This is a genomic window from Shewanella seohaensis (genome assembly GCF_023283775.1).
Classification (GTDB): Bacteria; Pseudomonadota; Gammaproteobacteria; order Enterobacterales; family Shewanellaceae; genus Shewanella; species Shewanella seohaensis.
The window spans coordinates 1-57,671 of sequence record NZ_JAKILE010000020.1 but is presented as its reverse complement, the minus strand read 5'-3'; the positions used below and the strand labels follow the sequence as shown (position 1 = coordinate 57,671).

Annotated in this window: 55 protein-coding genes (1 of these 55 running past the window's edge); 21 read left to right on the top strand and 34 right to left on the bottom strand. The window is 47.4% G+C overall.

What is annotated here, in order from left to right:
* The 12 genes from atpG to mioC form a co-directional block, all read right to left on the bottom strand.
* Window positions 1–698, bottom strand: partial view of a F0F1 ATP synthase subunit gamma gene (gene atpG, locus L2713_RS19155; RefSeq protein ID WP_011624647.1) — the 5' portion only. It extends 163 nt beyond the left edge of the window; 698 of the gene's 861 nt are visible here — the first part of the coding sequence; it begins with the start codon at window positions 696–698; its stop codon lies beyond the left edge, outside the window.
* Window positions 699–748: 50 nt separating this feature from the next.
* The gene (gene atpA, locus L2713_RS19150; protein ID WP_248968970.1) at window positions 749–2,290 is read right to left on the bottom strand and encodes a F0F1 ATP synthase subunit alpha; all 1,542 of its coding nucleotides are present in this window, start codon (window positions 2,288–2,290) and stop codon (window positions 749–751) included.
* 14 nt (window positions 2,291–2,304) lie between these two features.
* Window positions 2,305–2,838: a F0F1 ATP synthase subunit delta gene (gene atpH, locus L2713_RS19145; protein WP_086903508.1), complete on the bottom strand. Its 534-nt coding sequence runs from the start codon at window positions 2,836–2,838 to the stop codon at window positions 2,305–2,307.
* Between the two features lie 16 nt (window positions 2,839–2,854).
* Window positions 2,855–3,325, bottom strand: a complete 471-nt coding sequence (gene atpF / locus L2713_RS19140; RefSeq protein ID WP_011624650.1) for a F0F1 ATP synthase subunit B — start codon at window positions 3,323–3,325, stop codon at window positions 2,855–2,857.
* 38 nt (window positions 3,326–3,363) lie between these two features.
* Window positions 3,364–3,615: a F0F1 ATP synthase subunit C gene (gene atpE / locus L2713_RS19135; protein WP_006083840.1), complete on the bottom strand. Its 252-nt coding sequence runs from the start codon at window positions 3,613–3,615 to the stop codon at window positions 3,364–3,366.
* A 70-nt stretch (window positions 3,616–3,685) separates the two neighbouring features.
* Window positions 3,686–4,480: a F0F1 ATP synthase subunit A gene (gene atpB, locus L2713_RS19130; protein ID WP_011718837.1), complete on the bottom strand. Its 795-nt coding sequence runs from the start codon at window positions 4,478–4,480 to the stop codon at window positions 3,686–3,688.
* A 12-nt stretch (window positions 4,481–4,492) separates the two neighbouring features.
* The gene (locus tag L2713_RS19125) at window positions 4,493–4,876 is read right to left on the bottom strand and encodes an ATP synthase subunit I (RefSeq protein WP_011718838.1); all 384 of its coding nucleotides are present in this window, start codon (window positions 4,874–4,876) and stop codon (window positions 4,493–4,495) included.
* A 225-nt stretch (window positions 4,877–5,101) separates the two neighbouring features.
* Entirely contained in the window at window positions 5,102–5,980 is an 879-nt protein-coding gene (locus L2713_RS19120; RefSeq protein WP_208660886.1) for a ParB/RepB/Spo0J family partition protein, read from the bottom strand.
* Window positions 5,981–5,989: 9 nt separating this feature from the next.
* On the bottom strand, window positions 5,990–6,778 hold the full coding sequence (locus L2713_RS19115) for a ParA family protein (protein WP_011718840.1): 789 nt from the start codon (window positions 6,776–6,778) through the stop codon (window positions 5,990–5,992).
* Window positions 6,779–6,852: 74 nt separating this feature from the next.
* Complete coding sequence (gene rsmG / locus L2713_RS19110; RefSeq protein ID WP_023266056.1) at window positions 6,853–7,473, bottom strand: 16S rRNA (guanine(527)-N(7))-methyltransferase RsmG; 621 nt, start codon at window positions 7,471–7,473, stop codon at window positions 6,853–6,855.
* Between the two features lie 117 nt (window positions 7,474–7,590).
* Window positions 7,591–9,480 carry a tRNA uridine-5-carboxymethylaminomethyl(34) synthesis enzyme MnmG gene (mnmG, locus tag L2713_RS19105; RefSeq protein ID WP_248968969.1) on the bottom strand — a complete coding sequence of 630 codons (1,890 nt, stop codon included), beginning with the start codon at window positions 9,478–9,480 and terminating at the stop codon, window positions 7,591–7,593.
* 440 nt (window positions 9,481–9,920) lie between these two features.
* Complete coding sequence (gene mioC, locus L2713_RS19100) at window positions 9,921–10,361, bottom strand: FMN-binding protein MioC (protein ID WP_248968968.1); 441 nt, start codon at window positions 10,359–10,361, stop codon at window positions 9,921–9,923.
* A 177-nt stretch (window positions 10,362–10,538) separates the two neighbouring features.
* Between mioC and L2713_RS19095 the strand changes: the two genes are divergently transcribed.
* On the top strand, window positions 10,539–12,086 hold the full coding sequence (locus tag L2713_RS19095) for a POT family MFS transporter (RefSeq protein ID WP_248968967.1): 1,548 nt from the start codon (window positions 10,539–10,541) through the stop codon (window positions 12,084–12,086).
* Window positions 12,087–12,189: 103 nt separating this feature from the next.
* On the opposite strand, the gene mnmE is transcribed toward L2713_RS19095, so the two are convergent.
* The 5 genes from mnmE to rpmH all read right to left on the bottom strand — a co-directional run bounded on the left by mnmE (window position 12,190) and on the right by rpmH (window position 16,020).
* On the bottom strand, window positions 12,190–13,551 hold the full coding sequence (mnmE, locus tag L2713_RS19090; RefSeq protein WP_248968966.1) for a tRNA uridine-5-carboxymethylaminomethyl(34) synthesis GTPase MnmE: 1,362 nt from the start codon (window positions 13,549–13,551) through the stop codon (window positions 12,190–12,192).
* Between the two features lie 104 nt (window positions 13,552–13,655).
* The gene (yidC, locus tag L2713_RS19085) at window positions 13,656–15,281 is read right to left on the bottom strand and encodes a membrane protein insertase YidC (RefSeq protein ID WP_086903525.1); all 1,626 of its coding nucleotides are present in this window, start codon (window positions 15,279–15,281) and stop codon (window positions 13,656–13,658) included.
* A gap of 3 nt (window positions 15,282–15,284) precedes the next feature.
* Entirely contained in the window at window positions 15,285–15,539 is a 255-nt protein-coding gene (gene yidD / locus L2713_RS19080; RefSeq protein ID WP_011624661.1) for a membrane protein insertion efficiency factor YidD, read from the bottom strand.
* Window positions 15,506–15,862, bottom strand: a complete 357-nt coding sequence (rnpA, locus tag L2713_RS19075) for a ribonuclease P protein component (RefSeq protein WP_007652336.1) — start codon at window positions 15,860–15,862, stop codon at window positions 15,506–15,508. Before rnpA ends, yidD begins: the two co-directional genes overlap by 34 nt.
* Before the next feature lie 20 nt (window positions 15,863–15,882).
* Window positions 15,883–16,020: a 50S ribosomal protein L34 gene (gene rpmH, locus L2713_RS19070; RefSeq protein ID WP_006083827.1), complete on the bottom strand. Its 138-nt coding sequence runs from the start codon at window positions 16,018–16,020 to the stop codon at window positions 15,883–15,885.
* Window positions 16,021–16,465: 445 nt separating this feature from the next.
* Between rpmH and dnaA the strand changes: the two genes are divergently transcribed.
* From dnaA to gyrB, 4 genes are all read left to right on the top strand, one after another.
* Window positions 16,466–17,848: a chromosomal replication initiator protein DnaA gene (dnaA, locus tag L2713_RS19065; RefSeq protein ID WP_109287714.1), complete on the top strand. Its 1,383-nt coding sequence runs from the start codon at window positions 16,466–16,468 to the stop codon at window positions 17,846–17,848.
* 20 nt (window positions 17,849–17,868) lie between these two features.
* Entirely contained in the window at window positions 17,869–18,969 is a 1,101-nt protein-coding gene (gene dnaN / locus L2713_RS19060) for a DNA polymerase III subunit beta (protein WP_011620839.1), read from the top strand.
* Window positions 18,970–19,131: 162 nt separating this feature from the next.
* Complete coding sequence (recF, locus tag L2713_RS19055) at window positions 19,132–20,214, top strand: DNA replication/repair protein RecF (RefSeq protein WP_086903526.1); 1,083 nt, start codon at window positions 19,132–19,134, stop codon at window positions 20,212–20,214.
* Window positions 20,215–20,230: 16 nt separating this feature from the next.
* Window positions 20,231–22,648 (top strand): DNA topoisomerase (ATP-hydrolyzing) subunit B, encoded by a 2,418-nt coding sequence (gene gyrB, locus L2713_RS19050; RefSeq protein WP_248968965.1) that lies wholly within the window; start codon window positions 20,231–20,233, stop codon window positions 22,646–22,648.
* A gap of 81 nt (window positions 22,649–22,729) precedes the next feature.
* Here gyrB and L2713_RS19045 read toward each other — a convergent pair whose 3' ends face one another.
* On the bottom strand, window positions 22,730–23,386 hold the full coding sequence (locus tag L2713_RS19045; RefSeq protein WP_248968964.1) for a glutathione S-transferase family protein: 657 nt from the start codon (window positions 23,384–23,386) through the stop codon (window positions 22,730–22,732).
* 126 nt (window positions 23,387–23,512) lie between these two features.
* Between L2713_RS19045 and L2713_RS19040 the strand changes: the two genes are divergently transcribed.
* Entirely contained in the window at window positions 23,513–24,361 is an 849-nt protein-coding gene (locus L2713_RS19040; RefSeq protein ID WP_248968963.1) for a LysR family transcriptional regulator, read from the top strand.
* A gap of 155 nt (window positions 24,362–24,516) precedes the next feature.
* Window positions 24,517–25,560, top strand: coding sequence for an HDOD domain-containing protein (locus tag L2713_RS19035; protein WP_248968962.1), 1,044 nt, complete (start codon window positions 24,517–24,519; stop codon window positions 25,558–25,560).
* 63 nt (window positions 25,561–25,623) lie between these two features.
* Here the strand turns inward: L2713_RS19035 and glyS are convergent, their stop codons facing one another.
* Window positions 25,624–27,690, bottom strand: a complete 2,067-nt coding sequence (gene glyS, locus L2713_RS19030; protein ID WP_248968961.1) for a glycine--tRNA ligase subunit beta — start codon at window positions 27,688–27,690, stop codon at window positions 25,624–25,626.
* Between the two features lie 9 nt (window positions 27,691–27,699).
* Window positions 27,700–28,605 (bottom strand): glycine--tRNA ligase subunit alpha, encoded by a 906-nt coding sequence (gene glyQ / locus L2713_RS19025; protein WP_011070431.1) that lies wholly within the window; start codon window positions 28,603–28,605, stop codon window positions 27,700–27,702.
* A gap of 118 nt (window positions 28,606–28,723) precedes the next feature.
* Here glyQ and L2713_RS19020 point away from each other — a divergent pair, with 118 nt between their 5' ends.
* Complete coding sequence (locus tag L2713_RS19020; RefSeq protein WP_248968960.1) at window positions 28,724–29,299, top strand: DNA-3-methyladenine glycosylase I; 576 nt, start codon at window positions 28,724–28,726, stop codon at window positions 29,297–29,299.
* A gap of 85 nt (window positions 29,300–29,384) precedes the next feature.
* Here the strand turns inward: L2713_RS19020 and L2713_RS19015 are convergent, their stop codons facing one another.
* The 6 genes from L2713_RS19015 to fadB all read right to left on the bottom strand — a co-directional run bounded on the left by L2713_RS19015 (window position 29,385) and on the right by fadB (window position 38,410).
* A complete protein-coding gene (locus L2713_RS19015; protein WP_248968959.1) occupies window positions 29,385–32,573 on the bottom strand; it encodes an amidohydrolase family protein in 3,189 nt (1,062 codons plus the stop codon).
* Window positions 32,574–32,769: 196 nt separating this feature from the next.
* Complete coding sequence (locus L2713_RS19010) at window positions 32,770–33,207, bottom strand: MOSC domain-containing protein (protein ID WP_248968958.1); 438 nt, start codon at window positions 33,205–33,207, stop codon at window positions 32,770–32,772.
* 35 nt (window positions 33,208–33,242) lie between these two features.
* Complete coding sequence (gene tusA, locus L2713_RS19005; protein ID WP_011620849.1) at window positions 33,243–33,488, bottom strand: sulfurtransferase TusA; 246 nt, start codon at window positions 33,486–33,488, stop codon at window positions 33,243–33,245.
* A 158-nt stretch (window positions 33,489–33,646) separates the two neighbouring features.
* Window positions 33,647–34,840: a diguanylate cyclase domain-containing protein gene (locus L2713_RS19000; RefSeq protein ID WP_248968957.1), complete on the bottom strand. Its 1,194-nt coding sequence runs from the start codon at window positions 34,838–34,840 to the stop codon at window positions 33,647–33,649.
* Between the two features lie 233 nt (window positions 34,841–35,073).
* Complete coding sequence (gene fadA, locus L2713_RS18995) at window positions 35,074–36,237, bottom strand: acetyl-CoA C-acyltransferase FadA (RefSeq protein ID WP_248968956.1); 1,164 nt, start codon at window positions 36,235–36,237, stop codon at window positions 35,074–35,076.
* Between the two features lie 22 nt (window positions 36,238–36,259).
* On the bottom strand, window positions 36,260–38,410 hold the full coding sequence (fadB, locus tag L2713_RS18990; protein WP_089066599.1) for a fatty acid oxidation complex subunit alpha FadB: 2,151 nt from the start codon (window positions 38,408–38,410) through the stop codon (window positions 36,260–36,262).
* Window positions 38,411–38,852: 442 nt separating this feature from the next.
* On the opposite strand from fadB, the gene pepQ reads away from it, so the two are divergent.
* From pepQ to hemG (L2713_RS18970), 4 genes are all read left to right on the top strand, one after another.
* A complete protein-coding gene (pepQ, locus tag L2713_RS18985; RefSeq protein ID WP_248968955.1) occupies window positions 38,853–40,172 on the top strand; it encodes a Xaa-Pro dipeptidase in 1,320 nt (439 codons plus the stop codon).
* A 15-nt stretch (window positions 40,173–40,187) separates the two neighbouring features.
* The gene (locus L2713_RS18980) at window positions 40,188–40,802 is read left to right on the top strand and encodes a YigZ family protein (RefSeq protein WP_248968954.1); all 615 of its coding nucleotides are present in this window, start codon (window positions 40,188–40,190) and stop codon (window positions 40,800–40,802) included.
* A 77-nt stretch (window positions 40,803–40,879) separates the two neighbouring features.
* Window positions 40,880–42,337, top strand: coding sequence for a TrkH family potassium uptake protein (locus tag L2713_RS18975; RefSeq protein ID WP_011620857.1), 1,458 nt, complete (start codon window positions 40,880–40,882; stop codon window positions 42,335–42,337).
* Window position 42,338: 1 nt separating this feature from the next.
* A complete protein-coding gene (gene hemG / locus L2713_RS18970) occupies window positions 42,339–42,863 on the top strand; it encodes a menaquinone-dependent protoporphyrinogen IX dehydrogenase (RefSeq protein ID WP_248968953.1) in 525 nt (174 codons plus the stop codon).
* Between the two features lie 54 nt (window positions 42,864–42,917).
* On the opposite strand, the gene L2713_RS18965 is transcribed toward hemG (L2713_RS18970), so the two are convergent.
* The gene (locus L2713_RS18965) at window positions 42,918–43,226 is read right to left on the bottom strand and encodes an ArsR/SmtB family transcription factor (RefSeq protein WP_011715321.1); all 309 of its coding nucleotides are present in this window, start codon (window positions 43,224–43,226) and stop codon (window positions 42,918–42,920) included.
* A gap of 198 nt (window positions 43,227–43,424) precedes the next feature.
* On the opposite strand from L2713_RS18965, the gene hemG (L2713_RS18960) reads away from it, so the two are divergent.
* Window positions 43,425–43,979 (top strand): menaquinone-dependent protoporphyrinogen IX dehydrogenase, encoded by a 555-nt coding sequence (gene hemG, locus L2713_RS18960; RefSeq protein ID WP_248968952.1) that lies wholly within the window; start codon window positions 43,425–43,427, stop codon window positions 43,977–43,979.
* A 45-nt stretch (window positions 43,980–44,024) separates the two neighbouring features.
* On the opposite strand, the gene L2713_RS18955 is transcribed toward hemG (L2713_RS18960), so the two are convergent.
* From L2713_RS18955 to def, 5 genes are read right to left on the bottom strand one after another with little or no spacing between them, the layout of a single operon-like run.
* Complete coding sequence (locus tag L2713_RS18955; RefSeq protein WP_011624680.1) at window positions 44,025–45,467, bottom strand: TrkH family potassium uptake protein; 1,443 nt, start codon at window positions 45,465–45,467, stop codon at window positions 44,025–44,027.
* 11 nt (window positions 45,468–45,478) lie between these two features.
* Entirely contained in the window at window positions 45,479–46,888 is a 1,410-nt protein-coding gene (trkA, locus tag L2713_RS18950; RefSeq protein WP_011620862.1) for a Trk system potassium transporter TrkA, read from the bottom strand.
* Window positions 46,889–46,903: 15 nt separating this feature from the next.
* Entirely contained in the window at window positions 46,904–48,190 is a 1,287-nt protein-coding gene (gene rsmB, locus L2713_RS18945) for a 16S rRNA (cytosine(967)-C(5))-methyltransferase RsmB (RefSeq protein WP_248968975.1), read from the bottom strand.
* 2 nt (window positions 48,191–48,192) lie between these two features.
* A complete protein-coding gene (gene fmt, locus L2713_RS18940; RefSeq protein WP_248968951.1) occupies window positions 48,193–49,149 on the bottom strand; it encodes a methionyl-tRNA formyltransferase in 957 nt (318 codons plus the stop codon).
* A 15-nt stretch (window positions 49,150–49,164) separates the two neighbouring features.
* Window positions 49,165–49,671: a peptide deformylase gene (gene def, locus L2713_RS18935; protein ID WP_011620865.1), complete on the bottom strand. Its 507-nt coding sequence runs from the start codon at window positions 49,669–49,671 to the stop codon at window positions 49,165–49,167.
* Window positions 49,672–49,796: 125 nt separating this feature from the next.
* On the opposite strand from def, the gene L2713_RS18930 reads away from it, so the two are divergent.
* From L2713_RS18930 to hemF, 6 genes are all read left to right on the top strand, one after another.
* Window positions 49,797–50,921, top strand: a complete 1,125-nt coding sequence (locus L2713_RS18930; RefSeq protein ID WP_248968950.1) for a LysM peptidoglycan-binding domain-containing protein — start codon at window positions 49,797–49,799, stop codon at window positions 50,919–50,921.
* Between the two features lie 137 nt (window positions 50,922–51,058).
* Window positions 51,059–52,021 (top strand): DNA-processing protein DprA, encoded by a 963-nt coding sequence (gene dprA / locus L2713_RS18925; protein WP_452587971.1) that lies wholly within the window; start codon window positions 51,059–51,061, stop codon window positions 52,019–52,021.
* A gap of 2 nt (window positions 52,022–52,023) precedes the next feature.
* Window positions 52,024–52,500, top strand: a complete 477-nt coding sequence (locus tag L2713_RS18920) for a DUF494 family protein (RefSeq protein WP_011620868.1) — start codon at window positions 52,024–52,026, stop codon at window positions 52,498–52,500.
* Between the two features lie 122 nt (window positions 52,501–52,622).
* On the top strand, window positions 52,623–53,186 hold the full coding sequence (locus L2713_RS18915) for a DNA topoisomerase family protein (RefSeq protein ID WP_109287730.1): 564 nt from the start codon (window positions 52,623–52,625) through the stop codon (window positions 53,184–53,186).
* 138 nt (window positions 53,187–53,324) lie between these two features.
* A complete protein-coding gene (tsaC, locus tag L2713_RS18910) occupies window positions 53,325–53,891 on the top strand; it encodes an L-threonylcarbamoyladenylate synthase type 1 TsaC (RefSeq protein ID WP_248968948.1) in 567 nt (188 codons plus the stop codon).
* A gap of 29 nt (window positions 53,892–53,920) precedes the next feature.
* Window positions 53,921–54,829 (top strand): oxygen-dependent coproporphyrinogen oxidase, encoded by a 909-nt coding sequence (hemF, locus tag L2713_RS18905; protein WP_086904514.1) that lies wholly within the window; start codon window positions 53,921–53,923, stop codon window positions 54,827–54,829.
* Window positions 54,830–54,860: 31 nt separating this feature from the next.
* On the opposite strand, the gene L2713_RS18900 is transcribed toward hemF, so the two are convergent.
* On the bottom strand, window positions 54,861–55,298 hold the full coding sequence (locus L2713_RS18900; protein ID WP_248968947.1) for a group II truncated hemoglobin: 438 nt from the start codon (window positions 55,296–55,298) through the stop codon (window positions 54,861–54,863).
* Between the two features lie 171 nt (window positions 55,299–55,469).
* Between L2713_RS18900 and aroE the strand changes: the two genes are divergently transcribed.
* Together aroE and L2713_RS18890 are read left to right on the top strand one after the other, a co-directional pair.
* Window positions 55,470–56,348, top strand: a complete 879-nt coding sequence (aroE, locus tag L2713_RS18895; protein WP_248968946.1) for a shikimate dehydrogenase — start codon at window positions 55,470–55,472, stop codon at window positions 56,346–56,348.
* Between the two features lie 20 nt (window positions 56,349–56,368).
* Window positions 56,369–56,644 (top strand): DUF1488 family protein, encoded by a 276-nt coding sequence (locus L2713_RS18890; protein WP_248968945.1) that lies wholly within the window; start codon window positions 56,369–56,371, stop codon window positions 56,642–56,644.
* Between the two features lie 56 nt (window positions 56,645–56,700).
* Here L2713_RS18890 and L2713_RS18885 read toward each other — a convergent pair whose 3' ends face one another.
* Window positions 56,701–57,249 (bottom strand): gamma carbonic anhydrase family protein, encoded by a 549-nt coding sequence (locus L2713_RS18885; RefSeq protein ID WP_248968944.1) that lies wholly within the window; start codon window positions 57,247–57,249, stop codon window positions 56,701–56,703.
* Window positions 57,250–57,671 lie beyond the last annotated feature (422 nt).

Sequence of the window (57,671 nt, the reverse complement as noted above, 5' to 3'; positions counted from 1 at the left end):
TCAACAACACCTTGGTAAACCTGAGATTCTACATAACGAACCAATAAGGTATCCAAAAGGGCTTTTGGATCTGGCTCGTAGATATAGTCCCAACGATGAGCAACCTCATCATCTTCCGATTTAGGCAAAGGTAGCAGCTGCTCGATCACAGGAGTCTGCGTCATAGTGTTTACAAACTTGTTGAACACTACGTACAGACGATCCAGTTTGCCTTCGTTGTAAGCATCTAGCATCACACGTACTGTCCCGATCAGGTCAGCGAGCTTTGGCGCATCGCCTAAACCTGAAGCATGGGCAGATACCTGACCGCCAAAGCTTTTGAAAAACTGAACACTACGAGCACCAATTGGGCAAAATTCAAATTCTGCACCTTGCTCTTTCCAGCTTTTCACGTCTGCCACAACCTTTTTAAAGAGGTTGACGTTCAGACCACCACAAAGGCCACGGTCGGTTGCTACAACAATGTAACCAACCCGCTTAGCCTCTCTCACCTCTAAGTAGGGGTGTTTATACTCGAGAGAACCTTGCGCGACGTGACCGATCACCTTACGCATGCTTTCCGCGTATGGACGGCTTGCAGCCATGCGGTCCTGCGCTCTGCGCATTTTGCTGGCTGCCACCATTTCCATGGCGGACGTGATCTTCTGAGTGTTTTTCACACTCGCGATCTTGGTTTTAATCTCTTTAGCGCCGGCCATCTCTACTCTCCAATCTGGACCTGAGGTGCCTTAAGACACCTCTATCATTGTTACCAGGTTTGGGTTGCTACGAACTTGTCGAGGCCAGCTTTTAATTCAGCTTCGATATCGGCGTTATAATCGCCAGTCTCGTTGATAAGCTTGATTAAAGCAGCATGCTCGCTGTTCATGTACGAGAGCAGAGAGGCTTCGAAATCACCGACTTTGTTCAGCTCAACGCCCTTCAGGTAACCTTTTTCAGCTGCGAAAATTGACACAGCTTGAGCGGCTACGCTCATAGGAGCATATTGTTTTTGCTTCATCAGTTCGGTAACACGCACACCATGCTCAAGTTGAGCACGAGTTGCATCGTCTAAGTCAGATGCAAACTGTGAGAACGCAGCAAGTTCACGATACTGTGCTAGAGCGGTACGGATACCACCAGACAGTTTCTTGATGATCTTAGTCTGAGCCGCACCACCAACACGAGAAACAGAAATACCTGGGTTAACCGCTGGACGTAAGCCAGAGTTAAACAGATCGGTCTCAAGGAAGATCTGACCGTCAGTAATAGAAATTACGTTGGTCGGTACGAATGCAGATACGTCACCCGCCTGAGTTTCAATAATAGGCAGCGCGGTTAAAGAACCGGTTTGACCTGTTACAGCACCCTTAGTGAACTTTTCTACATATTCTTCGTTTACGCGTGAAGCACGCTCTAATAAACGAGAGTGTAGATAGAATACGTCACCAGGATAAGCTTCACGGCCTGGTGGACGCTTCAGTAGTAACGAGATCTGACGGTAAGCAACTGCTTGCTTAGACAGGTCATCGTATACGATCAGAGCATCTTCACCGCGGTCGCGGAAGTATTCACCCATAGCACAACCAGAGTATGGTGCTAAGTATTGCAGTGCCGCAGCTTCAGAAGCTGTTGCAACTACAACGATAGTGTTCGCTAATGCACCGTGCTCTTCTAACTTGCGTACTACGTTAGCAATAGTAGAAGCCTTTTGGCCTACAGCTACGTACACACATTTGATGCCAGAATCGCGCTGGTTGATGATTGCGTCGATCGCCATAGCTGTTTTACCAGTTTGACGGTCGCCAATGATCAATTCACGTTGGCCACGACCGATTGGGATCATAGCGTCAACGGCTTTATAACCAGTTTGAACTGGTTGATCTACTGACTTACGCTCGATAACACCTGGTGCGATCACTTCAACAGGAGAGAAACCATCGTTGTCGATAGCGCCTTTTCCGTCAATTGGTTCACCCAGAGTGTTAACTACACGGCCTAATAGGCCGCGACCGACTGGAACTTCCAGAATACGGCCAGTAGTTTTAACTTTTACGCCCTCTGCTAAATCAGCATAAGGACCCATTACTACGGCACCGACAGAATCACGTTCAAGGTTCAACGCGATTGCAAAACGGCTACCAGGCAGTTCGATCATTTCACCTTGCATCACATCGGCCAGGCCGTGGATGCGGATAATGCCGTCACTAACCGCAACGATAGTACCTTCGTTACGAGATTCGCTAACGACTTCGAACTGCTCGATCCGCTGCTTAATCAGATCGCTGATTTCAGTGGAATTCAGTTGCATGCTCAAACTCCCAATTACGACTGCAGCTTTTCAGACAGACGCGATAACTTACCGCGGACAGAGCCATCAATGACTAAGTCACCTGCCTTAATAATTACACCGGCGATGAGCGCGGCGTCAGTGCTGCAATTCAGCTTAACTTTGCGTGCGAGACGTTTCTCTAAAGAATTACTGATCTGCTGCTGTTGTTCAGAGCTGAGCTCAGCTGCAGAAACCACATCGGCTTCCACTTCTTTTGCCCACTCATTACGGTATTGAGCAAAAAGCTCAGATACAGCAGGTAGTACCTTTAAGCGACCGTTTTCAGCCATTACCTTTATCAAGTTCTGACCTTGCTCATTGATTTGCTCACCACACACACTAATAAAGAGTGCGGCAAGTTTAGTACTGGCTAAAGAGCCAGTTAGCAGTGGCTGCATGGTTTCGTTTTCACTAACCAGTGCGGCAAACGTGAGCATTTCTGCCCAGGTATCCACTGCATTGTGTTCAACAGCAATGTCAAAAGCTGCCTTTGCGTAAGGGCGAGCGATGGTGGTTAATTCAGCCATAACTCAAACTCCCTTATCAAATTTCAGCGACTAGTTTATTAACTATGTCACTGTGGGCGGCTGGATCAATAGAACGCTCAAGGATCTTCTCAGCACCCATGATGGCAAGAGTAGCAACCTGCTTACGCAGATCCTCTTTCACGCGATTACGTTCAGCTTCAATTTCTGCTTTACCCTGAGCGATGATTTTTGCACGCTCAGCGTCTGCTTCGGCTTTAGCTTCTTCAACTATTTGAGCTTTACGCTTGTTAGCTTGCTCAATAATTTCGTTAGCAGTCACCTTGGCTTCTTTTAGTTGGTCAGTCGCTTTCGCTTGAGCCAACTCTAGGTCTTTTACCGCACGATCAGCATCAGCTAGACCGTCAGCAATCCTTTTTTGGCGCGCTTCGATGGCATTCATCAAAGGGGGCCATACAAACTTCATGCAGAACCACACGAAGATGATAAAGGCGACCGTCTGACCGATTAGGGTAGCGTTGAAATTCACAACAGCCTCCTATTTAGAGTTAAGACAGAAGCGTTTTCTTACAGCATTGCACCCAGCGGGTTGGTGAACAGCATAAATAATGCGATACCAACACCGATCATTGTTACGGCGTCTAACAGACCCGCTACGATGAACATTTTAACTTGCAGCATAGGAGCCATTTCTGGTTGACGCGCAGCGCCTTCCAGGAACTTACCACCTAATAAGCCGAAACCGATTGCAGTACCAAGAGCACCCATACCAATCAGCAGAGCAACAGCGATAGCTGTCATGCCTAAAATCGTTTCCATCTGTATCTCCAGTATCTAAAATCTAAATCTAATTAGTTGATGATTTAGTTTAAAATTTCTTCAGCAATCCTTAATGATCTTCATGCGCCATGCTTAAGTAAACAATGGTCAACATCATGAAGATAAACGCCTGCAGCGTGATAACCAAAATGTGGAAAATTAACCAACCTAGTTGCAGAGTCACACCCAGGGAAGATAATAACAAGTTGGTACCATACATCAGCGCAATAAGGATGAAGATCAACTCACCTGCGTACAAGTTACCGAATAGACGCAATGCCAATGAAATTGGCTTAGCAACTAAAGTAACTGTCTCTAATAGGAGGTTGACGGGTATCATTGCCTTATGGTTAAAGGGCTGTAGCGTCAGTTCTTTAACAAAACCAGACACGCCTTTGACCTTAATGCTGTAGTAAATAATCAGCACAAACACACCGATAGCTAAGCTGAAGGTGATGTTTACGTCAGTTGTCGGAACCACTTTCAAGTATGGAACGCCCGCTAAACTTGCTAACCAAGGCAGCCAGTCAACAGGAAGCATATCCATGAAGTTCATCATGAATACCCATACAAAAATGGTCAGAGCTAAAGGCGCGATCAGGGCATTGCGGCCATGAAAACTTTCTTTCACGCTGTTATCAACGAACTCAACGATCATCTCGATAAAGCATTGCAGCTTACCGGGAACCCCTGAAGTCGCTTTTTTACCAACACTACGGAAAATCCACAGGAACAGAACACCAAGACCAACCGAAAAGAACAACGAATCAATGTGCCATGTCCAGAAACCTTCACCAACATGTAAGTTGGTAAGGTGATGCTGGATATAGCCCTGCGGTGTTAACGCTTCACCAGGTGCAGCCATGATTCATCCCACTTAACTTTGCTTGAAGTATAAAGGAGCTGTCCAATGCACTATTAACGTCAGCACATAACAAACAAAAAGCGGCAAAAATGCCACCTCAAGCTTGCTAAACACCAATGAAAACATTGCGATGGTTAACAGCAACTTTACCGCTTCCCCCCAGTAAAAAGTTTTTATCACTTTTGCTGCTGAACTTGCTCCCGTATGAGAGAAAGCGAGGGTTGCGAATACAAAATTAGGGAGCACAGCAATTGAACCACCTGCTAACGCAGAATAGCCAAACTGAACTCCCCACACGACGAAAAAGAGAATTGAAGCACCCCCAGCCACCGCCGCCTGCATCATCACCAATTTATAGGCTGACCACCGGCCACGACGCGCTAAAACCTTACTCAACTCATCCTCTCCGCATTCATACTTTTTGTTTCGATGACCGGATGACAAATATCCGTATTTTTGTCGATGCACAAAAAGCTTGCGAAAGTATACCTTTTCACGCCTTCATTGCAACTTTGAGATAAGGAAAAACAGCACTTTTAACGTGATATAGCGCCAAAACAGTCAAAATCCAAAATTAACATATGTCACAAATTTACATTAAAAACTGTTAATCTACAGACATTAACGAATTTTGCTAAGAATTCCGTCTAATTCAGCCAGATTCTGATAGTTAATTACAATTTTACCCTTACCCTTACTGCTATGAGCGATCGAAACCTTAGCACCTAATCTTTCAATTAACTGCTGCTCTAAACGACAAACATCTTGATCTTTAGTCGTAGTTTCGACGGGTTTGGGCGGATTTAAGGTTTGATTAATCAATCGTTCAGTTTCGCGAACGGTTAATTCCTTGGCAGCCACTAATCTCGCCAGATTTGTTTGTTCTTCACCCTCAATTGCGAGCAAAGCGCGTGCATGGCCCATATCAATGTCACCATACTCGAGTAAACGCTTAACCGGTTCATTTAACCCGTTTAACCGTAACAAGTTAGATACACTCGCGCGAGATTTTCCCACAACATCGGCAACCTGTTGGTGAGTCAGCTCAAATTCTTGCATCAAACGTTGTAATGCAATAGCTTCTTCCATGGCATTTAAGTCTTCACGTTGAATGTTTTCAATCAACGCAATGGCAACCGCCGCTTCATCGGGAACCGGTTTAACGATACAAGGGATTTTTTCCACACCCGCCAATTGGGATGCGCGCCAACGGCGCTCACCGGCGATGATTTCATACTGGCTATCGCTAACAGGACGCACCACAATCGGCTGAATAATGCCTTGATTGCGGATGGAATGGGCGAGTTCTTCTAACGCCTCGGGAGACATGTCCTTACGAGGTTGGTATTTACCCGGTTGTAGCAGGTCGAGATCCAGATGAATAAGTTCTTCTTTTTTATCGATAACAACCACTTCTTCCGTGTGTTTTTTACTCGCGGCGTGGCTGTTACTCAGTAAAGCATCTAAGCCCTTACCTAACCCTCTTTTCTTTAACGTCATGGTTATCCTTTACGCTCGCTTAGCCTGAGTTTTCTGTTCGGAACGGCGGATCATCTCACCCGCTAACGCCAAATATGCTTTAGCCCCCGCACTCGATTTGTCGTAGTACATGGCAGGTGCGCCAAAGCTCGGCGCCTCGGCCAAACGCACATTACGTGGGATCACAGTGCGATAAACCTTATCACCGAAATGCTGTTTTAGCTGATCGGACACATCATTTGACAGGCGATTACGCGGGTCATACATGGTCCGCAAAATCCCTTCAATCCCCAAACCAGGATTCACCACCGCCGCTAATTTGGTGATGGTATCAATCAAGGCGGTTAACCCTTCCAGTGCAAAATACTCACACTGCATTGGTACTAGCACGGAATCCGCCGCCGACATGGCATTAACCGTCAACATGTTGAGCGAAGGCGGGCAATCGATAAAGATATAATCGTATTGATCTTTTATCGGTGCGAGCGCATTACGTAACCGCACTTCACGGGCAAAGAACTCCATGAGTTTAATTTCTGCCGCGGTCACATCGCCGTTACTGGCAATCAGATCGTATTTCCCTGTGGTGTCTTTAACTACAATCTCATCGAAGGGCTTTTCTTCAACCAGCAGTTCGTAAGCCGTGTTTTCGACTTCGTATTTATCGACACCGCTGCCCATGGTGGCATTGCCCTGAGGATCGAGATCGATCAGCAGCACTTTACGCTTAGTCGCGGCTAAAGAGGCGGCTAAGTTGACACAAGTTGTTGTTTTCCCTACGCCACCTTTCTGGTTGGCCACGGCAATTACTTTACCCACAATGTCACCCTGTATGTAAATTCTGGTTTATTGCCTACTTAAAAATCCATGCGAAATGAGGAGCTTTAAGCCTGTTATTCTTTGATTATTTTGAGTAAATGTCTTTGCTCATCGAGTCTAGGCACTTGCAGTTCGATGGTTTCGGTCACCACAAATCCAGCGGGGATTTGTTGCATCTCTTCATCACTCAGTTGTCCCTTGAGCGCATAAAATTGTCCATGCTCGGCAGGCAAGTGATGGCACCATGTCAACATATCATGGATTGAGGCAAAGGCGCGGCTGAGCACTCCATCGAACTTTTGCTCGGGTTGATAGGCCTCGACTCGGCTCTCTATCGAACTAATATTGTGGATCCCGAGTTCAAAGGCCACTTGCTTTTGAAAACGGATACGTTTGCCTAAGCTATCGAGCAGCACAAAGGTTTTATCTGGATTCATAATCGCTAAAGGAATGCCGGGAAGACCTGGGCCAGTACCTACATCGATAAAGCGCTCACCCTGCAAATGGGGCGACACCACTAAGCTGTCCATGATATGGCGGACAAGCATCGCCTCAGGATCTCTGACCGAGGTTAAGTTATAGGCTTTATTCCATTTGTTGAGCATACCAACAAAATCAAGCAGTTGTTTTTTCTGCTCAGCCGTGGCGGGCAGATTAATTTCGGCTAAATAGGCCTCTAACTGGGCAGATAACACTGAACAACCTCAATAAAGATACGATTATAAACTCGCTGGCTATTATGAAGCCCTGAAACGTCGAAGGGAAGCCTGAATGCTTCCCTTCTGCGACCAAACTGGCGATTAAGCTAGCTTTTACGCGCTCTTGCGTAATAAACCGCGTTTTTTCAGATGCACCAGCAGAATTGAAATCGCCGCCGGAGTGATACCTGAAATACGCGATGCTTGGCCAATGGTTTCGGGCTTATGGCTATTTAACTTAGCAATAACCTCATTTGAAAGCCCCGGAACCTCTTTGTAATCAAGGTTCAATGGCAGACCAGTGTTCTCATTGCGTACCGCTTTGTTGATCTCTTCCTGCTGACGTTGGATATAGCCAGAGTACTTCACTTGGATCTGTACTTGCTCGGCAGCGAGTGGATCGGCAAGTCCTGGACCAAAGCCTTCAATCTGCATCAACTTGCTGTAATCCATTTCTGGACGACGCAGCAACTCTTCAAACGACGCTTCACGGGAGATCGGCGTGTTTAAATGCGGATTTAACACTGGCACCAATGGTGAATTTGGATGGATCCATTGGCTACGTAGACGTTGCAGTTCTAACTCGATCGATTCCATTTTTTCACTGAAAGAGGCCCAGCGAGCATCATCCACCAGACCCAGTTCACGACCTTTTGCGGTTAAACGCAGATCGGCGTTGTCTTCACGCAGCAATAGGCGGTATTCGGCGCGGCTGGTAAACATACGGTAGGGTTCTTTAGTCCCTAAGGTTGATAAATCGTCAACCAATACACCTATGTAGGCTTCATCACGGCGAGGGCACCAAGCTTCTTTGCCCTGAACCTGCAATGCAGCATTCATCCCCGCGAGTAAACCTTGGGCACCAGCTTCTTCGTAACCCGTGGTACCATTGATTTGGCCAGCGAAGAACAAACCATTGATAGTTTTGGTTTCTAACGAGTTTTTGAGATCCCTTGGATCGAAATAGTCGTACTCAATCGCATAACCAGGGCGAACAATCTCAGCATTTTCCATACCTTGGATCGAACGAACCAAATTTAACTGCACATCGAAAGGCAAGCTGGTGGAAATACCGTTAGGGTAGATCTCGTTGGTGTTTAAGCCTTCGGGTTCGATAAAGATCTGGTGCGATGATTTATCTGAAAAACGATGGATCTTGTCTTCGATAGAAGGGCAGTAACGTGGACCAATCCCCTCGATCACGCCTGAATACATAGGGCTGCGATCTAAGCCACCACGAATAATATCGTGTGTCTTTTCATTGGTATGGGTGATCCAACAAGAAATTTGTTTCGGGTGATGGTTCACATCGCCCATAAACGACATCACAGGTAATGGCGTATCGCCTTTCTGCTCTGTCATTTGGGTAAAATCGATGGTGTTGGCGTCGATACGCGGTGGCGTACCGGTTTTTAAGCGGCCAACACGGATTGGCAACTCGCGTAAACGGTGGGCGAGTGCGATAGATGGCGGATCGCCAGCACGACCACCACTGTAGTTTTCTAAACCAATGTGAATTTTACCACTGAGGAAAGTCCCCGCGGTTAAGACCACTGCAGGCGCTTCGAAGGCTAAGCCCATTTGGGTCACTACGCCGACTACGCGATCGTTCTCAACAACCAGATCATCTACGGCTTGTTGGAAAATACGTAAGTTGGCTTGGTTTTGCAGAATATTTTGGATCTTCTGACGATACAAAGCGCGATCAGCCTGAGCACGAGTCGCTCTTACTGCTGGGCCTTTGCTTGAGTTTAGGGTTCTAAATTGGATCCCTGCATAGTCGGTTGCGATCGCCATTGCACCGCCTAACGCATCGATTTCTTTTACCAGATGACCTTTGCCAATACCGCCGATCGCAGGGTTACATGACATTTGCCCTAAAGTATCAAGATTATGCGTCAGCAATAATGTCTTAGAGCCCATTCTTGCTGCAGCCAATGCGGCTTCAGTTCCGGCATGACCACCACCTACAACAATAACATCAAACCGTTCATGAAAATGCATGACCCTACCTTTAGTAACTTAAGAGACCCAACGTGAGCCGATCATTTTAGCATTTGCTTTGAATGAGGTGAATGATCATTTTTAGAAAATGGATCCATAGGATCGGGACTAATAGATCTTAAGATCTTTATATAGATCTTCTTACTATGTTTACTATTAGGATCGCACTTTCCTGTGGGTAAGCTTATTTTCTTATTTATATCAAAGAGTAACGAGATTTCATTCTTGTGATCTAGCCGAGATCTACTGCCAGAAAAGGTGGGGATAGATCGGCTATTTATCCACAAGGGGGATCTTTAAGCAGATCAGGTTGTGAATAGCACAGAGGTTGATCAGATCTAAATAATAGTTTATCCACAAAAATATACATCTAATTAGCTTTTTGTGGATAAACAAGATCTAAACTGTGGGTGGTTTGGTATGTTTTCCAAGAGAGGATCTTAAATTTGAGCTTGCCATTGTGCCAACCACGCTAAAGCTGGGTCTTCTGGCACTGGATCCTGTTGTACGTCGATCTGGATCTTATCCACAATGACTTTTGCACCACTATATTCCAGCGCTTCAACTAACTTTTCTGGGCCTTGGCAAAAGGTGTCATAACTCGAATCGCCAATCGCACATAAGGCGAACTGAACTTGGGTCAGATCCGGTGTGTTTAGCAGCAGTTCTTTACAAAATGGCTGTAAATTGTCAGGCAGATCGCCGGCACCATGGGTCGACGAAACGATGATCCAAAGGGGATATGATTGCAATTCATCCAAAGTTGGGCTCAAAAAGGTATCGACTTCATGGCCTAATGGAGTGAGCTGGGCCTGCATTTCATCCGCTATATATTCACTGCTGCCGAGGGTGGTTCCTACTAATATCGCGATCTTGGTCATTGTTACTGCTCTCTGTGGTCGTTAATTTCTATCATTTTTGGGGCTTACATCTACTTACAGTGTTTTGCTGTATAAATTTACTCACTATTGATTTGCAGTCTGCTAGTATCCTTGGCTGCAATCCTTGTTTTATACATAGGCCGTAAGGTTTTTATAACAATTATAATAGGATAACTGATGACTACTCCTGCTAATGCGCCAAAGTGGCCACGCCAAATACCCTATATTATTGCCAGTGAAGCGTGTGAGCGTTTCAGTTTTTATGGCATGCGCAACATTCTAACACCATTCTTGATGACGGCACTTTTGCTCTCTATTCCCGAAGAGCTTCGTGGAGCGGTGGCCAAGGATGTGTTCCACTCGTTCGTGATTGGGGTGTATTTTTTCCCCTTACTCGGTGGTTGGATTGCAGATAGATTCTTTGGTAAGTACAACACTATTCTGTGGCTAAGCTTACTTTATTGTGTGGGCCATGCGTTCTTGGCGATTTTTGAGCACAGCGTGCAAGGCTTTTACACTGGCTTATTTTTAATTGCCTTAGGTTCGGGCGGGATTAAGCCTTTAGTTTCTTCGTTTATGGGCGATCAGTTTGATCAGAGCAACAAGTCTTTGGCGCAAAAAGCCTTCGATATGTTCTATTTTACGATCAACTTTGGTTCCTTCTTCGCATCCTTATCTATGCCATTGTTACTCAAAAACTTTGGCGCTGCAGTGGCTTTCGGGATCCCCGGTGTGTTGATGTTTATCGCCACGGTATTTTTCTGGTTGGGTCGCAAACGTTATGTGCATATGCCACCAGAACCAAAGGATCCCCATGGATTCTTACCCGTGATCCGCAGCGCTTTGCTTACTAAGGTCGAAGGCAAGGCCAATATCGGTTTAGTGTTAGCCTTAATTGGTGGTGTTTCAGCAGCTTATGCGCTGGTGAATATTCCGACGCTCGGGATTGTGGCCGGTTTGTGTAGCGCTATGGTGCTGCTGATGGGATTTGTTGGCCTTGGGGCTTCATTACAGCTTGAGCGCGCGCGAGGGATTCATCCTGATGCGGCCGTGGATGGTGTGCGTTCAGTGCTGCGTATTTTAGTGTTGTTCGCCTTAGTGACGCCATTTTGGTCCTTATTTGATCAAAAGGCGTCGACCTGGATTTTGCAGGCTAACGATATGGTTAAACCTTCGTGGTTTGAACCCGCGATGATGCAGGCATTAAACCCGCTGCTAGTGATGCTGTTGATCCCATTCAATAACTTTGTTTTATATCCTGCGATTGAGCGTATGGGCGTGAAATTAACCGCGCTGCGTAAAATGGGGGCGGGAATCGCGATTACTGGCTTAAGCTGGATTGTGGTTGGGACGATTCAGTTGATGATGGACGGTGGCTCGGCGTTATCTATCTTCTGGCAGATCTTACCCTACGCCTTATTGACCTTTGGTGAAGTATTAGTTTCGGCGACGGGTTTAGAATTTGCCTACAGCCAAGCTCCTAAGGCAATGAAGGGCACGATTATGAGCTTTTGGACCTTATCGGTTACCGTCGGTAACCTTTGGGTATTACTGGCCAATGTGAGCGTTAAAAGCCCTGCGGTGACGGAGCAAATTGTTCAAACCGGTATGAGTGTGACGGCATTCCAAATGTTCTTCTTCGCGGGATTTGCGATCTTGGCGGCGGTCATCTTCGCGCTCTATGCTAGGTCCTATCAAATGCAGGATCATTATCGCCAAGTCTAGGTTAACCATTTAAGACAAAGCGCCTTTAAATAAAAAATCAGCCCCTAAGCGAACTTAGTGGGCTGATTTTTTATGGATAGTTTAACTAACCGCTAAAGCGAAATTATTTGCCGATACAGAATGAGCTGAAAATTTTGCCCAGTAGATCGTCAGAGGTGAAGCGGCCTGTGATTTCGGACAGGGCTAATTGCGCCATTCTTAGTTCTTCCGCTAACAGTTCACCTGCGAGGTAAATCTCTAATTGTTCTTTACCGAGTTGCAGATGGCTTGCGGCAACATCTAATGCTTCGAGGTGACGACGACGGGCGATAAAGCCACCTTCGAGATTACTCTGATAACCCATCAAGGATTTAAGGTGTTGCTTTAATTCCTCGACGCCGAGACCTGTTTTGGCCGAGATCCGATACACGCTGTAACCTTTTTCTTCGGTCATCGCGAGGTTCTCACCGGTGAGATCGGCCTTATTGCGGACAACAGTCACGCCTAAATTGGCGGGGAGGCGATTGATAAAATCGGGCCAAATATCGTGGGGATCGACTGCATCAGTGGTGGTGCCATCGACCATAAATAACACCCGATCGGCGCTGTTGATTTCGTTCCACGCCCGCTCGATACCGATTTGTTCAACCGTATCTGTGGTGTCACGCAGGCCTGCGGTGTCGATAATATGCAGTGGCATACCATCTAAATGGATATGCTCGCGCAATACGTCACGGGTGGTGCCGGCAATTTCGGTGACAATCGCCGACTCTTTACCCGCGAGCGCATTAAGCAGACTGGATTTTCCGGCATTGGGGCGACCGGCAATCACGACTTTCATGCCTTCACGGATAATCGAGCCTTGCTTGGCGCTGGCTTGGACGGCACTGAGTTTGTCGATAATTTTGTAGAGTGCGTTGGCAATTTTGCCATCACTTAAAAAGTCGACTTCTTCATCGGGGAAATCAATCGCGGCTTCGACGTATAAACGCAGATGGGTGACTTGATCCACCAGCTCATGGACTTCCTTCGAAAATTCACCTTGTAGTGATTGCAGCGCGCTTTTGGCGGCTTGCTCACTGGTGGCATCGATAAGGTCGGCAATCGCTTCGGCCTGGGTTAAGTCCAGCTTATCGTTCATAAAGGCTTGTTCGCTAAACTCGCCTGGTTTGGCGATGCGAATGCCTTCGACTTCTAATACGCGCTTGATCAGCATATCTAGGACGATTTGACCTCCGTGGCCCTGCAGCTCTAATATATCTTCACCTGTGAAGGAATTAGGGCCTTTAAAAAACAGTGCGATACCTTGATCGATCACTTGGCCTGAAGCATTTTTAAAGTCGCAGTAATCGGCGTAACGGGGTTTAGGTAAATGACCCAATACGGCCATGGCCACATCAGTTGCCTTATCACCAGAGATACGAATGATACCCACGCCGCCCCGTCCGGGCGCGGTGGCCTGTGCCACGATAGTGTCAGTTGTCACGGAAATACCCATTAATATCGATCAAATCATCTAAAGGAAAAGGCGGCTCATTAAGCCGCCTTTTTGTATATGCTGAGCCGTTAGCTCTTATCTAGCGCTTGGGCTTATTTTAAGCCTTTTTTCTCTAGACCTGCATAAATAATCTTCTGCTGGATGATGGCAACAATGTTACCCACTAACCAGTACAGTACCAGACCCGATGGGAACCACAGGAAGAATACGGTAAAGATCACTGGCATCCATTGCATCATCTTCACTTGCATTGGGTCCATGGTCGGTGCGATGGGTTGCATTTTTTGCATCACAAACATAGACGCACCCATCAGCAGCGGCAGAATGTAGTATGGATCTTGTACAGATAAGTCGTGGATCCATAACATAAATGGCGCGTGACGCAGCTCGAAGCTTTCTAACAATACCCAGTACAAGGCAATGAAGATTGGCATCTGTAGCAGGATAGGTAAACAGCCACCCATAGGGTTCACTTTTTCCTTCTTGTACAGTTCCATCATGGCTTGACCCATCTTTTGACGGTCATCGCCGAAGCGTTCTTTCAGATCCTGCAGTTTTGGCTGTAGGTTACGCATCTTCGCCATTGAGGTGTACTGCGCTTTAGTCAGCGGGAACAGTAAACCACGAACGGTTAAGGTGATCAGGATAATCGCCACACCCCAGTTACCCACAAATGATTGATAGAACATCAATAACCAGTGGATTGGAACGGCTAACCACCAAAGGAAACCGTAATCAACAACGAGGTTTAAGGTATCAGATAACGCAGATAGCGCTTTTTGATCCTTAGGACCAACATAAAACTGTGAGCTAATTTCTTGCGTCGCACCTGGTGCAATATCATATACCGCGCCACGGAAACCAATGTTAGCTAAACCGCCAGCACTTACACTCGAGAAAATGGTGTTGCTATCGGTTGCTGGTGGGATCCAAGCCGATACGAAGTAATGTTGCAGCATCGCCGCCCAACCACCGAGAGTCGGTTGATTGAGGTTGCTCTTGCTCATATCTTCAAACTTGTACTTTTCGTAACGTACATCTTGAGTCGAGAACGCGGCGCCACGGTAAGTTGGCATCATCATGCTGCTTTCAGATGGCTTGATGGTCTGTTTAATCTGACCGTACATCTGAACTTGCAATGGAGCAGCTGAGGTGTTGTTGATTTTGTAATCGATATCAACGTTAAACTTGCCACGATGGAAAACAAACACTTTTGTGTAAGTCACACCGTTATCAGCCACATAGGTCAGTGGTACTTCTAAGGTGTCTTGGCCATCGGCTAAGGTAAATTCAGTTTTGCTGGCGGCAAATGCGGCGCGACCTTTAGCACTGCTATCGATACCATCACGGCCAATCAGGCCACTCTGAGCGATATAGGTGAAATCTTTGGTTTGCTCAAGCAAAACAAATGGCTGGTCTTTACCCTGTTCCAGTTTGTGTGAAACCAGAGCTGCAAAAACGATGTCACCACCCACTGGGTTGATTTGTACATCGAGCTGATCGGTTTTAACTGTGATCAGATTTTGCGTTGCCGTTAAGGCTGCTGGAACACCTGTGTCTGCTTCTGGAACATCAGCACTGTGATTTGTGGTTGCATTCGCCACTACAGACGATTCGGTTGCAACGGGTTTTGGAGCTTTGTCTGCTTGCCACTGTTGCCACAGCAAAAAGCTGACAAACAGTAGTCCTATTAGCAATATATTGCGTTGAGATTCCATAGCCTATTTATTACACCTGTCATTTTTAGGGGGGACGGGATCACTACCGCCGGGATGCAAAGGGTGACATTTTAATATGCGTTTCAATGCAAACCAACAACCTTTCGCGGTTCCGTGCACTTTTATTGCCTCAATGGCGTAATGCGAGCATGTGGGATTGAAACGACATCGAGGCCCTAAGAGGGGGCTGATGAAGATTTGATAGCCACGAATAAACGTGGTTGCTAGCCATTGTAGCGGCGACTGAGTTTGCGCCATAGCTTTTCTATCAACTTGTTGATCTCTGCGTTTTCCATTTCCATCACCCCGTTTCTGACCAGCACAACAATATCAAGGTGAGGGATGTCGTGTTGATTGAGGCGAAAACTATCTCTGATAACTCGCTTAATGCGATTACGCTGATTGGCGCGTTTTACATAGCGTTTAGCTACAGTAAGACCCAAACGCGGATGTTGTTCCGAATTAGGAATAGCAAGCAAGGTGATTTCAGCAGAAGATGCTTTGATGGGATTGGAGAATACAGATTTAAATTGCGCGGGAGTTAGCAAGCGTAACTCCCGCGTAAAGGTATAGCTAGTCAACTAGTTACCTACTTAACTTATTAAGCAGATAAACGAGCGCGACCTTTCGCACGACGACGTGCAAGCACCTTACGGCCGCCTACAGTAGCCATACGAGCGCGGAAGCCGTGAGAACGCTTGCGCTTCAGGTTGCTAGGTTGAAAAGTACGTTTACTCATGATGGCAATCCGTCTTTGTTATAAGTGAACATATCCTTATCTCTGGTGACAGAGGTAAGGGTAAAAAAGAGGCCGAATTGTAATCACTTTACTTGTCCCCGTCAACAACGAAAGTCAGTAAGTGGCTTATTTCTGCCCGTGTATCCTTTGATCCATTTCCCGCATACACCAGAAGATGTGGATAACTCTGTGTATTGACACTACATGTAGTAGTGAAGGGGATCTATCGAGAGATCAAAGGGGCGCCATTATAGATCAATCTGGATCGCTTAATAAAGCGGGATTTGCCCTATTTGTTGAATAAAAGGATCGAATTTGATCTTTGATGATCGGGGATATCTCCATAGAATGATCTAGTTGGGGATAATTATTTTTTAAGGATAGCGATCATTGAGATCTCGCTATAGAATACACCTCTTTTTGATGATCTTTTGGGGATAACTTAGTGGCGGTTTCACTTTGGCAACAATGTATCGGAAGACTGCAAGACGAGCTTTCTGCTCAGCAGTTCAGTATGTGGATCAGACCGTTACAAGCCGAAATGGATGGAGATACTTTGGTGCTTTATGCGCCTAACCGCTTCGTGCTCGATTGGGTTAGGGATAAGTACATCAATATCATTAATCAGTTTTTTACTGAGCAAATGGGTAATGATGCACCTAAGTTACGCTTCGATATCGGTAGTCGTCCGTCAGCGAAAAAGCCTGAGCCAGCCCCAGTTGCTGCTGTGCGTGTGCCCAATCCCCAAACTAAAGCTTCAGTAGGGACTTCATTTAATACCACTGAGCCTGTTGCTAACGCTAATCATCGCAGCAATATCAATCCCACTTACCAATTCGACAACTTCGTTGAGGGTAAGTCTAACCAACTCGGTAAAGCGGCCGCTCTGCAGGTTGCTGAAAATCCGGGTGGTGCCTATAACCCACTGTTCCTTTATGGTGGTACGGGTTTAGGTAAGACCCACTTATTACATGCAGTGGGTAACGGCATCATCAAAAATAATCCCAATGCGAAAGTCGTGTATATGCACTCCGAGCGTTTTGTGCAAGACATGGTGAAAGCGCTGCAAAACAATGCGATCGAAGAGTTCAAACGTTACTACCGCAGTGTCGATGCGCTGTTTATCGACGATATTCAATTCTTCGCCAATAAAGACAGATCGCAGGAAGAATTTTTCCATACCTTTAACGCGTTGCTTGAAGGTAATCATCAGATCATCCTGACATCGGATCGTTATCCAAAAGAGATCGACGGGGTAGAAGACAGATTAAAATCTCGCTTTGGTTGGGGCTTAACGGTTGCGATTGAACCACCAGAACTGGAAACCCGAGTGGCGATTTTGATGCGTAAAGCTCAGGAGAGCGGTATCAATCTTCCCGACGAAGTTGCCTTCTTTATTGCTAAGCGCTTACGTTCGAACGTTCGCGAGTTAGAAGGGGCGTTAAACCGCGTTATCGCCAACGCTAACTTTACTGGCCGCCCAATTACAATTGATTTTGTGCGTGAAGCCCTGCGTGACCTCTTGGCACTGCAGGAAAAATTAGTCACTATAGACAACATTCAGAAAACCGTAGCTGAATACTACAAAATCAAGATGGCTGATATGTTGTCTAAGCGTCGTTCGCGCAGTGTTGCGCGCCCTAGACAAGTGGCCATGGCGTTATCCAAAGAATTAACTAACCAGAGCTTGCCGGAAATTGGTGATGCCTTTGGTGGTCGAGATCACACCACAGTGTTACATGCCTGTCGTAAGATTGCTCAGCTACGGGAAGAGAGTCACGACATTAAAGAAGATTATGCTAACTTGATTAGAACCTTATCTTCTTAAAATCAAGGAATTTGGACACTATGAAATTTTCAATTGATAGGGACGCCCTATTAAAGCCGCTTCAATTGGTTTGTGGTGCGGTAGAAAGACGCCATAACTTGCCTATTTTGGCAAATCTCCTTGTAGAAGTTAGTGGTCACTCACTCAAAATGACAGGTACCGACCTCGAAGTTGAGTTAGTGGGCCAGGCGGTCATTCATGGTGATATCGAAGAAGGTCGTACAACAGTTCCTGCTAAGAAATTATTAGATATAGTTAAATCCTTACCCGAGCAAAGTGAGCTTAAGGTCGAGCAACAAGATAACAAATGGTTGTTACGCTCTGGCCGTAGCCGTTTCTCGCTGGCAACCCTGCCCGCAGAAGAATACCCCAATGTGGAAGCCTTTCAGGCGGAAATCGAATTCACCCTTAAGCAAGGTGTGCTGAAGTCACTGATTGATGCGACTCAGTTTTCGATGGCGAACCAAGACGTTCGTTACTATCTGAATGGTTTATTGCTCGAAACCGAAGGGAATGTGCTGCGTGCCATTGCTACCGACGGTCACCGCTTAGCCTTAAGTCACAGAACCATAGATGCGCAATTACCTGAAAAACAAGTGATCGTGCCCCGTAAAGGTGTGATGGAAATGGCGCGTTTGTTGGAAGCCGATGATTTAGATATCGCAATTGCCATTGGTGATAATGCGATTCGTGCGACCACCAGCACCACTGTCTTTACCAGTAAATTAGTCGATGGTCGTTTCCCCGATTATCGCCGTGTGTTACCTAAGGGCGGTGATAAAATCGTTATCGCCAGCCGTAACCACTTCAAGCAAGCCTTAACCCGTGCTTCTATTCTATCGAACGAGAAGTTTCGCGGTGTACGCATTCAGTTAGAAGCGGGATTGCTGAAAATCACCGCCAATAACCCAGAGCAGGAAGAAGCGGAAGAAATCATCGATGTGGATTACAACAATCAGCCACTCGAAATTGGTTTCAACGTCAGTTACTTATTGGATGTGCTAAACAACCTTAAGTCCGATGATGTGCGTATCACCTTAATCGATGGTAACTCGAGTGCTTTATTGGAAAACCACCTGGAAGAAGATTCCATGTATGTGGTTATGCCGATGCGCTTATAGTATTCCATTGCCTACTTTGTGCCATACGCCGCTTTTTAGCGGCGTATATGTCTTCAAGCCTTTATCCTTTGTTGCCTTATTTACTCGGATGGATGTGAATTGCGGTATGATGACTGTTCTGAGTCTTGGCCTAAGCCGTCGATGCGGTTTGATGAGTAATGCATGAGTCTTATCCGTCTTAATATTGATTCTTTTCGCAATATTCAATTGGCGCAGCTGAGCCCGACTGAAGGGATCAATCTGATTTACGGTCAAAACGGCAGCGGCAAAACCAGTATACTCGAGGCTATTTACTTTCTTGGGATGGGGCGTTCGTTTCGCAGTCATTTATCCCAACGGGTGATCAATAACGAACAGGACAAGTTAACCCTGTTTGCGACCTTAAATTTACCCCGTGGTGACAGTAAAATCGGCTTGCGACGTTTCCGTAGTGGCGAAACCGAAGTCAAAATCGACGGGGAAAAGGTGAAACGGCTATCGACCTTAGCCGAAACTTTACCTATCCAAGTGATCACGCCAGAAAGCTTTTCGCTCCTGTTTGAAGGTCCTAAATCCCGTCGACAGTTTATCGATTGGGGCGCCTTTCATTCTGACCCACAGTTTTATGCGGCATGGGTGAATGTAAGACGTGTTCTAAAACAAAGAAATCAATTGCTTAGAAATAATTCTTCCTATGATCAAATCCAATATTGGGATAGGGAGTTTGTCCGTTACACCGAGCAGGTCACAGAAATACGAAACCGTTATGTAGACTCGTTAAATGAGCTACTTAAGGGTATAATCGGGGAGTTTTTACCGCAGGTAGATGTTAAGGTTTCATTTACCCGCGGCTGGGATAGCAAAACGGATTTTGCACAACTTCTCGAATCCCAATATCCCAGAGATTTGGCTACGGGTCATACCGTCAGCGGTCCCCATAAAGCTGACCTCAGACTTCGTGTAGGTAGTTTACCGGCGCAGGATGCCCTGTCCCGTGGTCAATTGAAATTATTAGTCTGTGCACTGCGTATTGCACAGGGAAAGTTGCTCAAACAACAAATAGATAAACACAGTATTTATCTTGTGGATGATCTTCCATCCGAGTTGGATGCACAGCATAGGCAGCTATTGCTTAAGCAGCTAGTGGACACAGGTGCGCAAGTGTTTGTCACTGCCATTGAGCCTGCAGCAATAGTCGATTCGTTACACACGCCTCCCAGTAGGATGTTCCATGTGGAACAGGGACGTGTAACGGTAATTGAATAACCATTGAGAGAATAATATGTCAGAGAATAGTTACGATTCTTCGAGTATTAAGGTCCTTAAGGGCCTTGATGCAGTACGTAAGAGACCTGGGATGTATATTGGTGACACCGACGACGGTACGGGTCTACATCATATGGTGTTCGAAGTAGTCGATAACTCTATCGATGAAGCCTTAGCCGGCCATTGTACTGATATCACTATTACTATCCATGTGGATGGTTCTGTCTCCGTTCGCGACGACGGCCGTGGTATTCCTGTGGCTATTCACCCGGAAGAAGGCGTGTCTGCCGCCGAGGTGATCATGACGGTACTGCACGCGGGCGGTAAGTTCGACGATAACTCTTATAAAGTGTCTGGTGGTCTGCACGGCGTGGGTGTGTCGGTAGTTAACGCGCTGTCTAAAAAGCTGCAGTTAACCATTCGCCGCGAAGGTAAAGTCCACGAGCAGTTTTATACCCACGGTGTACCTGACGAGCCAATCAAAGTGATCGGCGATGCGACTAAAACCGGTACCGAAATCCGTTTCTGGCCAAGTGAAGAAACCTTCAGCGATGTTGAGTTCCACTTCGAGATTCTGGCCAAGCGCGTGCGCGAACTGTCATTCCTCAACTCAGGCGTGGGTATCCGCTTAGTCGACGAGCGTGACAATAAGAATGAATTCTTTAAATACGAAGGCGGTATCAGCGCATTCGTTGATTACCTTAACCGTAATAAAACGCCAGTAAACAAAGACGTATTCCACTTTATGCAAGAGCGTGAAGATGGCATTACCGTTGAAGTGGCGATGCAGTGGAACGATGGTTATCAAGAAAGCATTTTCTGTTTTACCAACAACATTCCACAACGTGATGGTGGTACTCACTTAGCGGGTTTCCGTAGTGCGTTGACACGTAACCTCAACAACTACATGGAAAACGAAGGCTATAACAAGAAAGGCAAAACTAACGCGACAGGCGATGACGCCCGCGAAGGTTTAACGGCCGTGATTTCAGTTAAAGTGCCAGATCCTAAGTTCAGCTCGCAAACCAAAGACAAGTTAGTGTCTAGCGAAGTGAAAGCCGCGGTTGAACAAACCATGGGTGAAAAGCTAAACGACTATCTGCTGGAAAACCCTGCCGATGCTAAGTTAATCGTCGGTAAGATTGTCGATGCGGCCCGTGCCCGTGAAGCGGCGCGTAAAGCCCGTGAAATGACCCGCCGTAAAGGTGCGCTCGATTTAGGTGGTTTGCCAGGTAAGCTGGCGGATTGCCAAGAGAAAGACCCTGGTCTTTCAGAAATCTACATAGTGGAAGGGGACTCTGCTGGCGGTAGCGCTAAGCAGGGACGTAACCGTAAGAACCAAGCGATTCTGCCACTGAAAGGTAAAATCTTAAACGTTGAGAAAGCGCGTTTTGATAAAATGCTTTCTTCTCAAGAGGTTGCTACGCTAATTACCGCTCTTGGCTGTGGTATTGGTCGTGACGAATACAACCCAGATAAGACGCGTTACCACAACATCATCATCATGACGGATGCTGACGTCGACGGCTCGCACATTCGTACCTTGCTGTTGACCTTCTTCTTCCGCCAAATGCCTGAACTGATTGAACGTGGTTATGTGTATATTGCTCAGCCGCCTTTATTCAAAGTGAAGAAAGGTAAGCAAGAACAATATCTCAAAGACGAAGCAGCACTGACTCAGTATCTGACCACTCAAGCGTTAGATGGAACCAGCATTTACCCATCTCAAGGTGCACCTGGCATGTCGGGTGAGCCATTAGAGCGTTTAGTGACTCAATACCGTGAAGTGGAAGCGATTATTGCCCGTTTAGAGCAACGTTACCCAACGCAGATCACCAACCGCATGCTTTACCATCCAATGATCAACAACGAGATGTTGGCGGATGAAGGCAAGATGAAGGAATGGATCGATGCCTTTATCCATGAGCTGGTGGAATTAGAAAACAGCGGTGTGTTGTATTCTGGTGAGCCTGTACTCGATCCTGAGCGTAAAGTATATCTACCGAAGATCACTATCCGTAAACACGGTATCGATACTCACTACCTGTTCAGTTATGACTTCTTCCAATCTACTGACTACCAACGTATTGGTAAGTTAGGTGCGGCGCTCGAAGGCTTGATTGAAGTCGGTGGCTACGTACAGCGTGGCGAACGTGTGAAGGAAGTGGGTAGCTTTATCGAAGCGTTAGATTGGACCATCGGCGAAGCCAAGCGTGGCCTCTATATCCAACGCTATAAAGGATTGGGTGAGATGAACCCTGAGCAATTGTGGGAAACTACAATGGATCCTGAATCACGCCGTATGCTGCAAGTGACGATTGATGATGCCGTTGGTGCGGATCAGCTGTTTACTTGTTTGATGGGCGACCAAGTGGAACCGCGCCGTGACTTTATCGAAGCCAACGCGCTGAACGTGGCTAACTTAGACGTTTAACATCCAGACGTTTAACATTTATATCGTTAGTGATTGATAAAAAAGGGAAAGCTTAGCTTTCCCTTTTTGTTTGGTTGAAAATTATCTATCAACACCAGCCTCGTCGGCGTCTACGATTTCAGTTTCGGCTTTGGCGGCTTGTATCCAGGCCTGCATTTCTGGCTGGCTGACGATAAATTCCATATAGGCTCGACTCGCTTGGGAGACTTCAATCTCATAGGTGAAGAAGCGCATCACAACCGGTGCAAACATCATATCGGCTATCGACCACTTGCCAAATAGCCAAGTGCCTTGGGCGGTGGCAAACTCTGCCATTTGCTGTGACCAGATGCTGTCGATGCGGGCAATATCTTGCAACACGGCAGGGCTTAATTCGACATAACGATGGGCGCGGATATTCATCGGCAGGGCATTTCGCAGGGCATGAAAGCCTGAATGCATTTCACAGGCGAAGGAGCGAGCCTTAGCCTTTTTTTTCGGGTCTTGTGGCCAGGCTAAGCCTGAAAGATAAGTATCGTTGATATATTCGCAAATCGACAGCGAATCCCAAACCGTGATATTTCCATCGATAAGTGTTGGAACTTTTAGGGTAGGCGAAATGGATTTGAGCCGCTGATAAAAGCTATCGGTATCGAGCTGTAATAGGATTTCATCGAACTGAATACCTGATTTTGCAGCCATAAACCAAGCGCGGAGCGACCAACTAGAGTAGTTTTTATTGCCAATATAGAGTTCCATTTTCACCTTCCTGTTTGGGGTTGTGTTTATCAATATAGGCGCTTGTACTTTGCATGACTAACGAATAGATTTGATGTTATCTATCAGCAAAATGAATAGATAGACTGACCTCAGATAGGAAACATGATGGATATAGAAGCGCTGCGCAGTTTTGTGGCATTTGTCGATACTGGGAGTTTTACCCGTGCGGCAATGCAAACCTATAAGACTCAATCTGCCGTCAGTATGCAAATGAAGCGCTTAGAGCAAGAGCTGGGAAAAACGCTTTTTGTAAAAGAGGGGCGAAACTTAGTCTTATCTACCGAAGGCCAACGTTTTGGCTTATACGCTAAGCAATTACTGCAATTGCACGATGAGACGGTCACAACCATTAAGCAGACCCAAGTCGGCACGCAATTGCATTTAGGTTGTCCCGATGACTATGCCGAATCCGTGTTACCGCGGATAGTGGCGTTGTTACATGGTCACATTAAGCAACTCGATCTTCAAATTACCTGCGCCTCAAGCCAAAAGCTGCGGATCATGCTGGATTCCGGGCAACTCGATGCGGCGATAGTGACTCGTTTGCCCGAGTCCGATGAAGGCTACTTATTACAAACCTCGAAAGGCGTTTGGGTGAGCGCGAGTGGTTCGAACTTGAGTGATGCCGAGCCGTTACCTATAGCGCTTTTCCAGAAGGATTGTAAATTCTATATTGCGGCGTTAGATGGATTGATGAAGCAAGATAGGCATTATCAGTTGTTGGCCTGTAGCAGCAGTGCTGCGGCTCTTAAAGCGATAGTGGCTAAGGATTTGGCTATTAGTGCCATGGCCGAATGCAGTGTATCGGCACCTCTTAATATTATTGATTCTGAAACACTTCCACCTTTGCCTGTGGTCGCCGTCGCGCTGGTTATTTCCGCTAAAGCTTACTCACCCATAAATGCGGAGTTGGCCAAGCAAATTGCGCGGGGCTATCAAGGCTACTTGGAATAAGGTTTCACGTGAAACAATTTAATGATCTAACGCAGCCTTAAGCTTGAGGGCATATACTAAAACGGCGCGTTATTCGAATAGCCTCGCATATCAAACACAATGGACTGATAATCTATGCGGGCTCGGTAACCACCATTCTTATAGGTTAGGATATTTTGATTAAGTCCATATTTAATAAAATCTTTAATATTCGTGAACAGACTATTCTTGAGCGACCTAAAAGCTTTAGTCAAACCGATCTCAGCAAACCGGTAACGGCCGTCTCTGGTAAGCAACAGCCGGAAGAGCCGCAGGATACTTCTGTGAGTATTGATCTTGCGGCACTGTTTTACAGCCTGTTATTTCCGGCTAGAACCAAAGATGCTGGTGGTGTTGCCAATAACCTTGAACGGCGCGTCATGGCTGAAATAGAACTCGCCTTAGCATCGCCACAAGTGATAGCCGAAAAAGTGCTTAAGCTTCCCTCAAAGGTTTTGGAATTAGATCGTAAATTAGCTGAGCCACAGTTTGATACTAAGGACTTGTTGGCGTTAATCGAGAAAGATCCCTTACTGAGCGTCGAAGTGCTTAAACTGTGTAACTCACCGGCTTTTAAGCGTGGCGACCGAGAGGTAACAAGCCTGCAGCAGGCCTTAGTGCAACTAGGCCGTGAACAGTTACGCCGCTTTGTAACGAGCTGCCTAGTGCGTGAGATGCTAGATATTAAACCCATTTATTTTCGACGCTTTGGTGCCGAAATTTGGCGTCATTCGATGCAGGTAGCCTTTTTAACCAGTGAACTGAGTGAAGAAGATAGAGACACCGCATTCCTATTAGGATTACTGCATGATGTGGGTAAGCTCGCCATCTTTAAAATGCTACTCGATGCCTTTGTACAAGCAGAACCTGGGGAGCAGCCAAATTCTTGGTTATTCCGACAAGTGATGACGGCCAAATCACTCACTTTAAGTGCTTTGTTGGCAAAGCATTGGCAATTGCCAAGTACCTTTGAAACTGAGCTGGATAAATTAGCCCATGTCCATACTCGGCCGAATGAAGGAATTGCCGCTGTGGTTTGGCGCGCCAATATCATCAGTGAGATTTCGATGCTGCAGCAAGCGGGTAAATTGCCTGCTGACATGCTGAGCAACTTGTTAGCCTTGGTTGGACTGGAACCCGCTCAATTCGAAGCATTGCACGAAAAACTTCAGCAGTTTTAATATATTGCAACCAATAAAAAACGCGCTAAAAGCGCGTTTTTTATTGGTACTCTAACGTGCGACTTACTGAAGCAGAGAAATATCCGCAACATGTAAGAACTGCTCACGTAGGTTATTAAGCAGTGCTAAACGGTTGTTTTTCAATGCTTCTTCATCCGCCATAACCATCACGTCTTCGAAGAACTGGTCAACGCTTTCACGTAAGCTCGACAGCAGCGTTAATGCCTGTTGGTAATCAGCATTTGCAAACAGCGGAGCGAGTTGAGGCTGCAGTTCGGCAAGCTTAGCGGCTAATGCTTGTTCTGCGGTTTCGGCTAACAGAGCCGAATTAATTGCTGTAGGTAATTCGCCTTCCACTTTCGCCAGAATGTTAGACACACGCTTATTCGCCGCTGCCAGAGCGCTAGAAGCTTCTAAGCTTCTGAAGTGTGATACCGCATTGATACGGCTATCAAAATCAGCTGGGCGAGTTGGGCGACGTGCTAATACGGCGAGGATCACGTCAACATCGATACCTTTATCTTGGTACCAAGCACGGAAACGCGCCATTAAGAACTCAAGCACTTCATCGCTTGCATTCGCGTTGCTTAAGTTAGTGCCATGGAGCTCTTGAGCCTTAGCAATCAGGGTCACTAAGTCTAATGGCAATTTGTTCTCAACGATAATGCGTAGCACACCGATAGCGGCGCGGCGTAGTGCGAATGGGTCGGCAGCGCCCTTAGGTGCCTGACCGATACCGAAGATACCCACTAAGGTGTCGAGTTTATCCGCTAAAGCTACTGCGCAAGATACCGCTGCCGTCGGAACCGTATCGCCAGAGAATTTTGGCTTGTATTGTTCTTCCATCGCCAAGGCTACGGCTTCAGTTTCACCGTCTAGACGGGCGTAATGCATGCCCATAGTGCCTTGAGTATCGGTAAACTCCATCACCATATTGGTCATTAAGTCTGTTTTAGACAATAAACCAGCACGGGCGGCATCAACGGCGTTAGTGCCAGTTTGCTCGGCAATAAAAGCGGCTAGGGCAGAGATACGAGTGACTTTGTCTTTTAAGGTGCCGAGTTGTTGTTGGAACAAGACGGTCTCAAGACTTGGTAAACGTGATTCCAGCGTGTGTTTTTTGTCGGTATTGAAGAAGAACTCGGCATCGGCCAAGCGTGGACGAACTACTTTCTCGTTACCTGCAATGATTTGTGCCGGATCTTTTGATTCGATGTTCGCGACAAAGATGAAGTTTGGCAGTAACTTACCGGCATCATCGAATACTGGGAAGTATTTCTGATCGCCCTTCATCGTATAAACCAAGGCTTCTGAAGGTACGTTCAAGAACTTTTCTTCAAAGCTTGCGGTTAATACGACTGGCCATTCAACTAAAGAGGTGACTTCTTCCAGCAGGTCGTCTTCGATATCGGCGGTGCCACCAATCTTAGCGGCCGCTTTTTCTGCATCGGCTTTGATTAAGGCTTTACGGCTTTCGTAGTCGGCGATGACTTTACCTTTTTCTTTCAGCAGTGTCAGGTAGTTGTCTGCATGGTCAAGCTCGAAGCCGGTCCCCATAAAGCGGTGGCCACGAACATTGCGTGCCGACTTAATGCCGAGTAATTCACCTTCGATTAATTCACTGCCTAACAACATAGTGGCGGTGTGAACAGGGCGAATGAATTGTGTCTTGCTGCTTCCCCAGCGCATTGGCTTAGGAATAGGTAACTTATCTAAAGCACGTTGTGCCATAGCAGCGATTAAGCTCTTGGTTTCAACGCCTTCTACTTTGGCGTTATAAACCAGCCATTCACCTTTGTCGGTCACCAAACGCTCAGCTTGGTCAACGGTAATGCCGTTACCACGTGCCCAGCCTTCAGCGGCTTTCGTTGGTTTTCCTTCGGCATCGAATGCTGAGCTGACAGCTGGGCCGCGTTTTTCAACGATTTTGTCCGCTTGAGCAATCGCCAGTTCAGTCACATTAATGGCTAAACGGCGGGGCGCAGCGTACCAAATAGCTGATTTAAAAGCTAAATCGGCTTTGGTTAATTCTTCGGTGAAGTTCGCTAAGAAAGACTCAGCCAGTTTACGCAGCGCCTTTGGCGGTAATTCTTCAGTGCCTAACTCGATGAGTAAGTTTTCAAAATTCATGTGTTACCTCTACTTACACATTGGGAAGCCAAGCGCTTCGCGTGCCTGATAATAGGATTCAGCAACGGCTTTAGCCATAGTACGAACGCGTAGGATATAACGCTGACGTTCAGTCACTGAAATGGCGTGGCGTGCATCGAGCAGGTTGAAGGCGTGCGAGGCTTTCATCACTTGCTCATAGGCTGGCAGAGGTAATGGTTTTTCAAGCGACAATAAGTGCTGACACATCTTTTCGCATTGATCGAACAGGGCAAACATAAAGTCGACGTCTGCGTGCTCAAAGTTATAGGTCGATTGCTCAACTTCGTTTTGGTGGAACACATCGCCGTAGGTGATGCGACCCATTGGGCCATCGGTCCATACGAGGTCGTATACGCTATCCACACCTTGGATATACATGGCGAGACGCTCTAAACCGTAGGTGATCTCACCCGTGACAGGGCTACACTCTAAGCCGCCGACCTGTTGGAAGTAAGTAAACTGAGTCACTTCCATGCCGTTTAACCAGACTTCCCAACCCAGACCCCAAGCGCCGAGCGTTGGTGATTCCCAGTTGTCTTCCACAAAACGGATATCATGGATTTGTGTATCAATACCAAGGGCTTGCAGAGAACCTAAATAGAGTTCTTGGATATTATCCGGTGACGGTTTTAACACGACTTGGAATTGGTAGTAGTGCTGCAGACGGTTTGGGTTTTCACCGTAACGGCCGTCGGTAGGGCGGCGCGATGGCTGCACATAGGCACTGCTCATTGGCTCAGGCCCTAGAGAGCGTAGGAAAGTTTGTGGGTGGAATGTACCCGCACCGACTTCCATATCTAAAGGTTGAACGATTGCACAGCCTTGCTGCGCCCAATATTCCTGTAGGGTTAGAATGAAACCCTGAAATGTTTTTACGTCGTGTTTCGTCGTCATGTCTACTTGTCTACTGCCGTCAGCTTTAATAGAAAATGGTTTCGATTATACCTTGTAGATCTCTGCTTATGTAGGTTATTTTTTACCTTCTTCGTTAAAACGTTAAGGTAGATAGGCCATGGAAGAAATCCGCTGTAATTGGGTCAGCGATGATCCCTTGTATCGTGAGTACCACGATAAGGTGTGGGGGCGCCCAGTTTATGATTCGAAGGAGTTATTTGCCAAGCTCTGTTTAGATGGGCAACAAGCTGGGTTGTCTTGGATTACTATCTTAAAGAAACAACAAAATTACGAACAAGCCTTTGCGGATTTTGAACCCGCAGTGATTGCAACTTTCGACGATGCTAAGGTAGAGGAATTGATGAACAATCCTGGTATTGTTCGTAATCGCCTTAAGATCCATTCGATTATTCGTAATGCAAAAGGCTACTTAGCCTACACAGCGGATGGCAAAGATTTTGCTGAATTTCTGTGGAGCTTTGTTGGTGGTAAGCCTATGGTGAATCATTTTACTTCCATGTCGCAGGTTCCAGCACAGACGCCTGAGTCAGAGGCCATGTCCAAGGCGTTAAAAAAACTCGGCTTTAACTTTGTCGGCCCAACGATTTGTTATGCTTTTATGCAGGCAGTGGGAATGGTGAACGATCATCTAGTTGATTGCATCGCCTATGATGCTTGCTGTGGCGGCAAATAAGTCACTTATTTTATAGAGCTAAAATCAAAAATAAAAAGGCATGTTCCACGTGGAACATGCCTTTTGTTATTTCACCTTGTAGAGATTAGATTTTCTCGAAGAAGAAAGGTTTACGCTGTTGCTTGTTACCATTGAGCTGGTTCATCGACTCAGCGTCGAACAACTTACCATTGACCATGGTGTAAGTGACTTTATCTGTGACTCGAATATCCGCTAATGGGTTGCCATCGATTACGATTAAGTCCGCAAGCTTACCTGTCTTAATCGAGCCAAGTTGATGCTCCAGACCGAAGGTAGTGGCTGGGTTGATGGTCGCTGTTTTGAGTACATCCATATTGCTCATACCGCCTTGGGCGAACATCCACATTTCCCAATGTGCTGCTAACCCTTCACGCTGACCGTGGGCGCCAATATTGGAATGCACACCTAGCTTATTGAACTCATTAGCCACTTTCGCAACATTAAAATGGTTGTAGTGACTGTCTGGGGCGTGGGGACGACGCATTGAGCGAGCCTGCAAGATATCGCTTGGAACATACATCGACAGGCGCGGATGTGCCCACACATCGGTCTTATCATACCAATAGTTTTCACCCGAGATACCGCCGTAGGCGACGACTAAGGTTGGAGTGTAACCGACCTTAGTTTGGCTCCAGAACTGTTTAATATCGTTATAAATATTTGCCACGGGTAATGAGTGTTCTACGGTTGTATGGCCATCGGCAACCATGGTCAGGTTATGTTGTAGCAAGCTGCCACCCTCTGGCACGACCATCATTTCGAGTTCGCGAGCAGCGGCGATAACCTGTTGTCTTTGATTACGACGCGGTTGGTTGTAGCTCTTAACGCTAAAGGCACCAACTTTTTTGAGTCGCTCTAAATGGAATTTCGCATCATCGAGTGAGTCGATATGTGAGGTGTAGCCGGGAGCATTTGCGCCATAGAGAATTGTTCCAGTCGAGAAAATCCGTGGACCAACGATGTGACCTGCTTTTTGCTGTTCCGAGGCGGCAAAAATCTCAGTGGTATCGTTTGACGGATCATGGATAGTTGTCACGCCTAAGGATAATCCAGAGTAGAGTGCCCAGTTTTGTTGTGGCACGATTTCATCATCGGCCTGGGCACCATGGGCATGCGCATCGAACAAACCAGGCATAATGGATTTGCCACTTATATCGATGACTTGTGCATCCTTTGGAATTGACGCATTCGCATCGCCAACGGTTAGAATATGATTGTCTTTGACGACCACTACACCCTTATCGATGACTTGGTCATTTTCCATAGTGATCACTTTGCCGCCAACAAAGGCGACTGTGCCACGTGGAACATCTGCCTTTTCGGTAAAGCCTAAGTTGATAATGCTTGGCTTAGCTTGCTCGTCCTTTTTAAGATACTGGGAATCAACATTGGCTTGGTACAGTTCTGGGCCAAGAGTCCAATAGAGTTGGTTACTCTTGCTATTCCAGCTGATGCTTTCGCCAGCTCGCACACTTAACTGTGTGACGGGAAGATTGCTGGCGTTAGGGCCGATTTCAACCGTTTCACCATGTTTAGCAAAGGGGGTAACCCAAACTTTAAAACGCTCGGCAAAGGCCAGTTGTTCGCCGTCGGGTGAAACTCTAAATTCCGTTGCATGCTTACTGCTGTAGTGAACGCGCTTATCAAAACCATCTAGGTTAATTGAGGCAAGCTGTGGCGTGTCGTTTTCACCAGTGTTTATAAAGAAAATGCGGTCTGCCGAAGCGCCGAATTGTGCTTGATAACCCTCTGCGGAGATTTTCTTATTTTGTTTGGTTTTTAAATCAACCTTGTACAGGCCGGGTTCTTGCGACCAAGTGCGAGGCGTGAGGTGTCCACCTTGGGTTTTACGATACACCACAAGTTCGCCATCGGGAGAAAAGGTGGGCTCGACGTATTTTCCTGGCTCAGTGGTAAGTTGTTTCGCTTTGCCACCTTTAGCACTGATCACTTGTACTGTGCCTTGGTCTTGGTCATTCCAAGTTGTGAAGACAATATTTTTGCCATCACGCGACCACAGGGGATAGAGTTCTTCAATGTCATTACCTAACTCGGTTAAGCGTGATATCTTGCCATCGGGAAGCGTCTTCAACCAGATTTTACCTAAAGCTTCGAAGGCGACCTTGCTGCCATCCGGTGAAACTTGCGCCATTCGCAGCATTTTTACGTCGAATACATCCTTATCAATATCTTGTTTAAAGCGTACTGAAGGCTGCACGTCTAGCTGGGTTTTGACACTGAAGGGAATGTTGGTGACCGTTTTATTGGTCACATTCAGGCGATTGATTTTGCCTTTAGCCCAGAAAAAAATATCTTTGTTATCTTGAGTCCACGCCATGGTGGGATAGACGCCGTGGATTGCCCAAGTCTCTTGCATATCGCGATCTAAATCGCCGTACAGCTTAGTCGTTTCGCCGGATTTCAAATCGAGTAAATACAAAGAGGATTGGAAATCATCTCGCTTGATATATGCTAGTTTGGTGCCATCAGGACTCGGTGTTGGGCGAATGGCTCCGCCAGTCCCTTCGATCAAGATTTCAATATCACCCGTTTGGGTATCGTAACGCTTGATTTTATAGATGCCGTTCACTGAGTCTTTGGAATAATGGAAGGTTTTGCCAGGAGTGTCATCCTGACTGAAATAGATATAGCGGCCATCGGGTGAATAGGCTGGCTCCCCTAAATCCTTTTCATCGTTAGGACGTTCGGTCAGTTTAACGCCTTCGCCACCGGCGACGTGGTAGAGCCAAACTTCGCCGGCGCCTAAACTGCGACTGGCGGTAAAATGCTTACGACCGACTAAATATTGTGAATCAGGGCTCCACGCAGGACTGTTGAGTAAACGAAAGGTTTCCGTCGTGACTGTGTGTGGATTGCTGCCGTCGGCATCCATAATCCAAATGTTGTCGCCACCATCTGCATCTGAGGTGAAGGCAATGTGCTTACCATCTGGGCTATACACGGGCTGCATTTGCCAGGCTATGCCTTGAGCTAATGGCTTTGCCTCTCCACCCGTGACGGGGATTTGATAAATATCACCCAGTAAATCAAACACTAAATTTTTACCATCTGGGCTGACACTGATGTTCATCCAAGTGCCTTCGGTTACATCTATGGTCACCTTTTCTAGTGGAGCATTGGCTGGCGCATTGACGTCCCAACTGGTTTTTGGGGCGTCTGTTGCCTGTACGGCATGGGAACTAAGGCCAAGCATCAGGGCGATATAAAGCGGTGTCAGCTTAGGTTTCAACATGTTATGTCCTGTTATCGTTATTCTAGGGCTTTGCTGTTATCGGATTAGATAAACTTTTGTTAATGCTGCGCTAAGTTATCGCACAAATACCCAGTAAGGAAAACGGAAATACTGTTTCAATTAATGACGGAGGGGCTGAAGCTGAGGCGGGTAAGCTGTGGGAGAGTAATGTGGCTTACTCTCCACGAAGTGGTGATTAGTCTAATGTAACGGGGTCGCCGATATGGATCATAGCATCATTGATGACACGGCAGGTGATGCCGCCTCGCCAATCGGGCGTAAGCGCGGATTCCAAGCCTGAATGAGCCTGTTCCATCTTCTTGCAGGGATCGGTTTCACCTGTTACTTCGAGGCAGAGATCACCAATGCGGAGCTGCTTACCCACATCAGCCGCACTAAAACTACAACCATCGACTAATAGGTTCGCTCGTCGAGTCGTCCAAGGTAAATTTGCATCTATGCTCTGACACGCTATTTGCCACTGCTGCAGCGACAGTACCGTGACTTGCCGTTTACCCGGGCGACCAAATACATCTTTTTCGACGCCGCTGTGCTGGGTGACATTCGCGCATAGCACTTCGTTCATTGGCCCGCGTTTAACCGTTTTGTAGGCAATAGCAACTAGTTTCGGCATGTTTGATGTCCTTATCCTAATGTCGATGCAGAGACTTAGAGTCCCTTTTTAATTAGATATTGATAGGGTGTTTGGCTGGTTTCACTGGCGATCAGTGTGTGGTCCATAAATTCGCAAAAGCTGGGAATATCACGTGTGGTGGCTGGGTCATCTGCGATGATAAGCAGGGTTTCACCTTGTGCCATTTGTCTTACCGTTTTACGCACCATCATTACCGGTTCTGGGCAGCGTAAACCAAGAGCATCCAGTTTGTGTTGTGCGGTTGAGAAAACGTCGTTCATGTGACCTCGAGTGAACGGTTAAACAGAATTGGCTAATGTTACTCCAGTGATTTGGATAAACCAAGTTGATGGCCTGAATTTGTGATGGGGCTGGAATTGCTTCAGCCAAGCAGATGTTTGCTCGTAACCATCGAAATGTTCCACGTGGAACAACATCATTATTCGGCGATTTTATCTATGATTGGTGCAGCAGATTCATGGGGGCAAGATTCTACGGTGTCGAGGTTTAGAGTCTCTATGTTATTCATCTCGGTTTTTAAATCATTGGCCGCCGTCGCTGGTAACTGTGATTTGGCAGCTCGTGCGCGTTTGTAGCTATACATTTTTTGATCGGCTTTATGGATTAGGGTATTGGCATCATCGTAGTCGTAGGGACCAGTATCCACGATACCAAAGCTTAATGAGATGTTATTCAGGTGGCGCTTGATATTCTGGTTAAAGCGTTCGATAAAATGATCTCTGGCTTGTTCCTCACGGCAGTTGGGCATGATGATACAAAACTCGTCACCACCATAGCGAAAACAATGATCTTCCGCTCGGGTACTTTCCTTTATTGATTGAGCGACGGCTCTGAGTACTTCATCTCCAGCTCTATGGCCTTGGCTATCATTAAAGTGTTTGAAGTCATCCACATCGAGATAAATAACGCTTACGGGTTCGGCACGTCTTTGCGCGGCTCTTAGGATACGCGTGGCAAATTCCTGCAAGTGACGCACGTTTAGCAAGCCGGTTAATGGGTCAGTTTGAGATAATTCTTCGAGTTGTTGTGTGCGCTCTTTGACTTTACTTTCCATGCTTTGAGCGTAACGTTCCGCCTTGTCTTTGGCGTTCTCAATTTCAGAAACCAAGCTGCGAATATAAGTATCAAACACTAAGGTAACATCGAAAAGCACTAGCTTGTCGATGGCGATTCTAATGCGTTCATTTTGAGCAGCGTCTTTAACCGAGTTATTAATCTCCGCATAAATCAGCTCTTTTAGGGTATGAACGGCTGAGAGATAGAGTTTGGGTTCGACGCCGATACGTTTGTGTACTAAGCCAATCCTTAGGCGGTTGTTTACATATTCTAAATCGTACACACCATTAAATAGGTCGAGCACATAGCGTCTCTGGGCGGTACGCAAACGAGCCAGTGTGTCGGAGTCGCCAATCAACAATGCAATTTCAGATACACTGGTTTGCAGGCCATAGAAGTCATCAACGATTTTGTCTATGTTCGCTTCAATCACAGGTTTGAAGGATTGAAGCGCTCTGACATCCGCCAAGGTAAAAGAGAATAAGGATTTGCGAAAATCAATCTCAAGCTCAGTGATCCGCATTTGTTCAAAAAGCGTTTGCTCCGTTTGCAGCATAATAACTCCCTCATCGCGTAAATGATGAAAAGCATCCTTGCCTTTGGTTACGCCGTGTTATGACGGTTAAACGCGGATAAGTACACTAAGGATATTTACCAAGTTAAGTCGAAAACTATCCGATTTTCAAATTGATGAGGCGGTGTGAGTAAGATTATTAATAGTGCGAGATGAAATGAAAGCAATAAAAAAGCCGGAACTGAGTCCGGCTTTTAAAGAATGGGGGTTAGGGATTAAACGCGTTCGAAAACGGTCGCAATACCTTGGCCTAAACCGATACACATAGTGGCTAAACCTAAGGTCGCATCTTTGTGCTCCATCAGGTTGATCAGCGTTGTCGAAATACGCGCACCAGAGCAGCCCAGTGGATGGCCAAGTGCGATAGCACCACCGTTGAGGTTAATCTTCTCATCGACCACATCCAACAGGCCTAAATCTTTCACGCAGGGTAAAGATTGGGCGGCAAAGGCTTCGTTCAGTTCGATAACATCTAAATCATTAACTGTGATGCCTGCGCGAGCCAGAGCTTTTTGAGTAGCAGGTACTGGACCGTAACCCATGATTGCCGCGTCACAACCTGCAACCGCCATTGAGCGGATACGGGCTCGGATTGGTAGACCTAAAGCGCGCGCTTTAGACTCTTCCATGACTAACATTGCCGAAGCGCCGTCAGATAATGCTGAAGAGGTGCCGGCAGTAACGGTACCGTTTGCTGGGTCGAATACAGGACGCAGCGCCGCTAGTGATTCCATTGAGGTTTCTGGACGAATCACTTCGTCGTGCAGCACTTTAATCAGCGCGCCGTTAGCATCATGGCCTTCGATGCCATAGATTTCCTTGGCAAAGCGGCCTTCAACAGTGGCTGCGTAAGCGCGTTGGTGTGAACGCACTGCAAAGGCATCTTGCTGCTCACGGGTAATACCGTGCAGCTTACCCAACATCTCAGCGGTTAAACCCATCATGCCAGACGCTTTAGCGACGTTATTGGCTAAACCTGGGTGGAAGTCCACACCGTGGTTCATTGGCACGTGGCCCATGTGTTCAACACCACCAATGATAAAGGTGTCGCCCATGCCAGTCATGATTGCGCGAGCGGCTTGATGGATGGCTTCCATTGAAGAACCGCATAGGCGGTTGACTGTCACGGCGCCAGCCGTCTTCGGGATACCTGCCAGCAATGATGCGTTACGGGCAATGTTGAAGCCTTGCTCTAGGGTTTGCTGCACGCAGCCCCAAATCACGTCTTCAATAGTATTGGGATCTAATTGCGGGTTACGCAGTAATAGACCTTTCATTAATTCGGCAGAGAGTGTTTCTGCACGTACATTACGGAACACCCCAGCCTTAGAACGGCCCATAGGAGTACGAATGCAATCTACGATAACAGCTTGTTTCATAATTAAATTCCTTTCCCGCTAATTAGGCTTGGTAGTAGCTACCGTTGTTGGCAGCAAGGGCGCGCATGGCGTCGGTGACTTGATACAAACCACCTAAGTGAGCGTATTTGTCAGCTAAGGCGACAAAGTTGGCTACGCCCATAGTATCTAAGTAACGGAATACACCACCACGGAATGGAGGGAAACCTAAACCATAGACCAAGCCCATATCTGCTTCGGCAGGTGATGCCACAATGCCTTCTTCTAAACAGCGAACGGTTTCGATAATCATTGGGATCATAGTGCGGGCGATGATTTCATCCGCATCGAATGCTTTTTGCTCACCAAAGGCGGCCTTCAGCAGCTCGTAGCTGGTTGGGTCGACATCTTTCTTTGGTTTACCACGGCTATCTACAGAGTAAGCGTAGAAACCTTTACCATTCTTCTGACCGAGACGCTTGTTCTCAAACATCACGTCAATCGCGTCATTGCCAGATTTGCCCATACGATCGGGGAAGCCTTCGGCCATTACCGCTTGCGCGTGGTGACCCGTGTCTAGGCCGACAACGTCTAGCAGGTAAGCAGGACCCATTGGCCAGCCGAATTGTTTTTCCATCACTTTATCGATAGCGGCAAAGTCGCCACCTTCGGCGAGCAGGCCGTTAAAGCCCGCAAAGTACGGGAAGAGTACGCGGTTAACGAAGAAACCCGGGCAATCGTTAACAACGATTGGGGTTTTACCCATTTTGCTGGCGTAGGCAACAACAGATGCGATGGTTTCTTCTGAGCTGTGCTCGCCACGAATAACTTCAACCAATGGCATTTTATGCACAGGGTTGAAGAAGTGCATACCGCAGAAACGCTCAGGCTTCTTCATGCTCTTCGCGAGCAGGTTGATTGAAATGGTTGACGTGTTAGAGGCGATAATCGCATCTTCACTTACGTACTGTTCAACTTCCGCCAGTACTTGTGCCTTCACTTTTGGATGCTCAACTACGGCTTCGACAACCACGTCAGCATGTTTTACTGGAGCATAGTCTAAGGCTGGAGTGATGTTGTTCAGCACCTTAGCCATTTTTTCTGGGGTAGAGCGGCCGCGAGCAACTTGCGCAGATAACAGTTTAGCGGCTTCGCCTAAACCTAAATCTAATGCCGGTTGAGCGATATCCTTCATTACTATTGGCGTGCCTTTGCTGGCGCTTTGGTAAGCGATACCACCACCCATGATGCCAGCACCTAATACGGCGGCGCTTTTCACATCTTTGGCGAGTTTGCCCGCTTTTTTAGCTTTGCCTTTGACTAATTGGTCATTCAAGAAGATACCGATCAACGCTTTGGCTACATCGGTTTTCGCTAACTTGATAAACGCTTGATGTTCAATTTGCAGTGCGTCGCTGCGGCCTTTGGTCGCAGCTTGTTCAACAACGCTGACTGCCGCCATAGGTGCTGGGTAGTGTTTACCCGCAACCGCAAACACCATGCCTTTAGCGGTAGTGAAAGACATCATGGCTTCGAGTTTTGGTAAGGTCAGTGGTGACATCTTACGTTGGCGACGGGCTTGCCAATCAAGCTTTTCTGCAACTGCATCTTTTAGCATTTGAATGGCTGCAGCTTCTAAAGCCTCTGGCGCAACAACGGCGTCAACCGCACCGACTTTTAAGGCATCTTCTGGACGCTGATCTTTACCCGTGGTGATCCACTCAAGGGCGTTATCCGCACCAATCACACGTGGTAAACGCACTGTGCCACCAAAGCCTGGGATAATGCCCAGTTTGGTTTCGGGCAGGCCGATTTTGGCTGTGGTATCGGCGATACGGAAATCCGTTGCCAGAATAGTTTCACAACCGCCGCCTAGGGCGAAACCTTTAATCGCTGAAGCGGTTGGGAAAGGTAAATCTTCGAGTTTGTTGAATACGGCGTTGGCCTGTTCAACCCAAGAGAGCAGTACCGCATCATCCTGTGCGAATAAGCCTAAAAATTCAGTAATGTCGGCACCCACGATAAAGGTATCTTTACCTGAGGTCAGCACTAAAGCCTGAATGTTTGATTGTTGTTTAATGCTATCTAATGCGGCATCGAGTGAGGCGAGTGTTTCTCTGTCGAATTTGTTCACCGAACCGGGTGCGTTAAAGCACAGCTTGGCAATATTATCCTCGAGTAACTCAACCTGAATTGTAGGACTTTGGTAGATCATTGCTTGCTTCCTTTTGGCTTAAAAGTGATACCCACCATTATCTGTTGGTGTTAGTACGACTCTCTATCTCACAGCAGCTTCGGCCATCATTTGACCAGTTGTGTGCCAGTGTGCTTCGAAATTCGATAAATTACAACACCCAATTTAAACGACTGTTTAATTTCTTGTCGGCTAGAGTGAATTTTCAGCTTTGTGATACACTGCACAAAGTGTAGAAGTGCCAGATTACGCCAAAGAGTACGTGGTGGGAATTTGTACTTTAGCGGTATTGCTCGCTGGCTAAATGGATAATTTTATTTTTAGAATTAAAAGCATAGGCTTAAATCGAGAATTTGCTAACCTGTGAAATCATAGGGCGTTAGCAAAGGAAAACACTGAGCCTATATGGCTTAGTCAGATTTGCGGTTTTTTATTAACTATCGTTCATTACAGGATATGACACATGGATCACTTGGCTCATCACTATCATGCCCACATCGCCGAGCTTAATCGTCGAGTCGCTGAAATTGTATCGCGTGAAGCATTATCAGGTTTAGTGATCCACTCGGGTCAGCCACATCGAATGTTTTTGGACGACATTAATTATCCTTTTAAAGCCAATCCCCACTTCAAGGCTTGGTTACCTGTGTTAGATAACCCTAACTGCTGGTTAGTAGTAAACGGTCGCGATAAGCCACAACTGATTTTTTATCGCCCTGTGGACTTTTGGCATAAGGTGTCGGACGTGCCGGAGATGTTCTGGACCGAGCATTTTGAGATCAAGTTACTCACTAAGGCCGATAAGGTTGCCGATCTATTGCCTAGCGATATCGCCAACTGGGCTTATTTGGGTGAGCATTTAGATGTGGCTGAGGTACTTGGTTTCACCAGTCGCAATCCTGACTCTGTGATGAGCTATCTGCATTTCCACCGTACCACTAAAACCGAATATGAACTCGAATGTATGCGCCGTGCGAACCAGATCGCGGTGCAAGGGCATTTAGCGGCTAAAAATGCCTTCTATAACGGTGCCAGCGAGTTTGAAATTCAGCAGCAGTATTTATCTGCCGTGGGACAGGGCGAGAACGAAGTGCCCTACGGTAATATCATTGCCTTAAACCAAAATGCGGCGATTTTGCATTACACCGCGCTCGAGCATCAAAATCCGGCGCGGCGTTTATCTTTTTTAATCGATGCGGGTGCGAGCTACTTTGGCTATGCGTCGGATATCACTCGTACCTATGCGTTTGAGAAGAATCGCTTTGATGAATTGATCACTGCCATGAACAAGGCGCAGCTCGAACTGATCGATATGATGCGCCCAGGTGTGCGTTATCCCGATTTACACTTGGCGACCCATGGCAAAGTCGCGCAAATGCTGTTGGATTTTGAGTTAGCCACGGGCGATGCCCAAGGCTTAGTCGACCAAGGTATTACCAGCGCCTTCTTCCCCCACGGACTCGGCCATATGTTAGGCTTGCAAGTGCATGATGTGGGCGGTTTTTCCTTCGATGAGCGTGGTACCCATATTCCGGCACCTGAAGCCCATCCGTTCCTGCGTTGCACCCGCATTTTAGCGCCAAACCAAGTGCTTACGATGGAGCCTGGTTTGTACATTATCGACACTTTACTCAATGAGCTAAAACAAGATAGCCGTGGCCAGCAGATCAATTGGCGCACCGTTGATGAGCTGCGACCTTTCGGTGGTATTCGTATCGAGGATAATGTAATTGTGCATCAAGATCGAAACGAAAATATGACCCGTGAACTGGGCTTAGCGTGAGTTTAGGGAGAGCGAGTGCTCGAAAGTTATCTGATACCGAGTGAAAATGTGCAGATAGAAGAAGAGATAAAGCATAGCCGCTTTATCTCTTTTCTATTTCATTGCACGAGTTTAGAACAACTGAAGTTAGTACTTACTGACATCAAGCGAGATTTTCCCGGCGCCAGTCATTACTGCTATGCCTTTATCGCAGGAGCGCCTAACGACAGCATTGCCATTGGTTCGAGTGACGATGGTGAGCCTGCGGGCAGCGCTGGTCGTCCAATGCTCGCAGTATTACAAGGCGCGAATCTCGGTGAAGTCGGTGCCGTGGTCGTGCGTTTCTATGGCGGTACTAAGTTAGGCGTGGGCGGTTTAGTGCGTGCCTATACCTCGGGATTACGCCAAGGTTTAGGGCAATTGCCGACGCGAGTAAAGCAATTACGTTATCCGGCAAAACTGCATTGTGATTACACCCAATTAAGGGATGTTGAGCATTTACTGCAGCAGTTAGAAGCGGTGATCATCGATAAGCAATTTGCCGAAGCCGTTGATATCCATTTTGAAATAGGCAAACAGCAGCAGGGTATATTGAATGAATCGCTGGCAACTTTGAGTCAGGGCAGCCTGCGCGCAGAGTTTGAGCTGTGATGCCTGCGTAAATTATGCCAAAATATGCAAAATGCTGAAAATACCTTTGCAGCCAATGGAATAATTGAACACGCGGAATGCAATACAAAACCATAATAAGAATCATAGGTCTGCTTATCGGCCTGTTCTCCATCACTATGCTGCCGCCAGCCTTAATCGCCATTTGGTATAACGATGGCGGTGGTACTGCGTTTATTCAGGCATTTTTTGTCAGCTTATTTATCGGTTTTTGGCTCTGGTATCCTAATCGTCGCTGCAAAGAGGAATTGCGAACCCGCGAGGGGTTTCTGATTGTGGTCCTGTTCTGGACCGTTCTTGGCTCCATCGGTGCTTTACCTTTTATCTTCTCAAGCCAGCCCGATCTCAGCTGGACCGACAGTTTTTTCGAATCATTCTCTGCACTGACCACCACTGGAGCCACAGTCATTGTCGGGCTGGACTCCTTGCCTAAGGCCATTCTGTTTTATCGACATATGCTGCAATGGCTCGGTGGTATGGGGATCATCGTTTTAGCCGTGGCGATTCTGCCTGTGCTGGGCGTTGGCGGCATGCAGCTGTATCGCGCCGAGATCCCGGGGCCTGTGAAGGACAGTAAGATGACGCCAAGGATTGCCGAAACGGCCAAGGCGTTATGGTACATCTATCTATTGCTAACCATTGCCTGTGCGGGCGCTTATTGGCTCGCGGGAATGAGCGTTTTCGATGCCGTGTGTCACTCGTTTTCGACCATCGCCATCGGAGGCTTTTCGACCCACGATGCCAGTATGGGATACTTCGATAGCTCAGTGATCAACCTGATTTGCGTGTTCTTTTTGATTGTCTCGGCGGTGAACTTTAGCGTGCACTTTGCGGCATTTTCGCGTCGTGGGATCAATTTTAGAGTCTATTTTCGAGATACCGAGTTCAAGATGCTGGTGGCGATTCAGTTGGTGCTAACGGCGATTTGTTTCTTAACCCTTTATCACTCAGGGATTTATGACTCGCCAGAAGAAACCTTAGATCACGCCTTATTCCAAGCGGTTTCGGTGGCGACAACCGCAGGCTTTGGTACCGAAAGCTTCCATATGTGGCCGCTGTTCCTGCCGATTCTGTTGATTTTCTCAAGCTTTATCGGTGGTTGTGGTGGTTCAACTGCGGGCGGGATTAAGGTGATCCGGGTTATCCTGCTGCTGTTGCAAGGTTCGCGCGAACTTAAACGCCTCGTTCACCCTAAGGCGATGTTCTCGATTCGTATCGGCTCCAAGGCATTACCTGACCGGGTTGTCGATGCCGTGTGGGGATTTTTCTCCGCCTATGCCTTAGTCTTCGTGCTGTGTATGTTAGCGCTGATGGCTATGGGGCTGGATGATATTACCGCCTTTAGTGCCACGGCGGCCTGCTTAAATAACCTCGGTCCGGGTCTTGGGGAAGTAGCGAGTAACTACGCCAGTATTGGTGATGGTGCTAAATGGGTGCTGGTGGTAGCCATGTTATTTGGTCGCCTCGAAGTCTTTACCTTGCTGATTTTGTTCACGCCAACTTTCTGGAGGGATTAACATGCAGACACTAATCATCTATTCGACAATTGATGGCCAAACACTGGAAATCTGCCGCAAAATCAAAACGCTTGCCGAACAAGCGGGTGAGCAGGTGTCTTTAGTGACCTTAGAACAAGCCGAAGCCTTAAGCCTTGCTGATTTCGATAAAGTGTTGATTGGTGCGAGCATTCGTTATGGCAAACATAGGCCCGATCTTTACCAGTTTGTGAATCGCAATCATGCTGTGCTGGACAGTAAAATCAACGGCTTCTTTACCGTGAATGTGGTGGCGCGCAAGCCATTAAAGAACACGCCAGAAACCAATCCTTACATGCAAAAGTTCCTCAAATTATCCCTGTGGCAGCCACAACAATTGGCGGTGTTTGCGGGCAAGATTGATTACCCTAAATACGGCTTATTCGACCGCACTATGATCCGTTTCATCATGTGGATGACAAAGGGACCGACCGATCTGAAGGGCACCTTCGAGTTTACCGACTGGGGTAAAGTCGAAGCCTTTGGGACACACTTTAGCAAGCTGTAAAAATGATAAAGCCCTAGTTTTTGCTAGGGCTTTATTGTTACCGCCTGACATTATTTATACGGCGCAGTAACGGCTGTGGAGAATCGAAATCACTTGGGTGACTTGCTCATTCTTAAGCTTGTAATACACAATCTGCGAGCTCTTACGGGTATCTACTAAGTCTTCGGCCCGCAACACCGCCAAATGCTGTGATAGCGCCGACTGGCTCAAGGGCACAGTTGCATTCAGCTCGGTTACGCTCAGCTCTTTATCCAGCAATAGGCACAAAATCATTAAGCGATAAGGATTCGCTATGGCTTTGAGCCATTTAGCCGCACTTTCCGCATTAGTTACCATTGCATTTACATCAATATCATTTTGCATAAGGTACTCACTTTATCGCTTTTGATTAGATAATTCTAATTGAACATATTTCTATACGCAATCATACTGCTCGGCAATTCAGATCTCAATTTTTGCATTTCAGAATATGAGACAACGCTGATTTGTGATCCTATCAGGGGTTTATTTAACCAATGATTGCCACAATGGTGACATACTTTAACTGAACGGGAATACCCCATGACACGCATTCTGGTGCTTTATTTTACCCGTGGTGGCCATACGGCCAAGATAGCGAATGCGATTGCGCAACAACTCACGCTGCGTGGCGCCAAGGTGGACTTGGTGGATATTAATAGTGCGGCGGCAACCAAGATTCACTGGCCCGATTATCAACTGGTGGCGCTAGGGGCTTGTGTACTCTATGGCACCTACGATAAGAGTGTATTTCAGTTTATAGAGCAACATGCCCCGGCTTTAAGTGCGTTGCCAAACAGTTTCTTCTGCGTCAACGTGGTGGCGCGTAACCCAGAGAAACGCATCCCAGAGAACAACAAATACCTGCAAAAATTCATTGCGTTATCACCTTGGACTCCCGCCGATTTGAAGATTATCGCCGGTAAGGTGGATTACCCCTCGTGGCCCTGGTACGACAGACTGATGATCCAGTTGATTATGAAAATCACCAAAGGTCCAACGGATCCTAAGGCCGTGATCGATTATACCGACTGGGAAGATGTGAAGGTCTATGCCGACCATCTGCTAACCTTGGCCGAGGTTGCTGAACCCGCCTAATAAAAATGCGCTCTGTGAGCGCATTTTTAGTTTTTGACTATACGACTAGTATTTCCAAAAACTGGGATGGAACAGTACAGCCACGGTTAAAATCTCTAAACGGCCGAGCAACATACCCAAAGAAAGCGCCCATTTAGCCAAATCGGGCAGCGTCGAGAAGTTACCCGCAGGACCAATGATGGGGCCAAGCCCTGGGCCAACGTTGGTGACTGCGGTTATTGCGCCGGTAAAGCTGGTCATAGGGTCTAGCCCCGTCAGCACCAGAATCACCGAAAGTCCAACAATCACAAACATAAACAGCAGCACAAAGGTGATCAGTGAGCGCACAATATCTTCACTGATCAGACGGTTGTTATAGCGCTCCCGGAAGATGCCATTGGGATGGCATTGCTGCTTTAACTGCTCGCGCATAATGGCGCCGGCAATTTGGAAGCGGAAGATTTTAATCCCGCCAGAGGTGGAGCCCGAGCAGCTGCCGACAAACATTAAGAATAAAAACGCGATATTCGCAAACGCGCCCCAGGCGCCGTAGTCGGTTAAACCATAACCTGTGGTGGTGACCACGGAAACCACGTTAAAGCTTGAGAGGCGCAGCGCGTCGATAAGGGCGATATCCCGCGTTTGCCACAGCCAGAAGCCAATAAAACAAGACACAAAAGTGAGGAAAAACAAGAAGCCTTTGACTTGAGCATCGTTCCAGACGGTAAAGTCTCGCTGCTGGATCATCTGCACAAACATCAGCAGGGGTAAGCCACCCGCCGCCATAAACACAACGCCAACCCAATGGGCCGAATTCGAAAACGCCGCCATCGAGTTATCTGAGGTCGAATAGCCGCCCGTCGACAGTGTGGTCATCGCATGGTTAATGGCTTGAAACCAAGTCATGCCTGCAAGATGGTAGGCAACGCAGCACATCACGGTCAGCAAGATATAGATAAAAAATAGATGCTTAGCCATGCTTTGGGTGCGCGGCACCGCCTTATCGCTCCAATCCGATGACTCGGTGCGGAACAGCCGCATACCACCGACGTTTAAGAAGGGCAGAATCGCTACCGCCATCACGATAAAGCCAATACCGCCTAGCCATTGCAACAACGAGCGCCAGATTAAGATACTGTGGTCCATAGTATCTAAGCCCGAGAGCACGGTTGAACCTGTAGTGGTAATGCCGGACATGGTCTCGAAGAAGGCGTCTGTATAGCCAATGCCGTGGTACAAGGTAAAAGGCATTGCGGCAAACAGGCTCACGATCAGCCAAGTGAGGCTGGTGAGCAGAAACATATCGCGAATATTGAGGTTAATGGTTTTGCTCTGGCCGTTATGCAAACAGAGGCTGGCGCAAATCCCAGTGACTAAAGCCGACAGCATGAAAGCGCCCACGGTTTCCTCACCGTTGAACACGGCAAGGAGCAGGGGCGCTAACATAAAGGCTGTTAACATCGACAGAAACAGCCCCAAAATAAACAATAGCGGTCTAAAGTTCAGCATAAGATGATGACTTAGAAGAAGAAGGCGCTAGGTTGGAACAGTTTCTCGACTTCGCCGACAAACTTTTTGTTCACGAGGAACAGAATCACGTGATCCCCTTGTTCTATCACTGTCTTGTCGTGGGCCATCAGCACTTCTTCGTTACGCACTATGGCGCCAATGGTGGTTCCCGGCGGCAGCTTGATATCGCCAATCGCCTTGCCAACAACCTTGGAGGTGCTGGAGTCGCCATGGGCAATGGCTTCAATCGCTTCGGCGGCGCCGCGGCGTAAGGAATACACGTTACAGATATCGCCTTGGCGGATGTGGGTCAGTAAGGCTGAAATCGTCGCCTGCTGGGGTGAAATCGCGATATCGATATTCGCTTCCTGCACAATATCTACATAGGCTTCGCGCTGGATCAGCACCATCACCTTTTTCGCCCCCATGCGTTTAGCGAGTAGGGCGGACATGATGTTGGCTTCATCGTCGTTGGTGACGGCAATAAACACGTCAGTTTGGTCGATATGTTCTTCGAGCAGCAACTCTTGATCTGAGGCGTCACCACAAAATACTGTAGTGTTTTCAAGCTGTTCAGAGAGCGTTTCGGCGCGTTCAAACTTATGCTCAATCAGCTTGACTGAGTGGGTGCGTTCGAGGCGTTTAGCGAGGCCTAAGCCGATGTTACCACCGCCAGCAATCATGATATTGCGGTAGGAGTTATCCAGCTTTTGCATCTCACTCATCACCGCGCGGATATGGCGACTGTCGGCCACGAAAAACACTTCGTCATCGGCTTCGATAATAGTCGTACCGCGGGGCATGATAGGGCGACCTTGGCGGAAAATCGCCGCCACCCGGGTATCAATATTTGGCATATGCTCGCGAAGCGCGGCCAAGGCATTACCGACTAAAGGGCCGCCGTAATAGGCGCGAACCGCAACTAAACTTAAACGGCCTTCGGCAAATTCGAGCACTTGCAGCGCACCAGGATATTCAACCAAACGTTGAATGTAAGCGGTCACTAACTGCTCAGGTGCGATAAGTTCATCGATCACAAAACCACCGCGAGGGCGCCCCTCACTATTTTTGGTTTCACTGTCGATAAATAATTTATCGCGCATCGCCAGATAAGGTTCGGAACGAATACGGGCGATTTTAGTCGGTGTACCAAATAGGCTGTAGGCCATCTGGCAGGCAACCATGTTGCATTCATCGCTGTTCGTCACTGCAATCAGCATGTCGGCATCTTCGGCGCCAGCCTCTTTCAGTACATCGGGGTGGGCACCGTGGCCCGCCACGACGCGAAGGTCATATTTATCCTGCAGGGCGCGTAATCTGGATTTGTCGCTATCGACTATGGTGATATCGTTGTTTTCACCCACCAAATTTTCGGCCAAGGTTCCCCCGACTTGACCCGCACCTAATATGATAATTTTCATGGCCTTGCTTACTTCCTAATGGGTCGCTTTCAATAAACGGGCGTAATAAAACCCATCCATGTTGTGTTGTCCCGGCGTGATTTGCCAACCAATATCTTGGCTTGAAGCCTGCTGGGCAAGTGTGTCTAGCTTAGCATCTGCGGTTCTGGCTAAAAATGCACTAATTTGGTCTCGATTTTCCTGCGGCAAAATAGAGCAAGTTGCATACAGGAGTGTGCCACCGGGTTTGAGCCACTTCCAGCAGTGATCGAGAATTTGTCTTTGCAGCTCAGCCAGTTCTTCGATGTCATGGTTTTTGCGTAACCACTTGATATCGGGATGACGGCGGATTACGCCCGTCGCCGAGCAAGGCGCGTCGAGTAAGATACGATCAAACTGTTCGCCCTGCCACCATGAGTCGATGTTGGCCGCATCGCCATGAATAACTTCCGCTTTTAATGATAAACGGTCAAGGTTCTGTTGCACGCGCTCGAGACGTTTAGCATCGAAATCGACGGCGACCAGTTGGATGCTGGGTTCAAGTTCGAGTAAATGGCAGCTTTTGCCGCCCGGTGCCGCGCAGGCATCGAGGATCAGTTCGTTGGCTTGCGGAGCCAGTAAGGTCGCGGCCCATTGGGCGGCGCCATCTTGTACCGATGCCGCACCTTCGTGGAAGCGCGGCAATGTCGCCACATCCTTAGGATGGGCCAGCAGTATGGCATCATCACTGAGGCCAGCACTCGCTTCTATCTCTAGCTCACTCAGGGCGGCAAGATATTCATCACGGCTTTGGGAGAGGCGATTGTTACGTAACCACATGGGTGGACGCTCATGGCTTTGCTGGATAATCTCTTGCCAATTATCGGGATAGGCGGCTTTTAAGCGCTTAATTAACCAGCCCGGCGTGTTGTAGCTTAAGGTCTCCGACTCAGTGCTCAGCGGCGTTAATTGGCGCTGAATATTACGCAGCACGCCATTGACGACCTTTACCATGCCCTCAAATTTTAACTGACGGCAGGCCTCGGCGGTTTCGGAGATGGCGGCGTGGCTTGGAATGCGGGTGAAGTAAAGTTGATAACAGCCAACGATTAATAGCTGGTGGATGATCCTTTGCTTACCTTTCAGCGGCTTAGCCAAACACTCGGCCACGCGTTTTTCGATCTGCGGCAAGGTGCGCATCACGCCGTAGCAGAGCTCTGCGAGCAGGGCTTTATCTTTACCACTGGCAAGATGCTTTTGCTGTTCTGGCAGGGCTACTGAAAGTGACACGCCTTTCTCTAAGACTTCGAAGATGGCTTTGGCCGCCAGTGCACGCAAGTTCATCATTATTGCGCCTCGTTATTTAGACGAGTATTTGGGGTAAACCAGTCGCCGCGGGCGTTGAGTATGTCGGCCACGCTGAGTGGTTTCTTACCGGGTAATTGCATGCTGAGTAGAGTTAACACACCATCGCCAGTGGCGACTTCAATGCCTTTTTTACTGGCGCTGATAATAGTGCCGGGGGCTGCATTGCTGCTGGTGGTACTGACTTGGGTCTGCCACACCTTGATGGTATTGCCTTGGTGCTCAAAATAGCTCACAGGCCAAGGATTGAAGGCGCGGACTTCTTGCCATAACTGGGTCGCAGATTTGCTCCAATCGAGTCTCGCTTCTTCTTTACTGAGTTTTTCGGCGTAGTTCGCTAAGGCTTCATCTTGTTTTTCAGCCATTAGGGTGCCGTTGGCTAAACCTTCGAGTGCTTGCAGTAGCGCGTCTGGCCCTTGCAGAGCTAACTTCTCGTAAAGGGTGGCGGAAGTATCATCATCTTCAATCGGCAAGTAGGTTTTCAGCAGCATGTCGCCGGTATCTAGGCCGACATCCATTTGCATGATAGTCACGCCAGTTTCTTTATCGCCGGCCCACAACGCGCGTTGAATCGGCGCTGCACCGCGCCAGCGTGGCAGAATAGAACCGTGAACATTGATACAGCCTAAACGCGGCGTGTCGAGCACCACTTTTGGCAGAATCAATCCGTAGGCGACTACTACCATAATATCGGCATTGAGGGCGGCAAGTTCTTGCTGCGCGGGTTCTTTACGTAGTGAGCCTGGCTGATAAACCGGAATGTCGTGGCTGACTGCGAGCTCTTTAACTGGGCTGGCGGTGAGTTTTTTACCGCGCCCTGCGGGTCTGTCCGGCTGAGTGTAGACGGCAATCACATTGTGATGTGAGTTGATCAGCGCCTGTAAATGGCGAGCGGCAAAATCCGGTGTTCCGGCGAAGATGATATTGAGTGGTTTCAAATCTGATCCTAATGCTTATTTTGCGTCCTGTCTGGCCGCTTTTTCAAGTTTCTGTTTGATCCGTTGGCGCTTCAATGGCGACAGGTAATCGACAAATAACTTACCTTTCAGGTGATCCATTTCATGCTGAATACAAATAGCAAAAAGCTCATCGGCTTCAACGGTGAATTCATTACCGTGTCTATCCAGTGCCTTGACGGTAACAAACTCGGCGCGGTCGACCTTGGCATAGATACCGGGGACCGACAGACAACCCTCTTCGTTACAGAAATCACCGCTACTGGCAATAATTTCGGGATTGATAAAGACTTTAGGACGATCGACCTCGTCTTGTAAATCCATCACGATCAGTTGTTTATGATAGTCGACCTGGGTTGCTGCCAGACCAATGCCTTTTTCTTGGTACATGGTCTCGAACATATCATCGATTTGCGTTTGCAACTCAGCAGTAAACTCTGTGACCGGGGTCGCTTGAGTTCGCAATCTTTCATCGGGAAAGCGTAAAACTTTTAATAGTGCCATACTTAAACTCTTAACAAGTCTGTCAAATCTCAATCAGTTGGTTATACTGACTGAGGCTAATGGGCTAATTTTAATCTTTAGTGCCTATCAATAACAGTAAAAGCTCGATTTAAGAGCTAAACAACATGGACCGCACCATGAAACGGCTAATTTTACTTGCGTTAATGACATTTAATTGCACGTTGGTTTCCGCTGATACTCTCACGCTGAAAGCAGGGCATCCCGAGTCATATGTGGTAAAGAAGGGCGATACCCTTTGGGATATCTCGGCAACCTTTTTAAATGACCCTTGGAAGTGGCCACGTTTATGGGATGTTAACCCCCAGATTGCTAACCCTCATTTAATTTATCCCGGCGATCAGCTCACTTTAGTCTTTATCGATGGTCAACCCCGATTAGTGCGTAATGGCGCTAACGAGGGAAAACCCCATATTCGCAAAACCCCTGAGGGACGCGTGATTGCTAAGAGTAATGCGGTGCCTGCGGTTGATTTAGCGTTAATCCAAAACTATCTGGTGCAAAACCGTGTGGTCGATGCCGACTGGTTTGCACAGCAACCTATGGTGCTCGCGGGTGAGAGTCCTTCACGTCACCATGTGGTTGGTGATGTGATTTATATCGATAGCGAACTGCCTTTAAACCAAAAGCTGGGTATGTATGAACGCGGTCGTGACTTCTTCAACAAACAAACGGGCGAAGCCTTAGGACAAGAAGCGATTCTGGCGTCTACCGGCCAAGTGATTGAATCAGGCAAAGTGTCTAAGGTTAAAATCCTCAGTAACTACCGTGAAACCAAGGCGGGTTTTAGGGTGCTACCTATGGAAGACGAAGCCTTGATGTCAGCCTATTTTACGCCAAAACCTGCCGAGCTTAAGACGCCGGCGACCGTACTAGCGATTGAATCCACCATGCGCGAGGCGGGTAAGCTCAATGTGGTGTACTTAGATAAAGGCACACAGGATGGTGTTGAGCCGGGTGAAGTGTTCTCCATTTACCGCGATGGCGAAGAAATTGTGATTAATAACGATGGTCAACCCGTACCCGCAGCCGAGCGCACCGCCTATGACAATGTGGTGGCGTCACTGTCGTCAGATCGCGCCATCAAGATGCCCGATATTTACCATGGCAAACTCTTAGTCTTTAAAGTGTTTGATAAAGCGAGCTTAGGTTTGATTGTCTCGACTGAACGTTCTGTACGTGTCGACGATAAATTAATTGCGCCAGACTCCTTAGCCTTTAGAGGTGAATAATCCCTGAACATTTGGTCGATTGGTTAATTGTTAATGCGGTATCTGGGCTAGGACCCGCTCGGACACAACAATTATTAACGCACATGGATGTGGACGACCTCAGGCAAAGATTGGAGCATGAGAGACACTCGCTCCCTTTGTCTGACAATCTACTCCATAGCTTAGTCATTGATTATCAAAGGGTCGATGTCGCCCTCGAATGGCAACAGCAGTCTGAACTACACCACCTCGTTTGTTTTACCGATCCCCTTTATCCTCCATTACTCAAACAGTTACCCGATCCTCCAAGCGTCTTATTTATCAAAGGATGTGTTGAGGCGCTGTTGTTCCCATCGCTTGCGATAGTGGGGAGCCGTAATGCGTCTCCCGGTGGATTACAGGTTGCTTATCAGTTAGCTCGAGAGATGTCCGCGCTAGGATTTAGTATCTGCAGTGGCATGGCGATGGGGATTGATGGTGCGGCCCATATAGCCTGTGTTGACCACGGAGGCAGAACGCTTGCGGTGCTCGGAACCGGGATTGATATTATTTATCCGCGTCGACATAAGCAGCTTTATGAGGATATTCAGCACCAAGGCTGTATAATAAGCGAGTTTTGGCCGGATATCGGGCCTTTTGCGGGCAATTTCCCGAAACGAAACCGCATTATTAGCGGTCTTTCTTTAGGTACGCTGGTGGTAGAGGCTTGCCGTAAGAGTGGTTCGCTCATCACCGCTAGGTTGGCCATGGAGCAGGGGCGTGAGGTCTTTGCGGTTCCGGGCTCGATTCTCGGCGGCTTTCATCAAGGCTGCCATGATTTATTACGGGATGGGGCAAAACTTGTGGAGAGTGCGGCCGATATAGTGGAAGAGCTGGTAAGTATGACGGCGTTTCACCTTGAAGAAGTCAACACTCGCCACCATATACAGCAAGGTGAGATTTGTGATTTGCCATTTTCATCGCTGTTAGCTAGTGTAGGTTATGAAACTACAACAATTGATGCTGTAGTTGAACATAGTGGGAAAACGATAGATCTGGTGTTAGAACAAATGCTTGAACTTGAGTTGCAAGGTTGGGTTGTTGCAGTACCCGGTGGTTACGTCAGAGTAAAGAGGAGCTAGCCATGTTTGATATCCTCATGTATCTATTTGAAAACTATGTTCACAGTGAAGTTGAACTGTTAGTGGATGAAGACGAGTTAACCAAGGAACTCACTCGTGCTGGTTTTCACCAGTCAGAGATTTTGAAAGCCTTAACTTGGTTGGAGCGTCTGGCTGAGTTGCAGGAAGGGGATAAGCCTTACCTGTGCAATCATGATCAGCATTCATTTCGGATTTACACCAAAGAAGAAATGGAAAAGCTGGACGTGGAATGCCGTGGATTCCTGCTATTTTTAGAGCAAGTGAAAGTGCTGAATGTCGAAACCCGTGAGATGGTAATCGACAGAGTTATGGAGCTCGATGAGCCTGCCTTGATCCTCGAAGATCTTAAGTGGGTGATTCTGATGGTGCTCTTTAATGCGCCCGGCCATGAGTCCGCCTATGAGCAAATGGAAGATTTAATTTTTGAGCAGCCTGAAGAAGGTCGGCTACATTCTTAAGCGTTGCGATGTGATGAATAATGAGAAAGGAGGCTAGCCCTCCTTTTTTGATGCCATAAGCTTGTTAATACCTGTGTGGTGAGTTATCTGCGGATTAGACGCAATGACTGGTGGTAATGATTATGTCTAAGATCGATGAACAACTATTTAGTGCCCATGAGCACGCACTGGAAAAAGAATTCGAGCTATGCCCAGAGTGTGGCAGCGAGTTGTCGGTAAAACATAGCAAACATGGGAGTTTTATTGGTTGTAACAACTATCCCACCTGCCAATATACCCGTCCCTTAGTGCAGCATGAATCGATTGAAACCCAAGTGATTGAAGGTTCCAAGTGTCCCGCGTGTGGCCATGAGTTGGCGGTTAAATCGGGGCGTTTTGGTATCTTTATCGGTTGCACTCAATATCCCAGTTGTACCCACATAGAAAGGCCAGATCAGGAGAGCGATAAACCTGAGGTGGCATGCCCCGAATGCAAAACTGGCAAGCTAGAGCATCGTACCAGCCGTTTTGGTAAGAGTTTTTATGCCTGCAGTGCGTATCCCAAATGCAAATTCATCGTGAATTATCCCCCCGTTGCCGAAACTTGCCCGAGTTGTGGCTTTGGTATTTTAGTCGAGCGCAAAGGAGCCGCGGGGATGCGTTTAGAATGTCCCCAAAAAAGCTGTAAATACAAACGCGCGCTTTAGTGTGATCTGGTTCTAAAGATTTGGTCGTATAAACACCCTTGGGTATAATCCCCCATCGACCACGGATGGGGTGGCCAAGCGCTAAAAAAGCCAAAACGTGTTTGTAGAAATCGATTCAATTCATAAGGTGATATTAAGATGTTACAGCTGCACCCATCTGAAATTAAAGACATAGTGCTTAACGGCGGCGTTATCGCTTATCCCACTGAAGCCGTTTATGGTTTGGGCTGCGATCCAGACAACGACACCGCCATCCAAAAATTACTCGCGGTAAAGCAACGTCCTTGGCAGAAGGGGCTTATCTTAGTGGCGAGCGAGTTTTCCCAATTAGTGGATTATGTCGATGAGTCACAGTTGAGCGCCGAGCAACTCGAGTTTGCCTTTTCTAAATGGCCAGGCCCCTTTACCTTTGTTATGCCGATTAAGCCGCATGTTTCGCGCTATTTATGTGGTGAGTTTGATTCTATCGCCGTGCGTGTCTCCGCCCATGAAGGGGTGCGAGCCTTATGCCAAGCTTTAGGTAAACCACTGGTCTCGACTAGCGCCAATTTAGCCGGCGAAGATCCCGCGCTCAGCTGTGATGAAATTCTTAATGCCTTTGAGGGTAAGATTGATGCCTTAGTGTTAGGGTCATTAGGCGAACAGCGTCAACCCTCCACCATTATTGATGCCCGCAGCGGTAAGATATTACGTAACGGACAATAACTGATTTATAACGCAAAGGATAAAAGCAGATGAGCGTGCCAGATGCGACAGTGGTAAAAGCATTTTTACTCGATCTACAGAATCGAATTTGTGCGGGTCTTGAGCAATTGGATGGGCAAGCAAGCTTTGCGGCCGATTCATGGACACGCACCGAAGGCGGTGGCGGTACCAGTCGTGTCTTAACCCAAGGTGCAGTATTCGAACAAGCTGGGGTGAACTTTTCCCATGTAACAGGTGCGGCCATGCCTGCATCGGCAACGGCTCATCGACCAGAATTGGCGGGGCGTAGTTTTGAGGCTATGGGCGTTTCTTTAGTGATTCACCCTAAAAACCCTTATATTCCAACTACCCATGCTAACGTGCGTTTCTTTATTGCCCATAAAGACGGCGCGGATCCCGTTTGGTGGTTTGGTGGTGGTTTTGACTTAACGCCTTACTATCCTTTCGAAGAAGACGTGCGTGAGTGGCATCAAACCGCTAAAAATCTGTGTCTGCCCTTTGGCGATGATGTATATCCTAAATATAAGAAGTGGTGTGATGAGTATTTCTTCCTGCCACATCGTAACGAAACCCGCGGCGTGGGCGGATTGTTTTTCGATGACTTGAACCAAGCAGGCTTTGATAAGAGTTTCGATTTTATGCAGGCGGTGGGGAATGGCTTCTTAACCGCTTATGCGCCGATTGTTGAGCGCCGTAAAGAGACGCCATATGGCGAGCGTGAGCGTGAGTTCCAGTTATATCGTCGCGGCCGTTATGTTGAGTTCAATCTGGTATACGACAGAGGTACCTTGTTCGGCCTGCAAACTGGTGGTCGCACTGAGTCCATTTTGATGTCAATGCCGCCATTGGTACGCTGGCAATATGCTTATACGCCAGAGGCGGGTAGCCCTGAGGCAGATCTATACGATAACTACCTCAAACCTCGAGATTGGGTATAAGCATGCTAACACAAGTCGCGTAATCAGTACGTTACTGATTACGCATATGATCTGCCAGAGTTGAAATCGCCTCGTAGATAGCGGCGCGATGCTCTGGCTTTTTTATATGTTTTTCAATGGCAAACTTCATGCAAAATAGCCATTGATCCCGCATTGTCTCATCAACAGTGAAGGGCATATGCCGAGCACGTAATGCGGGATGACCATATTTTTGCTGATATAACTGCGGGCCGCCGAGCCAACCACTTAAAAATTCATAGAGCTTTTGTTCCGACTCCGCAATCGGCGCACGGTGAATCGCGAATAAGGCTTGTGTTTCTTCTGAGCTTGCCATTTTCTGATAGAAACTATGGGCAATTGCGCGGATCACTTTGTCACCACCAATTAAATCATAGGCATTTGACTGATTCGGATCCCTGTCATCCGGCACGCTTGTGTGTTTACTAAAAATCTTTTTAAGCCAGTTCATAGGTCTAACTGCATTGCTGTCTACAATATCGATGCGCGCATTATAGCCTGAATGCCACGGTGAAACAGAAGGCTAAAGTCAGGTGCAACAACTTAGGCTCGCCATTAGGCTGTGCTACCGCCTAAAAGCACGCTAGACTGCAAGCCAATCACAGCCAATAGAATCCCGCAGATGACAGATATGCCCTCAGTAACTACGCCAGCGCTTGATCGTTATGCCGTGTTTGGTAATCCGATAGGACACAGTAAATCACCCTTTATTCATGGACAGTTTGCGTCCCTTACGCAGCAGCCTTTGAGTTATGAAGCGATTCTAGCGCCCATCGATGGTTTTGAAGCGAGTTTACGAGCATTTTTTCAGGCGGGAGGAAAGGGCGCGAATGTGACCGTGCCCTTTAAAGAGCAAGCCTTTGCTCTCTGCGACAGCCTAAGTGCCGAAGCGACGCTGGCGGGGGCGGTCAATACTCTAAGCTTGTTGGCCGATGGCACTATTTATGGTGATAACACCGATGGTTTGGGGCTGGTCGCCGATCTTATTCGCCATCTCGGCAGTTTGCAGCATAAGCGTGTGCTCTTGGTAGGGGCCGGCGGCGCGGCGCGTGGCTGTATCTTGCCATTGCTTAAGGCTGAAGTGGGTCAACTGGTCATCACTAATCGTACTCAAAGTAAGGCGCAGGCCTTAGTGGAGATTTTTAGCCAAGTACAACAAGGGCGTTACAGCGATAAACTCCAGTCTATGCCGATGCCAGAGTTGTCGGGGGAGTTTGATGTAGTGATTAACTCGACCTCAGCGAGTCTCGCAGGAGAGCTACCGCCACTACCACAGTCCATCATCAGCAACAAAACGGCTTGCTACGATATGATGTATGGCGCAAAACCAACGGCATTTAATCAATGGGCTGTGCAACAGGGCGCAGCGCAAGTGATTGATGGACTGGGTATGCTTGTCGGTCAGGCGGCAAAGAGTTTTGCGCTCTGGCGTGGCGTCGAACCAGATACCTCAGGAGTGCTTAAATTGCTCAGGGACAAACTACAGGCCGACGCGCAATAGAGGCTCAAGAGGAAGATAAAATGAATCAGAGTATTTTATTCCCCGATCTGCAACATTGGGATGAAACCCAAAAGCACATTTGCTTTATTGCCCTGCAGCAGGGAATGAACATTAAGTGTTATATCAGCGCGCAGAAGCTGGCGCAGTTAAATGATTTTTCGCCTCAGCCTAATAGCGATGAAGCGGCCGCCATGTTAGCGCTGTTTGATGCGGTGCGATTCGATGCGGAAGAAATGGCAGAAGCCTTAATTGAAGCAGAAGAGTTTGATGAGTTTGGCGCTGTGCACTTAGGCTAAAAGCAAAATAAACAGGATGGCAGCTTAAACACTGCCATCACGATTTAATAGAAACACTATTCTGGCTGAGGTTCTGCCAAGTATTCGTTTTTCAAGCGCACATAGTTATCTGCGGATTCGGGTAAAAACTTTAATTCCGCTTCGGTTAAAGGTCGCGCCTGTTTTGCGGGACTACCGACATATAAGTAGCCGCTCTGCAACACCTTGCCTGGCGGAACTAACGAACCCGCACCTAAAATCACATCATCTTCTAATATGGCACCGTCGAGGATAATCGCGCCCATCCCGACTAGTACACGATTGCCAACTTTGCAGCCATGCAGCATCGCCTTATGCCCAATCGTGACATCATCACCAATGATCAGTGGATGACCTTCAGGGCGAGAGGCGGATTTGCGGGTCACGTGCAATATGCTGCCATCCTGTACATTGGAGCGTTTACCTATATGGATATGGTTTACGTCACCACGCGCCGCCACCATAGGCCAAATGCTGGCGTCTGTATCTAAAGCGATATCGCCAACGAGTACCGAAGCTGGGTCTACATACACATTATCGCCGAGTTGTGGATGAATCCCTTGGTAAGTTCTGAGTGGCCCTGACATAAAAAAGTCCCTAATTGAGTGGTTTTTCGCATTATAAAGGCTAAAAACTGGCTGGTCAGGTCAAATATCCAACGAACAGCGTAAAAAAGCTAATTATCTTCAATTTAGGGGTTGCACAAAAAGTTCTGCTGCCTATAATGCGCATCCACTGACACGGCAGACAGCGAAAGCAACCGCGGCATCAGTTAGAATCGAATGCAAAATGTGCAGTTGATTCGAAAGCGCCAAGAAGTTTACAAAAACGCCTTGACGCGACAAGGGAAATGCGTAGAATACGCAGCCCTGACCCGCTGAGCGGTAATGCGAAAGCTGAGGTCAAATGCTCTTTAACAATCTAAACAAGAAATCTGTGTGGACACTCACAGGTGTTGAGTTAATCGAAATTACTCTGCCGTTTGGCGAGTAATCAAAGAATTAAATCA

What these genes read in the sequence shown, in the direction of transcription:
- L2713_RS19015 (WP_248968959.1), bottom strand. Translation starts at nt 32,573, where the DNA reads ATGTTGAAACCTAAGCTGACACCGCTTTATATCGCCCTGATGCTTGGC.
- atpB (WP_011718837.1), bottom strand. Translation starts at nt 4,480, where the DNA reads ATGGCTGCACCTGGTGAAGCGTTAACACCGCAGGGCTATATCCAGCAT.
- hemF (WP_086904514.1), top strand. Translation starts at nt 53,921, where the DNA reads ATGAGCGTGCCAGATGCGACAGTGGTAAAAGCATTTTTACTCGATCTA.
- dnaN (WP_011620839.1), top strand. Translation starts at nt 17,869, where the DNA reads ATGAAATTTTCAATTGATAGGGACGCCCTATTAAAGCCGCTTCAATTG.
- L2713_RS19095 (WP_248968967.1), top strand. Translation starts at nt 10,539, where the DNA reads ATGACTACTCCTGCTAATGCGCCAAAGTGGCCACGCCAAATACCCTAT.
- yidC (WP_086903525.1), bottom strand. Translation starts at nt 15,281, where the DNA reads ATGGAATCTCAACGCAATATATTGCTAATAGGACTACTGTTTGTCAGC.
- mnmG (WP_248968969.1), bottom strand. Translation starts at nt 9,480, where the DNA reads ATGCATTTTCATGAACGGTTTGATGTTATTGTTGTAGGTGGTGGTCAT.
- L2713_RS19045 (WP_248968964.1), bottom strand. Translation starts at nt 23,386, where the DNA reads ATGGAACTCTATATTGGCAATAAAAACTACTCTAGTTGGTCGCTCCGC.
- hemG (WP_248968953.1), top strand. Translation starts at nt 42,339, where the DNA reads ATGCAGACACTAATCATCTATTCGACAATTGATGGCCAAACACTGGAA.
- aroE (WP_248968946.1), top strand. Translation starts at nt 55,470, where the DNA reads ATGACAGATATGCCCTCAGTAACTACGCCAGCGCTTGATCGTTATGCC.
- L2713_RS19040 (WP_248968963.1), top strand. Translation starts at nt 23,513, where the DNA reads ATGGATATAGAAGCGCTGCGCAGTTTTGTGGCATTTGTCGATACTGGG.
- L2713_RS18920 (WP_011620868.1), top strand. Translation starts at nt 52,024, where the DNA reads ATGTTTGATATCCTCATGTATCTATTTGAAAACTATGTTCACAGTGAA.
- tusA (WP_011620849.1), bottom strand. Translation starts at nt 33,488, where the DNA reads ATGAACGACGTTTTCTCAACCGCACAACACAAACTGGATGCTCTTGGT.
- gyrB (WP_248968965.1), top strand. Translation starts at nt 20,231, where the DNA reads ATGTCAGAGAATAGTTACGATTCTTCGAGTATTAAGGTCCTTAAGGGC.
- L2713_RS18955 (WP_011624680.1), bottom strand. Translation starts at nt 45,467, where the DNA reads ATGCTGAACTTTAGACCGCTATTGTTTATTTTGGGGCTGTTTCTGTCG.
- L2713_RS18965 (WP_011715321.1), bottom strand. Translation starts at nt 43,226, where the DNA reads ATGCAAAATGATATTGATGTAAATGCAATGGTAACTAATGCGGAAAGT.
- L2713_RS18975 (WP_011620857.1), top strand. Translation starts at nt 40,880, where the DNA reads ATGCAATACAAAACCATAATAAGAATCATAGGTCTGCTTATCGGCCTG.
- glyQ (WP_011070431.1), bottom strand. Translation starts at nt 28,605, where the DNA reads ATGACGACGAAACACGACGTAAAAACATTTCAGGGTTTCATTCTAACC.
- L2713_RS18915 (WP_109287730.1), top strand. Translation starts at nt 52,623, where the DNA reads ATGTCTAAGATCGATGAACAACTATTTAGTGCCCATGAGCACGCACTG.
- L2713_RS19000 (WP_248968957.1), bottom strand. Translation starts at nt 34,840, where the DNA reads ATGCTGCAAACGGAGCAAACGCTTTTTGAACAAATGCGGATCACTGAG.
- def (WP_011620865.1), bottom strand. Translation starts at nt 49,671, where the DNA reads ATGGCACTATTAAAAGTTTTACGCTTTCCCGATGAAAGATTGCGAACT.
- fadB (WP_089066599.1), bottom strand. Translation starts at nt 38,410, where the DNA reads ATGATCTACCAAAGTCCTACAATTCAGGTTGAGTTACTCGAGGATAAT.
- rsmB (WP_248968975.1), bottom strand. Translation starts at nt 48,190, where the DNA reads ATGAACTTGCGTGCACTGGCGGCCAAAGCCATCTTCGAAGTCTTAGAG.
- atpE (WP_006083840.1), bottom strand. Translation starts at nt 3,615, where the DNA reads ATGGAAACGATTTTAGGCATGACAGCTATCGCTGTTGCTCTGCTGATT.
- tsaC (WP_248968948.1), top strand. Translation starts at nt 53,325, where the DNA reads ATGTTACAGCTGCACCCATCTGAAATTAAAGACATAGTGCTTAACGGC.
- atpH (WP_086903508.1), bottom strand. Translation starts at nt 2,838, where the DNA reads ATGGCTGAATTAACCACCATCGCTCGCCCTTACGCAAAGGCAGCTTTT.
- trkA (WP_011620862.1), bottom strand. Translation starts at nt 46,888, where the DNA reads ATGAAAATTATCATATTAGGTGCGGGTCAAGTCGGGGGAACCTTGGCC.
- L2713_RS19120 (WP_208660886.1), bottom strand. Translation starts at nt 5,980, where the DNA reads ATGACGTTAAAGAAAAGAGGGTTAGGTAAGGGCTTAGATGCTTTACTG.
- fadA (WP_248968956.1), bottom strand. Translation starts at nt 36,237, where the DNA reads ATGAAACAAGCTGTTATCGTAGATTGCATTCGTACTCCTATGGGCCGT.
- L2713_RS19010 (WP_248968958.1), bottom strand. Translation starts at nt 33,207, where the DNA reads ATGCCGAAACTAGTTGCTATTGCCTACAAAACGGTTAAACGCGGGCCA.
- L2713_RS18930 (WP_248968950.1), top strand. Translation starts at nt 49,797, where the DNA reads ATGGACCGCACCATGAAACGGCTAATTTTACTTGCGTTAATGACATTT.
- recF (WP_086903526.1), top strand. Translation starts at nt 19,132, where the DNA reads ATGAGTCTTATCCGTCTTAATATTGATTCTTTTCGCAATATTCAATTG.
- rpmH (WP_006083827.1), bottom strand. Translation starts at nt 16,020, where the DNA reads ATGAGTAAACGTACTTTTCAACCTAGCAACCTGAAGCGCAAGCGTTCT.
- L2713_RS18885 (WP_248968944.1), bottom strand. Translation starts at nt 57,249, where the DNA reads ATGTCAGGGCCACTCAGAACTTACCAAGGGATTCATCCACAACTCGGC.
- L2713_RS18900 (WP_248968947.1), bottom strand. Translation starts at nt 55,298, where the DNA reads ATGAACTGGCTTAAAAAGATTTTTAGTAAACACACAAGCGTGCCGGAT.
- atpA (WP_248968970.1), bottom strand. Translation starts at nt 2,290, where the DNA reads ATGCAACTGAATTCCACTGAAATCAGCGATCTGATTAAGCAGCGGATC.
- pepQ (WP_248968955.1), top strand. Translation starts at nt 38,853, where the DNA reads ATGGATCACTTGGCTCATCACTATCATGCCCACATCGCCGAGCTTAAT.
- L2713_RS19020 (WP_248968960.1), top strand. Translation starts at nt 28,724, where the DNA reads ATGGAAGAAATCCGCTGTAATTGGGTCAGCGATGATCCCTTGTATCGT.
- hemG (WP_248968952.1), top strand. Translation starts at nt 43,425, where the DNA reads ATGACACGCATTCTGGTGCTTTATTTTACCCGTGGTGGCCATACGGCC.
- glyS (WP_248968961.1), bottom strand. Translation starts at nt 27,690, where the DNA reads ATGAATTTTGAAAACTTACTCATCGAGTTAGGCACTGAAGAATTACCG.
- mioC (WP_248968968.1), bottom strand. Translation starts at nt 10,361, where the DNA reads ATGACCAAGATCGCGATATTAGTAGGAACCACCCTCGGCAGCAGTGAA.
- yidD (WP_011624661.1), bottom strand. Translation starts at nt 15,539, where the DNA reads ATGGCGCAAACTCAGTCGCCGCTACAATGGCTAGCAACCACGTTTATT.
- L2713_RS18890 (WP_248968945.1), top strand. Translation starts at nt 56,369, where the DNA reads ATGAATCAGAGTATTTTATTCCCCGATCTGCAACATTGGGATGAAACC.